We start from the raw sequence: 40,648 nt of genomic DNA, 5'->3' as shown, positions 1-40,648 counted from the left end.
GGGGGGGCGGGGCGGCCGGGTGGGCCGAGGGGGAGTGCGGCGAAGGGACGGCGGCCGCGGGTGCGCCGGAGGCGCGATGGGCGGGGCGGGCGCCGAGGACACACCAGGAGGCGCGGACGATGCCGTGGGGCCGGCGGCAGCCGTCCCCGGCACCGCTGACCCCGACACCGTCGCAGACCCGTCGACGGTCGTGCCCGGTGCAGCCGCCGTCCCCGGTACCGGTACTGGTACCGGGGTCAGGGGTGCCGGCTCCCGTACCGGCGGGCCCGGCATCGGAGCCGTCGCGGTTTTGGTGGTGGGGGTCGGGTGGAAGCCCGAGGCGTGGCGGGGGCGGGGCAGGGTCGCCCGGCGGGCCCGGCCCCAGCGGACCCCCAGCACCACCGCGACGGTGTTCAGGACGGCCAGTCCGCCGACGACGGTCAGCAGCCACACCGGGAACCCGGCCAGCGCGATCAGCCGGTCCTCGTAGATCACCTGCCGGTACGCGGCGTCGGTCGCCGCCCGGCGCAGCTCGTGGTCCCCGGAGATCTCCGAAGGCCGCGGGAACTCCTGGGCGACGGCCGTCAGGAACGGTGTGCCCTTCGCCAGCTCGGCCAGCGGCCCCGTCGCCTTGTCGAGCGGCCCGGCGAACGTCACCCGGGGCCGTTCGCCGCCGATCCGCGAGGCCGGTTCCATGCGGTGCGCGGCGAGGACGTACAGGCCGAGCGACTGCGGGGTGGCCGCCAGCCGGGACAGCCGCATCGGGTAGACGAGGGTGTCGGCGGCGAAGGTGAGGCGCAGCGGCTCGAGCTCGCCGCGCAGCGCGGTCCCGCTGCTCTCGGGGGTCAGCCGGACCGCCACGTACTCCCAGCGCCGGTCGACGTACGGCTTCAGCGCGGTCTCGAGGCGGCCCGGAAGGGTGAAGTCGTTGGCGCGCAGCCAGTCTTCGAGGTCCCCCGGATCGGTGGCGGTCAGCCGGGCCACGTCGAACGGGCCGAGCCGCTCGCGTCCGATCACGCCGACGCCGGGCCCCGCCCCGGGCGGCGGCGGGCCCTTCGTGTCGCCGCCCGTGGTCAGCGGCCAGTCGCCGTCCTGCGGCCAGAAGTGATGGCGGGTCCGGTGCACGGGGGCGGTGGCCGCCGCCAGCTGGTCGAACAGCTCCGGTGCGCCCAGTCCGACCGTCGCCCGGTGCGGCACCGGCATGATCCAGGCGGCTCGCTCGGCGTCCCCGTCGACCGTCAGCCGCATCACGATCTGTTCCTGCGCGCCGTCCCAGCGCACGACGGAGACCTCCCGGCCGACCACGACCTGCCGCTGGTCGCCCGGGAGCAGCGCACCGCAGGCGCAGGCGTAGGCCGGCGCGACCAGCGAACCGAGCTGGATCGCCAGCAGAGCCAGCAGCACGGCCGTGATCCGCTCGCGTAACCGTTTCCGCCACGCCTGCCGTCCCCGCGGGAAACCGCCCATGCCTCGTATCCCCTCCAGCACTCTCCGTACCCGCCAGCGCGCATCGCGGTGGCAACGACGGTACGGCTGAAGCCCCTGTTCCGTTCGCGGCCTCATCCAATTCCCGCCCCCCGAAAGCCCCCTGACGGTCCCGGATCCCGACCCTTGTCCTGACCCGCGTCCCCTGCCGTGTCGCGTCTCGCATCCCGGCCCGTGGAAACGGCGGGGCCCCGGGACCACTATCGTCTTCCGGACAAAAGGAGAGCGGACGTCAGGTGAAGCGGGGATGGCTCGCGTCTCCGTCAGGGGGCGATGCGAGCCTCATAGGGTGCGATAGGAAACTTCGTGCACGGGACGCGTGGGACGGACGGGGCGGGAGGCCGACGAGGCGTGGCGAATGCGGAGCGGAGCGGGCGGCCGGCGGAGGCCTTCGGGCCGACGGCGGCCGACACGGCGAGGGCACGTCTGCGCGCGGCCCGCCTCGGCCTCTGGCTGCTGGCGGCGGTCCTCGCCGTACGCCAGGTGGCCGTCGTCCTGCGCACCCCGCGCGGAGAACGGCTGACTGACCTGGAGACCTGGGTCGGACCCGGCGGCGTGCTGCACGTCAACGGCTCGCTCTACGACTCCACACGCTTCACGGGAACCCCGTTCGGCGGGCTCGTCCTCAAGCCCCTCACCCGGGCGGCCGAACAGGCCCTGGGCTGGGGCTGGACCTTCGGCACCCTGCTGCTGGTCGCCGCCCTCGGCCTGGTCGTGGCCCGTGCGCTGCCCCAGCCGGTCAGCAGACGCACGGCCCTGCTGGCCGCGCCCGTCACGATCAGCCTGCTGATGCTGTCGCTGCCGGTGCGCAACACCCTCTGGCTCGGCCAGACCAGCATCATTCCGGTGCTGCTGGTTCTCCTCGGCTGCTTCGTCGTACGGGACCGGCGGGCGGCCGGCGTCCTGATCGGTCTGGCGGCGGCCCTTCAGCCCACGGTCCTGCTCTTCGCCGCACTGCTGTGGTTCACCGGCCGTCGCCGCGCCGCGGCCGCCGCGGGCGCCTCGTTCGCCGCGGTCACCGCGCTCGCCTGGGCGGCGATGCCGCACGACTCGTACACCTACTGGGTGCACCACATGGCGGGTGTCGGACTCGGCGGCGAGGCGGACGCGCTCGCCAACCAGTCCCTGCACGGCGCCCTGCTCCGACTCGGCCTCTCCGGCCCGCCGGAGATCGGCTTGTTCCTGTCGCTCGGGGCGGCCGTCGCCGCGCTGGGCGTCCGCCGGGCGGTCCGCTACGCCCGTGACGGCCAGCTGCTGCTGGCGGTGGCCCTCACCGGCTGTGCGGCGATCGTCGTCTCGCCCACGACCTGGCAGCACCAGCTGCTGTGGGTGCTGCCGGCGGTGGTCGGCCGGGTCGGCAAGCGCGCCTCCGACCGCTATGTGTGGCCGGTGGCGGTGATCCTGGTGATGACCCTCCCGGCGAAGATGATGCTGCCGAACATGGCGGCCCTGTACCCCCTGCGCGACAACGCGGTGCTGCTGGCGGCCGTCGCGGCGGCCACGGTCCTCCCGTTCCTGCCGCGTACGTCCCCGTACTACCGCGCGCCCGTCCCCACGGAGTACGCGCGGCCGGTCCCCACGCGCTGGAAGCACGTACCGCTGCTGCCCTTCCTGAAGCGGGTCCTGACCCGCCCGAACCTCCTCCTCGAGCTGCTGCTGATCCGCGTGACGTACGCGGCGTACCAGCAGGTCCGGCTGGGCGCGACCGGCGGCACCAACACCGGCGGACGGGCCCGCGCGGAGGCCCACGGCCGCCAGATCCTCGACATCGAGCGCTTCCTGCACATCGACGTCGAGCACTGGGCCAACCACGCGGTGGTGAAGGTCGGATGGCTGCGGGACTTCTTCGACTTCTATTACGAGTCCTTCCACTTCGTGGTGCCCCTGTCCGTCCTCGCGCTCCTGTACTGGCGCCGCCCGGTCGACTACCGCTGGGCCCGCGCCTCCCTGGGCTTCGCGACCCTGCTCGCCCTGGTCGGCTTCTGGCTCTACCCGCTCGCCCCGCCCCGCCTGATGCCGAACCTGGGCGTCATCGACACGGTCCACGGCGTCCAGGACTTCTCCAAGCCGGACTACGGGACGCTGACGGCGTTGACGAACCAGTACGCGGCGATGCCCTCCCTGCACTTCGGCTGGTCCCTGTGGTGCGGGCTGGTCATCGCGATCGTCGCCCCGAAGTGGTGGATGAAGGCGCTGGGCCTGCTGCACCCGTTCTTCACGGTGTCGGCGATCGTGGCGACCGGCAACCACTGGGTGCTGGACGCGGTCGGCGGCGCGCTGGTGGTGGGCGGCGGCTTCGGCCTGTCGTACCTGTTCATGGGGCCGCGGGCGCGGTCCGTCACGGCGACGGCGAGGGCCGTCGAGCCCGCGGTGCCCGAGGTGTCCGAGCGGGACCCGGCATCGAGATGATCCCGCTTCGGGGTCAGGTCCGACCGGAGCAGTGGGACAATCAGCGGGTGGACATGGGGGGATCATGACGGATCGCGACTGGGACGACGACAGCGGTTACCGCGACGCGGTCCAGAAGGCCGAACGCGCGGAACGGGCCGGGTGGACGGCGATCGCCGGCGCGACAGGCGTGATCGGCCTCGTGCTGATCGTCCTGGCCGTCGGCTGCGTGCTCGCGGTCATCGCGGGCCTCTACGTCGTGATGGCCGTCAATCGCTGAATGCCGTTCCCTTTCCCTTTCCCTTTCCTTTTTCTTTCATCCTTCTTTCTTCTCGCGCCCTGCGCGGACATTGATCCGTCGACAGCGCGTTTCCCAAGGCGCAGTTGACCTGCTTTGGTGCGTCAAGTGGTCATTGCGTACAGCGATAGTTCCTTGACCCTGGGTGAGAGAGGGGTTTGAATTCGCTTACTTTTTCGAGAACTTCTGACTCTGGGGGGCGGAGTTCAGTGCTTTCGGCACGGGGCGGTTCAGGCGTGTTCGGACGTCGTAGACACGGCAGACGCAGGGGGACGGGAGCGACGACGGCCGCGTTGGCCGTGTTGCTCGGGATGCTGGCGCTACCCGCGCAGGAGGCTGTGGCGGCTTCACCGGAGGCGGACTCCGCGCCTTCGACCGAGGGCCGGCAGGCGCTGGCCGAGGCGGAGGAGTCCGGTCAGCGGGTGGAGGTGACGGGGGAGCGTACGGACCGGACCACGGTCTACGCCAATCCCGACGGGTTCACCTTCACGCTGGAGCAGTCGGCGGTTCCGATACGCGTGGCCAAGGCGGGCGGTGGCTGGCAGGCACCGGACGCGACGCTGGAAAAACGCTCCGATGGTTCGGTGGGGCCGAAAGCCGCCGCCGTGTCGATCGCGTTCTCGGCGGGGGGTGACAGAGCGCCGCTGGCGCGGATCGAGGACCAGGGCAATTCGCTGGAACTGGAGTGGCCGGGCAAGCTTCCGGCCCCGCGGCTGGACGGCCCGAGCGCCGTATACGCGGAGGTACTGCCGGGTGTCGACCTGCGAGTGACGGCGACGCCGGAGAGTTTCCAGCCGGTGTTCGTGGTGAAGACGCCCGAGGCGGCGGCGAACGAGGAGTTGAAGAAACTCACCTTCGGGCTGAAGGCTCAGGGGCTGGACGTTCGCGAGGGTGCGGCGGGTAATCTCGCGGCCGTCGACGGCAGCGGTCGCACGGTGTTCAAGGCACCGCCGGCGCGGATGTGGGACTCGGCCGGCGAGACCGCCGTGACGCCGCAGACGCCCACAGCTGCCGAGACGCCGAAGGCGCGGGAGACGCCGAAGGCTGACGGGACGCCGGAGACCGCTGTGACGCCGGAGGCCCCGGAGACGCCGGAGACGCCGGAGACGTCAGAGACGCCGGAGACGTCAGAGACCGCCGGGGCTCAGCCCCAGTTGGTGCGGGCGCAGGCGCTCGGCGAGGAGCCGGTGCGGGGCGAGGAGCCGGTGGAGTCGTCCGACCCTGCTGAGGTGGCGCCGTCGGGTTCGGGTCTGGAGCCCGGCCAGGGTGACAAGGTCGCGAGGATGGACGTCGCTGTCACCAAGGACTCGTTGTCGGTCGTGCCGGACGCGGAGATGCTCACCAAGTCCGACGCCTCGGCCTTCCCGCTCTTCATCGACCCGACGGTGACCTGGGGCGAGTCGGAGCGCACTCTGTTGCGCAGTGACGGTTACGAGTCGTACGGCTGGAGCAACGGCGACGACGACCAGGGCAAGGGTGCCGGCAAGTGCGGTACCTGGAACGGGTATTACTGCGGGCCGGGGTATGTGCAGAAGCTGTACTTCGAGTTCTCGCCGGCGAGTCTGAAGGGCAAGAAGGTCCTGGACGCGACGTTCCGGGTGACGGAGCCGTGGGCGTTCCAGTGTGATCCGCGCTGGGTGGACCTGGTCCGTACGAACAACATCTCGTCCGCGACGACGTGGTCCTCGCGGCCGGCGGAGCTGGACCTGATGGTGGACCGGAACGTCTCGGCCGGTCGTGGCTCGTTGTGCGACCCGGACGCGCCGGACGCGCCGATCGAGTTCAACGACAACCCGGACGAGACGAACGAGAACCTCACCTCGACGGTGTCGAACTTCGCGGCGGGCAAGTTCTCCCGGCTGACGCTGGAGATCAAGGCGCACGACGAGTCGGACACCGCCGCGTGGAAGCGGTTCAAGAACGACGCGGTGCTCGCCGTGAACTTCGTCGGCCTGCCCGACAAGCCGAGCGCCGTCGGCATCGTCACCGGCTCCGGCACGGTCTGCGAGACCGCCGAGAACGACCCGGCGGTCGTCTCCGACCCCACCCCGACGCTGGCCGCGACCGCGCAGACCAAGTCCGGCGGTGAGAAGGACGCCCAGCTGCGGATCGCCTACGACCTCGACAGCAAGAGCGGCAGCACCTGGGTGGACACCACGCCGGGCAACGGCGACGCACGTCCCTCGACGGGATACGTCGGTGACAACACCAAGGTGACGCTGACCTGGTCCACCCTCACGGACGGCACGCTCTACCGGTACCGGAGCTGGGTACGGTCGTACTACAACGGCGGCGCCAGCAATCTGCCCGGCCCGTCGAACGCCACCACCACCGGCTGGTGCTACTTCAAGGTGGACTCCAGCGCGCCCAAGGCCCCCGGCATCACCGTCGGCAGCCCCTACACGGCGTGCACGACCAACGACTGCACCGCTCACGGAGGGCCCGCGGTGAAGGGCACGTTCAAGTTCGGGCCCGCCACCGGCGACACCAACGTCGCCTACCAGTACAAGCTCTCCTCGACGGCCGCGTGGTCGCCGGACCAGACCGGAGCTTCGGTGTCGGTCGGCATCACGCCCACGAAGGCCGGCACGTACCGCCTGTACGTGCGGGCCAAGGACAACGTGGCCCGCTACGGTGCGCAGTCCGTGGTCGACTTCGTGGTCGCCGACGGTGAGAAGCCGGTCGGCCAGTGGCAGTTCGGCGAGGCCGACGGAACGGCCGTGGACTCGGCGACGTGGGACGGCGCGGACAACGCGACCCCGAGCGGCGGTGCGGTCCGCGACGACCGCGGTCGTCGCGGTCTGATCACGCGTGACGCAGCCGGTGTTCCGCTGGCCACGCCGGTGACGGACAAGGGGCTGGCCCTCGACGGCAGCACCGGCTACGCGGCCACGGCCGGCACGGTGCTGGACACGGCGGGGTCGTACACGGTCGCCGCCTGGGTACGGGTCGACCCCGCCTCCACGAAGACCGTCACGGTCCTCAGCCAGTCCGCGGCGACGACGAGCCCGTTCACCAAGAAGTACAGCCCGTTCATCATCTCCTACGGCGGCAAGTGGAGCATGCGCGTGCTGGGTACGGACGGCGCCTTCCACGAGGCGGCGGCACCGAACGCGTCACCCAAGGGGGTGTGGACGTATGTGGCCGGTGTTCATGACGCCGTTGCCAAGAAGGTCCACCTCTATGTGAACGGCAGGCTTCAGGCCTCGGTCGACGCGGGGACCGCCTGGCACGCGGACGGCGCGTTCCAGATCGGCCGCCTGCTGTACGCGGACACCTACGTGGACTACTTCAAGGGCAGCGTCGACGAGCCCACGGCGTGGCAGCGGGCCCTGTCCGCGGAGGAGATCGCGGACGACGCGCGGGCGCTGACGTCGCAGGCGTACGCCGGGGTGGAGCTGGTCGCCGACTGGTCCGCCGACCGGGGCGTCGACAGCACCGTCGCCGACACCACCTCGGGCTACGGCCGGTCGCTGACCCTCGGCGGCGGTGCCTCGCTGAACGGCGAGTCGATCGTGCTGGACGGAGTGGACGACGCGGCCACGACGGCGGGTCCGGTGGTGGACGACACGGGGTCGTTCACGGTCACGGCCCTGGCGTCCCTGGATGCCACCGCGCTCGCCGCCAAGAGCGTCGGTTACACCGGCCAGGTGGTGGGACAGCGGACGGCCGACGGTTCGGCCTGGGGCTTCTGGTACGAGCTGACGGACAAGCAGACCGTGCTGGACGAGGAGACCCTGGAGGAGAAGACCGTCCCGGTGGGCTTCTGGCGCTTCGGCCGGCTCAACGCCAACGGCACGTTCAGCGCGGTGGCGTCCGACGAGGCCGCGATGGTGGACGGCACGGTGAGGATGACCGGTGTCTTCAACGCCCAGGACGGCACGATCGGCCTCTACCTGGGAGCCGTCCAGAACGGCGACGACGAGGCGTTCACGGCCAAGATCGGTTCCGGCGACTTCGCGGTCGGCAAGGACTTCGCCGGCAACGCATGGGGGCACTACCTGCCCGGACGCGTCGCGGACGTTCGCCTGTGGGCGGGCGCGATGGCCGGATCCGAGCAGATCGAAGAGACCGTAGGCGACTGACGAGGAGGGGCAGGGGCGGCTCGCTCGGCGGGCTGCCCCTGCCCCGACTTTTCGGTGCCGCTCCGCACCTCTCCGCACCTCTCCGACCTCTCTGACCCCTCTCTGAAACTTCTCTGAACTCTTTCGACAGGACCGGGGGAAAATGACCATGATCTTTGGCAGGGGCACCTCACATTGGCGAGGGGGTGGTGCCGGCCGGCACCGCTTCGGTCGGCTGCTGGTGCAGTCGCTGGCCCTCGCGCTCGTCGCACCTCTGGGCGCGGCGCAGCTGGCCCAGGCCGCGGAGAGCTCCGGCCTGGGGCGGCCCGACGTGCCCAAGTCCCGGGTGAGCAAGGTCGAGACGGTCGACGGCCTCGGCGCGAAGGAAGCCCGGCAACGGGTCACGCGGGACAACAAGGCCAACAAGGCGCAGGCCGATCGGGCCCGTACGGAGCAGAAGGCGGTCTGGCCCGGGGAGGGCGAGGCCAGGCTCGCCCTCGCGGTCGGCAAGGCGGGGAAGGCCGAACCGGCCGGAGTCCCGGTCACGTTGGCGCCGTCGTCCGGGGACAAGTCCGCGGCGGCGGGCACGGCTCGTGTCACCGTGCTGGATCAGAAGGCCGCTCGTGCGGCAGGCGTCACGGGTGTGCTGCTGACCGCCGAGGCGGACACCGCGGGCAAGGCCGAAGTGAGCGTGGACTACAGCGGATTCTCCTCGGCCCTGGGAGGCGGCTGGTCGCAGCGGCTGCGGCTGGTGCAGCTTCCCGCGTGCGCCCTGACGACCCCGGAGAAGAGCGAGTGCCGCGCCCAGCGTCCGCTCGCGTCGGACAACGACACGGCTCACCGGTCGGTTTCGGCGCAGGTGAGCATCGCCGAGTCCACGGACGGTGCGTCGACCCAGCTCATGAAGGCCGCGGGCGGCGCGGCCCCGGCCGCCACGGTGCTGGCCGTCACCGCCACCGCGGCCGGGTCCGGGGAGTCGCCCAAGGGCACCGGAAACTACTCGGCCACCCCGCTGTCGGACTCCTCGTCCTGGGAGTCGGGCGGCAGTTCGGGCGCGTTCACCTGGTCGTACGACTTCACCCTGCCGCCCGCGGCGGCCGGCCCGCTGCCGCCGCTGTCGCTGTCGTACGACTCGGGCAGCGTCGACGGCCGCACGGCCACGTCCAACAACCAGGGCACGTCGGTCGGTGAGGGCTTCTCGCTCACCGAGTCCTACATCGAGCGCACCTACGGCTCGTGCGACGAGGACGGCCACGAGGACATCTCGGACCTCTGCTGGAAGTACGACAACGCGCGGCTGGTGCTGAACGGCAAGTCGACGCGGCTGGTCAAGGACGACGACGACGGTCAGTGGCGGCTCGAGGGCGACGACGCCTCGAAGGTGACCCGGTCCAGCGGCGCGGACAACGGCGACGACAACGGCGAGTACTGGACCGTCGTCACCGGCGACGGCACCAAGTACGTGTTCGGTCAGAACAAGCTGGACGGCGCGGACGCCCAGCGCACCAACTCCACCGCCACCGTGCCGGTGTTCGGCGACGACTCGGGTGAGCCGGGCTACTCCGCGGGCGACGCCTTCGGCGACCGCTCGCTCACGCAGGCCTGGCGGTGGAGTCTCGACTACGTCGAGGACCTGCGGGGCAACGCGGCCACCTACTGGTACACGAAGGAATCGAACTACTACAAGAAGAACAAGGCCGAAACCGCCAACGCCTCCTACGTTCGCGGCGGTTACCTGGACCGGATCGAGTACGGCCTGCGCAAGGGCGCCCTGTTCACCGACAAGGCGGACGCGAAGGTCACCTTCGGCTACGCCGAGCGCTGCACCGCCTCGGACTGCTCCTCCCTGACCAAGGACACCGCCGACAACTGGCCGGACGTGCCGTTCGACGCGATCTGCGCCAAGGACGACGACGAGTGCAAGGCGGTCGGCCCGGCCTTCTTCTCCCGCAAGCGGCTGACCGGGATCGACACCTTCTCCTACAACGCCACCGGTGCCGCGTACGACGCGGTGGACTCCTGGGACCTGGTCGAGCAGTACCTGGACGGCGGGGACATCGGGGACAGCTCCGACCAGGTACTGACCCTGAAGTCGCTCAAGCGGACCGCGAAGGCGGGTGCCACGAGCATCGCGCTGAACCCGGTCTCGTTCACCTACCAGATGCGTCCGAACCGCGTCGACGGCACGGACGACATCCTGCCCCTGACCCGGCCGCGGATCTCCACCGTCGTCTCGGAGACCGGTGCGATCACGACGGTGACGCTGTCCGCGGCGGAGTGCGTGCGCAGCCAGGTGCTGGGCGCGGCCCCGGACACCAACACCCGTTCCTGCTACCCGCAGTTCTGGCACATCAACGGTGGCGAGGACGCCTCGATCGACTGGTTCCAGAAGTACCGGGTGCTGGCCGTCGGCGTCTCCGACCCGACCGGCAACAACGAGGCGGTCGAGCACGCCTACTCCTACAGCGGCGCCGCCTGGCACTACGGCGACGACCCGTTCGCGCCGAAGGCCGAACGGACCTGGTCGGAGTGGCGCGGCTACGCCCAGGTGACCGCGTGGACCGGCGCGGCGGGCGTGACCCGCTCCCGCACCGTCTCCCTCTACCTCCAGGGCATGGACGGTGACGAGAAGAGCGACGGCACCGCCAAGTCCGTCTCCGTCGCCCCCTTGTCGACGCCCGCTCTCGGGGCCGCATCCATCACCGACAGCGAGCCGTACTCGGGGCAGTTGCGCGAGCAGGTCACGTACGACGGCTCCACCGCGATCTCGGCGACCGTGAACGACCCCTGGTCGCAGGAGACCGCCCGCCAGAGCGTGTCCGGCGCCGGCGACCACGTCGCCCGCTTCGTCCGCCCGCAGAAGGTGCACAGCTACACCTACCTGACGGCCTCGCAGACATGGCGCGAGCGCCTGACGAACACGACCTACGACGGCTACGGCATGCCCGTCACGGTCGACGACTCCGGGCAGGTCGGCAAGGCCTCGGACGAGACCTGCACCCGCACCTGGTACGCCCGCAACGCCGACGTCGGTCTCACCGGCCTGACCGCCCGCACCCGCACGGTCGCCCGCAGCTGCGCGACCGCGGACGCCTCGCTCGCCCTGCCCGCGACGATGAACCCGGCCGCCCCCGAGCGGGGCAGTGTGCTCTCCGACGTCGGCACCGTCTACGACACCGCGAACGCCACCACCTGGTCGGCGGCCCAGAAGCCCACCAAGGGCCTGGCGACCTGGACGGGCCGTCCCACCGGCTACACCGCGACCGCCGACACGGCCGGCGACCGGCTCCCGTCCGGCTGGCAGACGGCCACCACCACCACGTACGACACCCTGGGCCGCACCCTCAAGGTCACCGACGCGGTGGGGAACCCCACCAGCACCGCCTACACGCCCGTCGACGCGGGTCCGCTGACCAAGACCGTCACCACGGACGCCAAGACGTACAACACGGTCACCTTCCTCGACCCGCGTCGCGCGGTGCCGCTGCGCACCTACGACGTCGGTCTCAAGAAGACCGAGATGGCCTACGACGCCCTCGGCCGGCTCACCGACGTGTGGCTGCCGAACCGGACGAGCGGCAGCCAGACCCCCAACCAGAAGTACGCGTACCACACGGACAGCGCCAAGCCGTCCTGGGTGTCCACCTCGACGCTGAAGCAGGACGGCGACACCTACAAGACCACCTACACGATCTACGACGCGCTCCTGCGCCCCCTGCAGACCCAGTCGCCCACCCCTGAGGGCGGCCGGCTGCTGACGGACACGCGCTACGACACGCGGGGTCTGGCCTACGAGACGTACGCCGACATCTTCGACAACACCAGCACGCCCAACGGCACCTACACGCGGGCCGAGTACGGCGAGGCGCCCCAGCAGACGGGGACGGTGTTCGACGGGGCCGGCCGCGCGACGACCAGCACCCTGTACACCTACGGCATCGAGAAGTGGGCCACCAGCACCAGTTACACGGGCGACTCGGTCGCGACCACGGCCCTGGAGGGCGGCTCGGCACAGCGCACGATCACCGACGTCCGCGGCCAGGTGACGGAGACCCGCGAGTACGCGAGCACGAGCCCGGCCGACGCCGCCTACGGCGGCAGCGCCGGCGCCTCGTACACGTCCATGAAGACGGACTTCGCCCTCGACGGCAGGAAGATGACGCTCACCGGCCCCGACGGCGCCAAGTGGATGTACGTCTACGACCTGTTCGGCCGTGAGGGCATCAGTACCGACCCGGACAAGGGCGTGACGCTCACCGAGTTCGACGCCCTCGACCGTCCGGTCAGGACGACGGACGCGCGCGGCACGGCCGTCGTGACCGACTACGACGTGCTGGGCCGGACCACCGGCACCTGGAAGAACTCCAGGACGGACGCCAACCAGCTCACCGGTTTCGTCTACGACACCCTCGTCAAGGGGCAGCTCACCTCTTCCACCCGCTACGTGAACGGCAAGGCGGGCGCGGCCTACACACAGGCCGTCACCGCCTACGACAGCCTGAACCGTCCCACGGGTACCGAGCTGCAACTGCCCGACAGCGACCCGTTCGTGAAGGCGGGCGCATCCGCCACGCTGGCGTACGAGACGGGGTACAACGTCGACGGCAGCAAGAAGTTCAGCCGTGAGCCGGCCGTGGGCGGCCTGTCGTCCGAGATCGTCGAATACGGATACGACGACGTGGGCGACGTGACCTCGGTCGGCGGCGCGACCGGATACCTGCTGGACGTGGACTACTCGGCGCTGGCACAACCGCAGCAGTTGACCCTGGGCACCGGCGGCACCGGCAACAAGAGCGTCTACGTGGCGAACACCTATGAGGAGGGCACCGGCCGCCTGACCAACAGCCATGTCACCGACCAGACCCACGGCTACATGCTCCAGGACCTCACCTACACCTACGACCAGACCGGCAACGTCACCGCGATCAGCGACCCGACCCTCCTGGGCGGCTCCGGCTCCGCGGACACCCAGTGCTTCACCTACGACGGTCACCAGCGCCTGACCGAGGCCTGGACGCCCGCCTCGCAGAAGTGCAGCGACACCAAGAGCGCGTCGAGCCTGTCGGGCCCGGCCCCGTACTGGTCCACCTACTCCTACAACGCCGCGGGCCAGCGGACCGCTGAGACGGTCCACAAGAGCACCGGCGACACCAGGACGACGTACTGCTACCCCACGACCCTCACCGCCCAGCCGCACACCCTGACCGGCACCACGACCAAGACCGACTGCGCCGCCCCGGAGCGTTCCTACGACTACGACAAGTCCGGCAACACCTGGCACCGCCCCGGCGCGAGCGGAACCCAGACCCTGGAGTGGTCGCCCGACGGCAAGTTGAGCAAGCTCACCGAGGGTGGCGTGGCGACCGACTACCTCTACACCACGGACGGCACCCTGCTGATCCGCGGCACGCAGAACGGCGAGCGCGTCCTGTACACCGGCGCCACCGAACTCCACCTCCGCGCCAACGGCACCACCTGGTCGCAGCGTTACTACGGTGCCGAGGAACTGACGGTCGCCGTCCGCTCCAACCAGTCGGGCACCAACAAGCTCACCTACCTCACGGGTGACCAGCACCAGACCTCGACACTGGCGCTCAACCCGGACACCGGCCAGACCTTCACCAAGCGCTACACCACCCCCTTCGGCGCCGATCGCGGCACGACGCTGAACGGGCCCTGGCCGGACGACAAGGGCTTCCTCGGCAAGACCCGGGACACGACATCGGGCCTGACCCACATAGGCGCCCGTGAATACGACGCGTCCATCGGCCAGTTCATCAGCGTCGACCCGCTCCTGGAATCCGGCGAACTCCAGAGCCTCAACGGCTACACGTACGCGGTGCAGAACCCGCTGACCCACAGCGACCCCACCGGCCTGGGCCTCGCCTGCGGCGGCAACGGCGACGACACGCCCTGCCCGACCCGCCCGGACGGTACCCCCGGCAACGGCCGCCCCAACGAGGCCGTCGACTACTCCAAGCCGCAGACGCCCCACCCGTGCAACAGCAACTGCGGCACGGCGAGCGGCGACACGTGGACGCGACAGGACGAGTTGGGCCGTCGGGCCGCGGCCGCCTACCGGGAGCAGCTGGTGCTCAACCCGGAGGTCATCCTCAACCCGAACGCCACCCAGCTCACGGCCATGTGGTTCATGGGTGTCACACCGTCCGCCTACTACTTCGACAAGAACGACAAGATGACCCAGGCCGTCCAGGACCACATCTGGATGCAGGTCGTGCGCACGTTCCTCTCGCACCGCAAGAACACGAAGATAGGGCAGACCATCAAGGGGCTCGACTACAAGACCAAGTACGGCGCTGCCATGAACGATCTTCCCCTCAAGGGAATGATGGTGGGCGAGGTGTCCGACGCCCTCATGCAGCTCGCCGGTGACAACGACCCGGACACGGCGGCGGGCGCCACCCGCGCCGTGCTCGGCTCCTTCAACATGAAGGCGACCGTGACCGGATACAACAAGCTGAACCGGCGGGGGACGGTGCAGTTCGAGATCACACAGAAGATGACCGTCGAGTCACTGACCCGCGGGGTGTCGAAGGAAGGGTACGAGAGCGGAGCGAAGGACCCGATGGCGTCGGGCATCTCCAACACCGCCCGCGCGGTCTTCCCCGGCGGCCAGAAACCGTTGTCGATGACGTTCCGATGGACCGAGACCGTGCCGATGCCGGCGCCCGGCCGGTGAGCTGATCACTCCGGCGCGCTTCTCGCGGCCAGCCGCTCCTGGAGCCGCGCGTGCCGGAACTGGTAGACGGGGCCCGTCGCCCGCAGCAGATTGCGGCGACGGGCGTCCTCCAGGAAGTGCATCAACCGTACGGGGGTGCCCTCCTCGTGGTGGAGCTGTACGGCGGTGAGGGCGGTGGCGACGGCGAGGTTGCCGGCGAGGACCGAGGTGGCGCCGGTCCACAGCAAGGCGGTGAGGGCGAACATCACGCCCATCAGCGGGAATTGCGCCCAGCCGATCATGGGTCCGATGTACAGCCCGAGGGCCAAGCCGGTCACCAGCCCCAGGAAGAGGCGCAGCCCCATGTGGTGCCGCCACACGTCCCGCGGTCCCACCGACCGGGTGTCCACCACCGGGGGCCGCGCATAGCTCTCGCGCACCTTGTCGTAGCGCCCCGCGCCCACCGAGAGGAAGGGGGCGCGGGAGACGATCTCGTAGCCCCGGCCCGTGACCATCACCTCGCTGAAACCGAGCGGCAGAGTGACCAGGTACCAGAGCCAGAACGGCGGGGCGTGGTCCATCAGCAGGGGTACCAGCAGGCAGAGCATGGTGCCCACGAACATCCACTGCCACAAGCCCGCCCGAACCGTCTCCCGGGTGAAGATGTCGCGCCAGCCGGCGCTCGACAGCGGTTGCGGGACACTGAGTTCCGCGACCCGGCGGGCGATCCCGTAGCCGCCCGCGATCGCCGAGAGGACACCGGTCACGACGATCAGCGGCGTCGGCGTCAGGCTCCAGGCCAGGACCGCGCCGGGCGGCCCGCACACCACCGCGGAGACGATCCACACGGCGATCATGCGGGGCCGGTGGCCCGTCCAGCCCGGTATGTGCCACCACCGCAGGTCACGGGAGTTCTCCTGGCTGAGGTGCCCGGCGATGTAGCGCAGGGTCCGTTCGGCGGCCTCGGGGGAGTAGCGGGGACGGGGGTGTCCCGGGCGTCGGGTGTAGGCGGCGACGACCGCGTGATCGAGGAGGTGGTTCTCGATGGCCGCCGGCGTGGGGAAGCGGTTGGTGTCGAGCAGTTCGTCGACGGGATCGTCGTCGCCGTAGACGTCGCGGAGCAGGGCGATGGCCAAGGGCCCGGTGAGGGCGGCGGCCAGCGGCCCGGCGGCGGGTGAACCGGTCTCCGTGAGGAGCCGCCCGGTGAGCTCCCGCCAGGCGGGGGACGGAGTGGAGGGCAGCCGGTTCAGCAGATACCCGGCGGCGTCGGCGGGCCGGACCGGCTGGATCTCCACCGCGAGAGCACCGCCCAGCCGCGCCTTCTTCGCGGTGAGCACGGCCTCCTTGGCCCGCGAGACGAGCACGAGCCGGAACGGCGCCGTCTCCAGTGCGCTGACCATGGCCCCGCGCAGCTTGCCGGTGACCTCGTCGAGGCCGTCGAGGAAGAGGGAGATGCGTCCCTGTCCGAGCAGCTGCCGGGCGCGGGCCCGCCCGCCCCTCCCGTGGAAGAGCGTGTACTCGCGGGTGAGCCGGTCGGCGGCCCAGTCGACGGCGGTGTCCTCGCCGGGGTCCCACCCGTCGAGGGAGAGCAGCACGGGCACGGGCACGCGAGCCCGGTCGGCGGGTACGCGCTGCGCGGCCCGATGGGAGAGCGCGTCGAGGAGCAGCAGCACGGCGGCGGCGGTCTTGCCGGCGGCCGGAGCCCCGACGAGCAGCAGCCGCCCGGAGGCCAACCCGCCGTAGACGGCGTGGAGTTCGGACAGTCCGCCGCCCTCACGGAGCCGGCCCCGGGTGACCGGTCCGAGCCCCGGCAACGGCCCGAACCGCGCCCGACCCGCTCCCTCCCCCGTGGCCCCGACGACCCGACCCGCCACCTTGCGCTCACTCACCCGCCACCGCACGGGCAGCGGCGCGGGCTCGAGCAGCCGCCGCATCCCGGCCTCCTCCTGCCACTGCGCGCCGACGACACGGGCGAGCTCGTCGGCGGTGGTGTCGAGGGGGTCCACGGCGGTGGGGCCGGTGTGGGTGATGTGGTGATGGATGTTCTGGGTGTTGTGGTCACCGACCTGAAAGGCGGTGGGCCCGTGGAAGGCGTTGCCCGTGACGGAGTCTCCGTCACGGGGACCCTTGTAGCTGGAGTCTCTGTCACCGGAGTCTCTGTCACCGGAGTCTCCGCGACGGGAGTCTCTGCCACCGGAGTCTCCGCGACGGGAGTCTCTGCCACCGGAGTCTCCGCGACCGGACTCTGCGTCGTCGGGGGCCGACTCGACGCTGCCGGTGTCGGGATCGGTCATCTGCCGGACCCGAAGTGGTTCTCCTGCCGGTTGTGATCGCCGGTCTGGACGGCGGTGGGCCCGTGGAAGGTGTTGCCGCTGACAGCGCCGCCCTGTGGCCCGTCATCTGCGCCGAACTCCTTTGTCAGCTGGACGAGTTGCTCGACGAGACGATCCCGCTCCTCCTGCGCGAGGGCCTCCAGCAGCGAGGCGAACTCCCCTTGCCACAACACCGCGTGCACGGCGCGTACCCGTTCCCGGTCGCCCTCGTCGGCGGCGCCGAGCACGGCCGCGGTCCGATCGAGCCGGTCCAGCGCCTCACGCTCGGCGTCGGCGTCCCCCCGTCCGACGAGCCGGGCGCACCGTACCCGGAACCAGGCCCAGCCGTCCGCCCCGGCCGACTGCACGACGGCCATCCCCCCGCCGGCCGCAGCCGCGGTCAACGCCTCGCTCAGCATGTTCCGTCCCCTCCCCGTGGGCGCCCCGGCCCGCTGAGTGCGCGCACGGGACAAAACGCATGGTACAGAGGGCAGTTGGGGGTGACGGAGCGTTCTGATCACGGGGACGGGAGAATCACGGGATGGTCGGGAAGAAGGTGTTCGGGAAGAAGGTTTTCGGCAAGGCGGCGGTCGAGAACACGAGGGCGTGGCTCATGGGGCGAACGCCGGTCTACTGGCTGACGCTCTCGGCGCTGTCGTGCGTGGGGCTGTTCCTCACGTGGTTCTGGGGAGCGTGGTCCGGCGGCCTGGACGTGGCGGAGACCTGCGCGCTCCTGAAGGGCCAGAAGTACGACGACGCCTACCGCGCGGAGCACTGGCGCGAGCCGTCGCAGTTCTTCCCGCTGCACAACAAGTGCAACGCCTCGTACGACCTCGTGCCGGTCTGGGTCAACCCGATGCTGGTCCTGCTGGCGCTCGTGGCCGCAGGCAGCCTGATCGCGGCGGTCTGGGCGACGGCCGTCCGGCTGCGGCGGCTCTGGCAGCGGTGGCGGCCGACCTCGACGCTCTGAGCCGACGGCGGCCGTAACCGCGCCGGCTCACCCTCACCTGGCGGTCACGTCGGCGGACGGGCGTGCGGGTGCGGAGGGCCGCCGGTGTCCCACGAGGCTGCGCAGCCGGCGTTCGGCGGGGCGTTCGACGCAGGTGTAGGCCAGTGCCGCGAGGGCGAGGCTGACGACCAGAACCCCCGCCCAGAACGCGACCGTCTCGCCGCCGGGCGCGGGCTTGCCGCACTCGAAGACGGCCACCCGGATCACGATCTCGTGCAGGAGATACCAGGCGAACGACCAGTGGCCCAGCCGGATCATCCAGACCCCGCCCAGCCCGGTCCGCCGCCCGTCGAGGTCGGCACGGGCGGCGGACCAGATCAGAGCCGCGAAGAGGGGCGCGGAAAGCAACTGGGAGGCGGAGTAGGGGCTGTACCAGACGGCGTCCGGCACCGCGTTCGACCACGGAATCAGCACCAGATGCCAGACGACGACAAGCCCGACGGCCACCGGCAGCGACACGGGCGACCGCCGGCCGCGCTTGAGCGCGAGCCCGGTCGCCACGCCGAGCACGAACTGCAGGGAGCGGGTCAGCGGCAGATAGTCGAGCGCCCAGGTGCGGGTGGTGGCCGACGCCCCGGACAGCGCGGGCCACAACAGCAGCGCGCCGAGGCTGACCGCGACGGCGGTCCACCCCCACACCCTGGCTCGTCGCTTGGCAAGCAAGGCCAGCAACACAGGAAAGGTCAGATAGAACCAGGCCTCGTCACTCAGCGACCAGGCGGCGGGATTCCCCCCGGTGAAGATGACGGGCTGCGGGAACCACGCGTGCACGAGCAACAAGGTCGCGCCCACCGCCTTGACCGACACGGCCCGGTCCATGACCGCCCACCACACCCCGACGGACGCCGCGACACTGACGGCGAGCAAGGGCCAGATCCGCGCGAACCGCCGCCACAGGAACACCCGCGCGGACACCCCGGCGCCGTCGTAGGTCCAGGCGAGCACGACCCCCGACAACACGAAGAAGAACGTGACCCCGCTACGCCCGTACCAGACGACGTCACTGACCCCCGGCACGATCCCGACCTGCCGCGACAGGTGATACAGCACGACAAGCGACGCGGCCCAGAACCGCAGCCCGGTGAGGGAGGGCAGGCGGTCGCGGGCGGGGGCCGGGGTGGGGGGCAAGGCAGATCCTTCATGGTCAGGGAAATCCCGGGACAGCGTACGGGGCACGCGGTGGTACCGCATGCCCCGTTCAGGCAAGCGCCAGGATCAGTTGTAGGGGATGACGAGTTTCATGGGCTCGTAGGGATAAGTGCTGGTGGGAGCGGTCCAGCCGGCGAGGCCGCCCTTGAAGGTGGAGTCTGCGGCAGACCAGTTCCAGGTCCAGGTCTGGATGCTGGTGTCCTGCTTCCGAAGGGCCGCCAGGTCGTCGTATCCATCACCGTTGAAGTCGCCTGTGGCGAGCTGGGTGGCCTTGATGTCCCAGCTCTTCTTGCCGTCGAGGGTCACCTTGGCGGAGCCGAACTGGTCCTTTTCCGAAACGGCGAGCATGGTGGAGACCCTGTCGCTTCCGTCGTCGTAGTCGTACCAGATCATGATGTCGTCGCGCCCGTCGCCACTGAAGTCACCGGCATGCGGGGTGGCCTGGTCCCAGTCGAGGGAGCCGGTGTACCACCAGGACGTCGGAGTGGCGAAGCCGCCCGTGACATCGGCGAGGAACGTGTGGGTGCGGATGGTGTCGTCGTCCTCGCCGTAGAAGACAGCGATGTCGTCGCGGCCGTCACCATTGAAGTCACCGGTGGTGAACTTGCAACGGCTGCGCAGCCAGGTGCCCGAGGGAGCCGAGAATGACTCGAAGGGGGTGTTGAAGCCACCCCGGACGTTGGCGGTGAGGGTGAACAGCTTGGTGGTGCCGTCGGGGTAGGCGTACCAGATGGCTACGTCGTCACGCCCGTCACCGTTGAAGTCGCCGGCCTCCGGGGTCATGTAGGTGGCGTGGATGACGTTCTTCGCGACGGTCCAGGAGGTGAGCGGCGCGGCGAAGCCTCCGTTGCTCTGTCCCAGGAAGGTCAGCATTTCCAGGCTGGTGTCCGGCTTGGGGTGGAGCGCCGCGATGTCACCGCGACCGTCGCCGTTGAAGTCGCCGGTCACGAACTTCATGTACTTCGCCTCGTACACGCCGATCGCGGCAGCGTACGACTTCAGCGGCTCCTTGAAGGTGCCGTCGGAGTTGGTCAGGAGGCTGTAGGTGGCGTCCGTTCCGGCATCGAAATCGTTCCACCAGGCCAGGTCGCTGCGCCCGTCGCTGTCGTAGTCGTGCCGAATGCCGGAGCCGTTGGACCACAGAGCCTGGCTCTTGGCGTTGTAGACGACCAGGTTGCCCTTGTCCTGGAGGAGCACGTAGCCCTCGACGGTCAGATTGGGGGTAGTTTTATTGATCAATCCGGTGGTCCACAGCTTGGACTGACCGTCGGCGCTGTAGACGGTGAGGTTGCCGTCGGCCTCCACACGGGCGGTTGCGTCCGGATTGCCAGAGGTCTTGGAGTGCCAGACGACGACGCCGGCCTTGGAGGTAACCGTGAGGTTGCCGTCGCCCTTCATGGTCAGCGTGGCGGAGTTGGACGTGATGGACTGACCGGAAGTGAGCTGGGTGCCGGGCGCGATGCGGATGCCGCCGGTGATGCCGTCGATGGTGAAGGCGGTTCCGAAACCCGTGAGTTGACCGCTGGTGGCTTTGCCGGGCCAACCGGTCATCGTGTTGTCGGCCTTGCGGGTCCAGAGGTCGAGGACGCCGTCTCCGGTGAGGTCGCCAGATGTTCCGAGGGCGGGATAGTCGGCCTTTTTGAAGCCTGTAGCAATTTGGGTGAGGGCGGCTCCCCAAGTGGCGAGGTTTAGCTTGCCGGTGTTCGCGTCCTTCGTGCCGTAGGAGCGGTAGACGACGCCCGTGGCGTCGTTGCGAAGGATCAGGTCGGGGATGGCGTCGCCGTTGAGGTCGCCGGGGCTGACCACGGTGAACTTGGTCCAGTCGGTGCCGCCGGCCAGAGGAGGGTGGAGTTCTACCCGGTCGAGACGTGCCGTGCGGTTGCCGTAGTACACCCAGAGGTTCGCGCCCTGCCTGACCAGGATGTCGGGGAAGTCGTCACCATTGACATCGCCGCCTGCGATGACCTGCTCGGCGTTGTACCAGTGGTCGTCGCTGCTCGAACTCACTCGCAGGGTCTGAGGCCGGTCCCGGTCGATGGTTCCTTGGCCGTTGTTGGAGTAGATGTGCAGACTGTTCCGCTGGTCGTTTTCCTCATACTCGAGGGAAATGAGGTCGTTGTAGCCTTCCCGACCCCAGTCGCCGGAGAGGCCGGTCTGCCGGCCGGGGAAGGTGCCGCCCGCGTTGGTGGCGGCCGAGAAATTGGTGCCGCGGCGGGCTGCGGGGCATTGGCCGGGGCTGCAAGTTCAGCCGTGGGGAATGCGATGTCGGACGATGCCGATCACGGCATTGCAGGCCAGCTGGGAGATATGGCTGAGGGTGCCATATGGGGTTCTGCGTACGGCGTTAGCGGATACGGCGTTGGGAAAGTCGCGTCAAAGGTTCTAGGTAAATGTCACAGCTTCCTGCCGGGAACCGGTGTTCTCCTTGGGGATGGCACGAAGAAGGCCATCGAAGACGTCGTAGTCGGTGACGTCGTCGTCACGACGAACCCCGAGACAGGCGAAACCGTTGAGAAGCGGGTCGTCGAGACAATCACAACGGAAGACGACAAGGACTTCACCGAGGTCTCTATATCCGTGGACGGTGAGTACTCCAGCATCGTGGCCACGGACACTCACCCGTTCTGGGTCCCCGACCTCAAGAAGTGGGTCAAGGCCGGTGATCTCCGAGTAGGCCAGACACTCCGCACGAGTGCCGGCACCCACGTCCAGATCACCGCAGTCAGTCACTACACCAAGCACCAGCGCACCCATGACCTCACAATTGAGGATATCCATGCGTACTATGTACTCGCGGGGGCCACGCCAGTATTGAAGCACCTCAAGCCTCATCGGCAGATTCTGATCCGGTGGATACCGAATGATTTTGTGTGGCTGGGAACTTCCGAGGAAATCCTTTGGAAATAGCGCAGAGGCCCCACCGGAATGACGTTCCGGTGGGGCTCCTGAGGTGCCTGACGGCAGTAGTTGACGGCAACGTCAGCGGACGGCGGCTCCGCCAGGAAGACTGCGCCGCACGCCGCGCAGCGCCATGTCGGGCCACCGCAGCCGGAAGCCGCGATCGTCTCTGCCAGGCGGGTCGTGCGCGAGGGCACGGCTGAGAAGCCCAGGCCACTGCCACCGGTCAGGTGGAAGCCGGGCGGATGCCGTGACGGATCGAAATGGCGTGGCTGAGGCCGGCGCGGGTTGCTGGAGACACACGTGGCGGGAGATCTCTCGGCGCACCCGCCGTCGTGGCTGACTTTCTGTGGCTGAGCTTGAAACGGGGCGAAGATCAGGCGACCAGCGACGGTGGTGCGATTGTCCGTGCTCGCTCATACAGGTCGCGGGCCGCCGCGTTCTTCAGGTGAGGGCGCAAGAGGCCGAACATCGACTTCACGCGGTCGTCGGCGCGGCCGGACTGCACCTTGGGGTAGTCGTCGAGAGCCTGGTGCCAGGTGGTGCAGGCTGCTTCCAGGTGGCCGAGTTCCAACTGCCGCTCAGCCAACAGACCACGACGGTGTACTCGCGTGCGTTGATAAACGCTGGGGCGGAGCCGGTCGGCTTGTTGCATGGCTTCGACGGCTCCGGACCTGTCGCCGAGTTCGTAACGTACCTGGCTGACGTGATAGTTGAGCGAAGAGGGGTCGTACGAGCCGAACGCCTTGCCGCGCGACTCAGCACGGTCCATGGCCGCCTCGGCCTCCCGGATGTAGCGCAGCGCGCCAGTACGGTCGCCGGTCTGCGCGGCGGCATGAGCCTGCTGACCGGAGAGGAAGGCCAGCATGCGGGGGCCGGCCTTCGGGGAGGCGGCGGCAGCGGCATCGGCCAACTCCATGGCCTTCGCCCCGTGGCGGAGGTCGACCGCCTGGACGCTCATCCCCCGCAGGGTGGTGCAGTACGTCAGGTGATCCTCAGCCGCGCCCGCCAGTTCCAAAGCCTTGACGTAGTAGCGCTGCGCGAGACCGTGCAGCCCTTCGTCCACGGCCATGTAGCCGGTCAGGTAGAGCAGATCCGAGGCGGCGGACAGCATCGCCTTGCGCACGTCCTCGGGCGCGTCGGCACGCAGGTAGGAGGCCACGGTGTTGACCATGAACGAGGCAGCCATGGGGCGTGCGTGACGGCCGCCGAACTCGTCGTCCAGTTCTGAGACACGCTCGGTCATGGCGATGACCATGTTCACTTCGTTCATACCGATGCGTGTGGCGCGGCCGGACTGGACGGCATCGGCACGCCCGACCACATCAGGCCAGCCGGGAACGGTGACGGCCACGGAGAACAGGCCGACCCCCAGGACACTGCGGCGGGACGGGTCCATATCCAGCCTCCCCAGATCGATCACCCCTTCCACGGTATCCGCAGCCGCGGAGGAGCGATCGCGGGGAACGGGCAGTCCGGCTTCGCCATGGGTGACCGGTCGACTGAGGCGGCGGGCGAGGGCTTCGAGGATGCATGCACGCACCGCACCACGGGGGACCGTGCCGCTCAGCCAGTGGCTCACCGCCGACTCGTCGTAGCGCAGGGGAGTGCCGGTCTCGGTGCCGACGCGGTTCACCGCCCGCGCGAACTGGCGGTGGGTCCAGCGGCTTTCGGCGAGTAGACGCCCGAGCGCCACGTTCGGTTCACGCTTGGCCATGCCCTCAACTCCCCGCGCCTTTGCCAACTTTCAAGGCTTTCAAGTCCTGCTGCTGCGCAAACGGTACCGCTGTGCGTGGTCACACGGTTGCGTAGAGACAGCAGGGAAACGGCGAGACCACGCCGCAGCCGTCGTCTGAGGGACTGATGGATGAGAAGCGAAGCACGGGCCCGCCTGGCCCGAATGACCGAGGAGCTGGGCAAGGACGGGGTGTTGAGGATCGACACCTACGAGGGCGTGGATCTGCCGCCAGGTTCGACTCGGTTCCCGCCATGCCGCTGCCCGCAGCACCGCCGCACCACGCCTGAGGATGGGGAGAAGTTGAGCGCCGCAGTACGCGAGGTCAACGAGCGCAGCCGTGGAGAGCGACTGTGAAGGGGCTGGCCGCAGTCGTCGGCCGCTACGCCGGACCGCTCCTGATCCTCACCATCTCGGGATCGGTCGGCTTCGTCCCGGGCATGGCCGCCGCATCCACACCCACCTGACTCCTCCCCGTCACGCGTCCCAGGCTCCCCGCCTGTGACGAGGGAGGGCCCACCGCTCGAAGCGGCGGGCACCCCGTCCGGCTGTCTTCTTCGCAAGGGTCCGGCAGCCGGACGGGTCCAACTCCGCAGCATCAGCCGCGGAGTCCACTGAAAACCGTAAGGGAGAAAGCGATGAACGTGGACGAACTGTTCACCGGCGACCTGATCACTGGCGTCCCGACCGTCGAGGCCGTGCTGTTCGACAAGATGCCGGGCGGCGGCGACAACAACGGCGACCACTGCAGCAAGTGATCCAGGGCTGACACCAGGCGGGGCGGGGCCGTGCGCGGCCCCGCCCCGCCGCACGACATCGGAAAGTGACGACATGCTGTCGATGCGTTTGCGCCTGACTGATCTCCAGGATCCCAAATGGAGGTTGCAGGGTGGCCGTTGGATCAACGGCGAGAGTCGGATCGAACCCGCGAACGTGTCCACGCTGGTCATGGAGGTCAACGACGACCAGGCGCCGCGCGTACGGGTCCGCGTGAAGGAGTGCAAGCGGGACGAGGCCGACTTCGTCGAACTCACTATGGAGCCCGGACAAGCCCGCCTGGCGGCAGGCGTCTTCGGCACAGCTCCGCTCTATCTGACAGAGAAGGCCGGCGAGCTGCACGCGTCATGGGACCTTACGATGCTGCGACTGCATCTACGGGCTGACCGCCTGGTGTCGCGCGTCGTCGCCCGAACGCTGACGAGGCAGCACCGCTACACGTCCGAGACGCTGTTCGAAGGCGTCTACCGCCTCACCGAGCGTGCATCGGCCACGTTCACCACCTCGGGACTCAGCATCCACTATCCGAAGCCTGCCGAACACGTCCTTGAGCCGCGTACGCTGCGGCCCGGTATTGATCCACTCGCGGCTCTGGACGAGTTGCTGACCGACGTGATCCGCCAGGCGCCGACAGCAACTGGATGCGTGGGCATCGAGCTGTCCGGCGGCGCGGACTCCGGGAATGTCGCCCTGGCCGTGAAGGCCGCTCGCTTCCCTGAGGTGCACAGCTTCGGCCTGCTGGTGGGAGGAGGCACCGGCAGGCAACAGAGCGAGCGACGTCGGGCCTTTGCGGAGCACTGCGACTTCCGGGACACAGCCACCTCCGCCATGCAGCACCCGCCCTTCTGCCCCGGAGGCGTACGAGCCCTGCACAAGCCGCACGATCCGGCGGGAGCCTTCTACCAGGAGGCGTTCGACGTCGTACGCGAGCAGGCAGCCGCCCGGCGGTGCGCGGTCATGTTCACGGGCAGCGGTGGGGACGAGATCAACGCCCACCACTCCAGGATGCAAGCCGAACTGCCGACGCCGGAACCCGTGCCGTGGCTCGGCAGCAAGGCTGTCCGAGCGCTCGCCGAGGTGAACGAGCACCTGGCCCCTATTCCGGTGCTGCCCGTGCCGACGCTGATGGCGTTCGGGATGCACAACCCCGGATTCCTCCGGGCGGGAGTCTGGCCGGTGAGCCCGCTCGTGCACCCGCGGATCGTGCGGTTCATGGAGCAGCTACCGCACGAGCACAAGCGCGGCAAGGCGCTGTTCCGCGAGCGGATCCGCCGGGCCGGGCTGCCCGAGTGGGTGGCCGCGCCGGCCGAACCGGAAAACTTCCTGGCCGTCCTGGAGAAGGGGCTGCGGTCCTACGGTTTGCCCGTACTGGACGACATGCTGAAGGAGTCCATCCTGGTGGACCTCGGCTACGTTGACGGCAAGGCTCTCGCCAAGGCGGGGAGGAACGCCGACTCCGCGCCGGTCGTGCCCGATCTGCTGTGCGATGTGCTCGCCCTGGAGGTCGGACTGCGAAGCCTCATGTGACCAGCCCCAACACGGAAGCCGAGCACGTGGAAGCCACCAACCTCCTGTACCGCGATCCGGCACTCTACGACGTGGTCCAGTCCGACAGCACGAGCGCCGAGATGTGCCAGACCCTGATCGAGTCGCACAGGCCGGACGCCCGGACCCTGGTCGACTTCGGATGCGGTACTGGGCGGGACCTGGAGATCCTGGCCAAGCGCTTCGAGTGCATCGGCGTGGACCTCCAGCCGGGCATGGTCGACTACGCCCATCAGACCCGGCCGGAGCTGGACATCCGCACCGGCGACATGCGCACCGTGCGACTCGGCCAGCGCGTGGACGTGGTGACCTGCATGGGCAACAGCCTCGCCTACGTTCACGACAACGAGGCGATCAGCCAGGTCTTCGCCACCTTCGCGGCACATGCCCAGCCAGGAGCGCTGCTCGTGCTGTGTTCCCCCGTCGCCCCGATCACCCCGACCGAGCCGACCACTGCCACGGTGGACACCCCGAGAGGCCCCGCCACCGTCACCATCCGCCACTCGTGGGACCTGCGGACCCAGATCAACACCATGCATCGGCACTGGGTGCTCCCCTCGGGCGACGAGGCGCGAGACGAGATCCGCAGACGCGTCCTGTTCCCCCGCGAACTGGAACGCTACGCGGAGGGTGCCGGCTTCGATGTCCTGGACATGAGGGACGGCGCAGATGGAGGGCTCACCGGCCCAACCGCGTACACGGTGGCCCGACAAACTCCGCGGTGACCGGCGAGGCGAGAAATGGCACCAGTGCCAGCCGCCCGACTCCTGACGGCAGTAGCGACGGCAACACCCACGGATTCCCCCGCATGACCACGGACACCAGCGGAACGCAAATCACGCGCTGACCTGCGAAGAAGCAGGTAGAAAGGGGTCGCATAGCACACGTACTATGTGCTGGCCGGCGAGACGTCCGTCCTCGTGCACAACAACGACCCATGCAAGTTGGTTTCCAGGGTCAATGCGCTGGCGCGGGCTACCGGATACTCCGTCAAGCAGATTAAGGACGCAATTCATGGAGTAAAGGGGCAGGGTGGCTGGCGCGGGATCGGTGGTAATAGAAATCCAGACATGCTCATTGACCCCCAAACCGGCGAAGTGTACCCGGAGATGCTTGACGGAACCCCTGGAGACAGTATCGGTAATATCTTCGACTACCTTCCGGAGGAGCCGTGATCTCGGAGTTGGAAGACCGTTGGATCCTAGGGATCCGGGGTGCTGTAGTTGTGGCCGTCCTCCGAGGGTCAGCTCCTACAGGCTGGGTGCTGACCCTTTCTGATGGTGCAGAGTTGATCCTCGATGGGCCATTGCATATCACCGAAGGGCCGGCTGCTGTGGCGAGCGAGGAGCTCCCCGTGCTGCAATTGGGCGAGTTGACGGGGGCTACCGTGGTCTCCGCGGTCGCCTTCAAGTCGGGGCTGGTGCGAGTTGTTTTCAACACTGGACATCACCTCATTATCCGGGGAGGTGACCCAGGGGTAAAAATCGAAATTCGCAAGCCGAATGACTTCTACTACTCATGCCTGGCAGGTGTCGGCGAAATGAGTGTTATCGACTAGCCCCGATTCTTCGCGAAGGGTTGTGGGGCTCTGGGGAAGGCCGCTCTCTCCTGGAGATCGGCTTTCTGGAAACAAAATTCACTTACTGATCATGGAATACTCTCTAAGTGCTGTCAGATGCTGGCCGACAAGTCGAGTACGAACGAGCAAAGGGTTAGCGAGACCGGCCGGTGGCGACAACGGCTGCGGCGAACGATCACGGATCTTAAGAGCAAGAAGAGATAAATCCCGAGTTCGTGAGGAGGGCTATCGTGCGGGCCTGGGTAAAGGCATTGCTGGCGGTTGATCGTCGCTTGGGGACGGGGGAACCCCCTACTCGGGTGGAGGTGGCGGTGGCGCGTCATTCCGTGCGTTCAGGTGTGGTCTTCGGGAGTGTGCTGGGGCTGGGGTTCGTTTGGGCCTTGTCCGGTTTCGGTGATCCCGGCGTTTGGGTCCAGGCGGTCCTGCTCGGTGCGGTGATGGGGTTTTTTGTCTGGGGTGCCTGTCGGCTTGCGCGCTGGCAGCACGAATATGACGCGAGAACGGGGAGGCTCGAGGAAGCTCGGCAGGCGGCCGTGCGGGGCTCGGCGGAACCCATCTCGCCGACGAGAGCGGTTCTGCTGTCACTCGGAGTCTGGGTTATCTCGTCCGGGGTGTACTGGGTGATCGGACCCCTGATAAACATTCCCCGGAGCCTGCCGTGGTGTGCGTCCCTTGGGGCCGTGCTCACGACGAGCGTCATCATCAGCGCGTGGCTCAAGCGGAGACGTTTTCGTTGACTCGAAACGCATCGTCGAGGTGTCGCGGCGTATCGGGGAAGAGCGGCTTGAGGTTGGTCGGCTTGTTGGTCTTTGCGGCATTTCTGGCGTCCGGCTGTTACGCCGATACCGGCTACGACGTGTATCCGCAAGGGAAATTGGTTCAGAGCGCTTCCCTGGTGCGTGAATGGGCGGGTGGCGAAGCCAAGCTGAATCTCGGCGCCGATGAGGCCTTCTCGGCTGATCAACTGACCTTGGAGTACTTCGAGTGTTCCTCGGACGGTGTTCGGGCGCTGCTCACCTGTTGACCTTCGAGGACGACCCTCGTGTCAACATCCAGATCCTGCCGTTCACGGCCGGAGTGCACGTGGGGCTTCAAGGCTCGTTCGACGTCTACCGCTTCGTCGCTGACCCGACCATTGTCTACACCGAGGGGTACGGCAGCGGGCATCCCACCGCCAACCCGGACACGGTCAAGGACTGCTCGCTCCGTTACGATCATCTTCGGGCCGCTGCCCTCTCCCTCAGGGACTCGGCGGAGCTGATCCGGCGCCTGATGGAGGAACGCTATGGAGACCAACTGGCGTAAGTCCAGCTACAGCAGCGACCAAGGCGGCAACTGCGTCGAGTGTGCGCCGATAGGAGCCCTGGCCTGGCGTAAGTCCGGTTACAGCGGTGACCAGGGTGGCGAGTGCGTCGAGATCGCCCCGACCCCCGCCATCATCGCCATCCGCGACTCCAAGACCCCGGCGGGCCCGATCCTCACGATCGAGCCCGCCGCGTTCTCGACGTTCCTCGCCTGGACCGGCGGTGGCGCTACAGGCGCTGAATGATCGTGCCGGTCGCCAGTGCGCCGCCCGCGCACATGGTGATCAGGGCGAACTCCTTGTCCGTGCGCTCCAGTTCGTGCAGGGCCGTCGTGATGAGGCGGGCGCCCGTCGCGCCGACGGGATGGCCGATGGCTATCGCGCCGCCGTTGACGTTGACCTTGGTCAGGTCCTGGTCGAAGACCTTCGCCCAGCTCAACACCACGGACGCGAAGGCCTCGTTGATCTCGACGAGGTCGATGTCCTTGAGGGTCATGCCCGCCTTGCCGAGGACGGCGCGGGTCGCGTCGATCGGGCCGTCCAGGTGGAAGTGCGGGTTCGCGCCGACCAGGGCCTGGGCGACGATCCTCGCCCTCGGCTTCAGCTTCAGGGCGCGGGCCATCCGCTTCGACGCCCACATGATAGCCGCCGCGCCATCGCTGATCTGCGAGGAGTTGCCGGCCGTGTGGATCGCCGTCGGCATGACCGGCTTCAGGCGGGACAGCGCGTCGAGGGAGGTGTCCCGCAGGCCCTCGTCGCGGTCGACCAGGCGCCACATGCCCTGGCCGGCCGCCTGTTCCTCCTCTGTCGTCGGGACCTGGACCGCGAACGTCTCGCGTTTGAAGCGTTCCTCGGACCAGGCCGTCGCCGCCCGAGACTGTGACAGCACGCCCAGGGCGTCAACGTCCGCCCGGCTCAACCCCCGGTTGCGCGCGATGCGTTCCGCCGCCTCGAACTGGTTGGGGAGGTCCACGTTCCACTCGTCCGGGAACGGTTTGCCGGGGCCGTGCTTCGAGCCCGAGCCGAGGGGGACCCTCGACATCGCTTCGACTCCGCAGCTGATGCCTACGTCGATGACGCCCGCCGCGATCATGTTCGCGGCCATGTGGCTCGCCTGCTGCGAGGAGCCGCACTGGCAGTCGACCGTCGTCGCGGCAGTCTCGTACGGGAGGCCCACGGTCAGCCAGGCGGTGCGGGCGGGGTTCATGGACTGTTCGCCGGCGTGGGTCACCGTGCCGCCGACGATTTGCTCGACCGCGTCGGCGGGGATGCCGGTGCGGCCGAGGAGTTCGCGGTAGGTCTCGCCCAGGAGGTAGGCGGGGTGCAGGTTGGCGAGCGCGCCGCCGCGCTTGCCGATGGGGGTGCGGACTGCTTCCACGATCACGGGTTCGGCGGCCATGGGTGCGGATCCCTTCGGAACTAGTACGTGTTCTAGTTCTCTGCTCTGTGCAGTCTGCTTACGTGATGTGCGTCACCGCAAGGGTCTTGCAGCCTCGAGGGTCCTGAACTACCTTCACGGCAATCTGTTTCTGATGAACCGTCAGATCGCGTCGTCAGATGGCTGGAGCCGCCGATGCCCTGTCCAGCGCTTCCCGACGGGTTCGACTTCACCGATCCCGACCTGCTGCAACACCAAGTTCCGCTACCGGAGTTCGCCGAGCTGCGCGTTGCCGAACCGGTCCGCTGGATCCCTCAGACGGGCAATGTCGCCGGCTTCCAGGACGACGGGTACTGGGCCGTGACCCGCCACGCGGATGTGAAGTACGTTTCCACCCACCCCGAGATCTTCTCCTCCTACCTCAACACCGCGATCATCCGGTTCAACGAACACATCGAACGGGATTCGATCGACGCTCAGCGGTTCATCCTGCTGAACATGGATCCGCCCGAGCACACGCGGGTGCGGCAGATCGTGCAGCGCGGGTTCACGCCCCGGGCCATCCGGGCGCTGGAGGAGCGGCTGCGGAACCGGGCCACGGTGATCGTCGAGAGCGCCCGTGCGCGGGACGGTTCCTTCGACTTCGTCACGTCCGTCGCCTCGGAGCTGCCCCTACAGGCCATCGCCGAGCTGATCGGCGTGCCCCAGGGCGACCGCTCCAAGATCTTCGACTGGTCCAACAAGATGATCGGGTACGACGATCCGGAGTTCGCCATCACGGCGGAGGTCGGGCAGCGGTCCGCCGCCGAGATCCTCGCGTACGCCATGAACATGGCCGCCGAACGGAAGCAGTGCCCCGCTCACGACATCGTCTCGACGCTCGTGGCCGCCGAGAACGAGGGCAATCTCAACTCCGACGAGTTCGGGTTCTTCGTGCTGATGCTGGCCGTGGCCGGGAACGAGACGACCCGGAACGCCACGACCCACGGGATGCACGCCTTCCTCACCCATCCCGAGCAGTGGGAGCTGTACAAGCGGGAGCGGCCCGGCACCGCCGCCGAGGAGATCGTGCGGTGGGCCACGCCCGTCATCGCCTTCCAGCGGACCGCCACCCAGGACACCGAGCTGGGCGGGAAGCTGATCAGGAAGGGGGACCGGGTCGGGCTCTTCTACTCCTCCGCCAACCGTGACCCCGAGGTGTTCGAGCGGCCCGACGAGTTCGACGTCACCCGGGATCCGAATCCGCACCTCGGCTTCGGCGGCGGCGGGCCCCACTTCTGCCTCGGCAAGTCACTCGCCGTGCTCGAGATCAACCTCATCTTCAACGCCATCGCCGATGCCCTGCCCGACCTGAGGCTCGTGGGAGACCCGCGTCGGCTGCGGTCCGCCTGGATCAACGGGGTGAAGGAGTTGAGAGTCAGCGCGGAGTGAGTATACGTCGACGTATACTCCGGGTATGGCTGACGCAATGATTCGGGTGCCCGCCGAGGTGCGGGACCGCTTGGCGGTGATCGCGGAGTCCCGGGGAACATCTATTCGGACCCTGGTGCAGGATTTCGCGGAGTCGACGCTGACGGAGGAAGAGCGCCGGGAACGGGCGGATCGGACCCGTGCCTATCTGGCGGAGCACTTCGGAGTCGAGGTGGAGGACGAGGAGAGCGCGGCGATGGGGCGCAGGCTCAGGGAGGCGTTCGCCCGGCAGCAGGGTGAGGCGGCGTGATCCTGCACCACCTGATCCTGGACGCACCGACTCTGGTGGCGTTGTCGGGCAACCGGCAGGTGTCGGCGCTCGTCCATCGGGCCCACTTCGAGACGGAGACCCGTCTGTGGGTCCCGACGCTCTCGGTTCTGGAGGCAGACCGGGAGCATCTCGGGATCGCCGAACACGTCGGGCAGTTGGAGGTGCTGCACACCGTCGATCTGGACTGCTCTGCGGCGCTCGCGGTGGCCCAACTGCATCGCGACGGCGTGTCGCCGGGGATCGGTGCGGCGATCCACGCTGCCCGTCATCTGCCCGAGTGGGGTGCGGACGCGCTCGTTGCCACCGTGCATCCGAAAGCGTACGAAGGGCGCGGTGTGCCCGTGCTCGACCTGAATCGCTGAAGCGGGTCGGTGTGAAAGGGGTGGCGGCCCCGGAGGATGTGGGCCGCCACCCTCTTCGCGCGTTCCCTCACTCCCGGCCGGACGCCGTCAGTGCCAGCACTGCCACGACCACCGCCCCGACCAGCAGCGGGACGGCGATGCCGTAGCGGAGTACCAGCCATGCGCCGAGCGTCGCGCCGACGACCATGGCGATCACCGACGCCGTACGCCGGGGGGACCGGGTGCCCGCGCCGCCGCCCGCCCGGGAGTCCGAGGCCAGGCCGGTGAGGGTCATCGTCAGGACCGTGGTCGTGAGGTCGGCCACGCCGAGTTTGCGTACGGTCGCGTTGCGCAGGCCCATCGCGAAGGCGGTCAGGGCGATGACCGAGTAGACGGTGACGGGGGCGTGGTCCGGAGCGGCGAAGGCCACCACGGCCGAGACGCCCACCAGTCCCGCCTCCGCCGCCAGCGTCCCCCTCGTCCATCTGCGGCGCGAGCCGGTTCCGAGGCGTCGGGCGACCCGTCCGCCCACCGCCGCGCCCACCAGGAAGCACCCCAGTGAGGTCGCCGTGTGCGGGACCGAGAAGCCCGGGGCGCCGGCCGCCGCGAAGCCCAGCACGACGACGTTGCCGGTCATGTTGGCGGTGAAGACGTGACCGAGTCCCAGGTAGCTGACCGCGTCGATCAGGCCGCTGACCACCGTGAGTACGAGCAGGACGGGGACCAGGGGGACGCCCCGCGTTTCGGCGTCCTGCGTCGGCTCGGTCGTCATCGGGCCAGTGGATCACGCGAAGGTGAGAAATTCCCAAGGCGAGGAAACGCCGAAGGCGGCGGCCCCGGGGATCGGGGGCCGCCGCCTTCGACGGTACGGGGGCGCTTGTCCAGCGCGGTGGCGTGGCTCAGTACCAGCCGTTGGCCTGCCAGAAGTTCCAGGCGGCGACCGGGCTGCCGTAGCGGGAGTTCATGTAGTCGAGACCCCACTTGATCTGGGTCTTGGCGTTGCTCTTCCAGTCGGAGCCGGCCGAGGCCATCTTGGAGCCCGGCAGGGCCTGGACGAGGCCGTAGGCGCCGGAGGAGGCGTTGGTGGCGGTGACGTTCCAGCCGCTCTCGTGCTTCACGATGTTGGAGAAGGCCTTGTACTGCGCCGCGTTCGGGATCATCTTGTGCGCGATCGCCTGGGCCTGGGAGGCGGAGGACGTCGTCGCGGCGTGGGCGGGGGCGGCGGACAGCGCCATCCCCGCGGTGGCGGCGGCCACGGCGATGCCGGTGAGGGCCTTCTTCGGGGAAGCGATGCGACGGATGACGGAGACGGACACGGAGAACCTTTTCCTTCGGGGACGTTTGCGGTCGCCTGCATGCCGGAGTCACGCGGTGCGTGGCCGCACCGTGTGGTTGCGGTGGGTGGCTGCATGCCGTGGTGCCGAGGCCCTTGGGCTCGTCGGCACCCTGCGACGTCATCCAGAGAAACAGGATCGAGCGCCGTCCGCAAAGACCCCTTTTGCTAGTTGTGGTCGTATTCGGGGGGTCGGCGCTCCGTGTGAGCTGGCTCTCAATGCGCAGGTCAGAGGCTGTTATGGCATGGACATGGCGTCCGGTTTGTCCGACTAGGTCAGGTAGTAGGTGATGTGAGTCATGTGGGGTGGTTCACCGGTCGATCGCCTTCTGGGCCCTTCCGCGGGGCCTCGAATGTGACCGCGGTCTCGAAGGCCGCGCGCCGGGTGGCTCTGCGTAGCGCCCTGAGTACCGCCGGGCCGAGGGTGAGGGTCAGCAGGACCGTGACCACCGCCCTGCCCAGGTCCCAGCCCAGCGAGGTCGCCACGCAGTACGCGGCGAAGCGGGCCAGGTTCGCGGGCACCGTCCCGTCCGGGTCGAAGGCGACCCCCGAGGCCAGCGCGCCCATGAAGGGCCACCCGGCCATGTTCATCGCCGTGCCGTAGGCGAAGGCGGCCAGGAAGCCGTAGGCCGCGAGCAGGGCCAGTTCGGTACGGCCACGGAGCCGGTCGCCGCCCGGCAGCAGGCCCGCGCCCATCGTGAACCAGCCCATCGCCAGCATCTGGAACGGCATCCAGGGGCCCACCCCGCCCGTCAGCAGCGCGGACGCGAACATCGTGACCGAGCCGAGGACGAAGCCGAACCCCGGCCCGAGGACCCGGCCGCTCAGCACCATCAGGAAGAACATCGGCTCGATGCCCGCCGTCCCCGCGCCGATCGGACGCAGGGCCGCGCCCGTCGCCGCCAGCACCCCCAGCATCGCCACCGCCTTCGCGCCGAGCCCCGACTCCGAGATCGTCGCCGCCACGACCGCGACCAGCAGCACCAGCAGGCCCGCGAACAGCCAGGGGGCGTCCTGGGCGTGCGCGTTCAGCGCGGAGGTGGGCGGGGCGAGGAAAGGCCAGCCGAACGCGATCACGCCCACCGCGCTGACCAGCGCCAACGCCGCGAGCGACCGGGGTCCGAGGTGGACCGGACGCCGGCTGGGCATCGTCATCGCCGCTCCTCCCGCAGTGCCTCCGGCCGTTCCTCCCGTAGTGCCTGGCGCACCTGCGTGACCGTGAGCCACTCCTGCGGGGCCAGGATCTTCGTCACCTGTGGGGCGAAGGAGGGGGAGGAGACCACCACCTCCGCCGTCGGGCCGTCGGCGATCACCTCGCCCTCCGCGAGCAGCACCACCCGGTGGGCCAGTTCCGCGGCCAGCTCCACATCGTGGGTGGCCAGGACGATCGCGTGGCCGGCCGCGGCGAGTCCGCGCAGGACGGCGACCAGGCGCGCCTTCGCCGCGTAGTCCAGGCCCCTGGTCGGTTCGTCCAGGAGGAGAAGCGGCGGGCGCGAGGTGAGGACGACCGCCAGCGCGAGGGTGAGGCGCTGGCCCTCGGAGAGGTCGCGGGGGTGGGTGTCGTCCGTGATGCCGGGGAGGAGGTCCGAGACCAGGGCCCGGCAGGTGCCGGGGGCGGCCCCCGCGTCCCGGTCGGCGGCCACGCACTCGGCGGCGACCGTGTCGGCGTACAGCAGGTCGCGAGGCTCCTGCGGGACCAGACCGGCGCGGCGGACCAGATCCCGGGGCGGAGTGCGGTGCGGCACGAGACCGCCCACCTGCACCGTTCCCGCCGACGGTTCGACGAGGCCTACGAAGGTGTTGAGCAGCGTCGACTTCCCGGCGCCGTTGCGGCCCATGAGGGCGACGGTCTCGCCGGGCAGGACGGTGAGGTCCACCTCGCGCAGCGCCTGGACCCGGGCCCGGCGCACGGAGAGGGAACGGGCCTCGGCGGGGGCCGCGGAGGCGGACGGCACGGGGGGAGGACGGCGGAAGCGACGGCGGGCGGGAGGATCGGCCAAGGGCTCGGCGGGGAGCCCGGCGGGGGGTGCCGGGGGTGTGTCCCCCCTCCGGGGGCTTTCTCGCCCTTCCAGGCGTTTCCGCAGGTCACCGGCGCTTCGGCGGGCGTCCCGCACGGTCAGTGGCAGCGGGGACCAGCCCGCCAGCCGGCCCAGGCTCACCACCGGCGGGAAGACCGGGGACACGGCCATCATGTCCGCCGGGGTGCCGAGCAGCGGGGCCGCGCCCGGGGAGGGCAGCAGGGCGACCTGGTCGGCGTACTGGAGGACACGTTCCAGGCGGTGCTCCGCCAGCAGCACCGTCGTACCGAGGTCGTGGACCAGGCGGAGGAGGACGGCGAGGACCTCCTCGGCGGCCGCCGGGTCGAGCGCGGAGGTCGGCTCGTCCAGGACCAGGACGCGCGGGTGCGGGGTGAGGACCGAGCCGATCGCGACCCGCTGCTGCTGGCCGCCGGACAGGGTGGCGATGGGGCGGTCGCGGAGGGCGGCCAGACCGAGCAGGTCGAGGGTCTCCTCGACGCGGCGGCGCATCACCTCCGGCGGCAGGCCCAACGACTCCATGCCGTAGGCGAGTTCCTCCTCGACCGTGTCCGTCACGAAGTGCGAGAGGGGGTCCTGCCCCACCGTGCCCACGACGTCGGCGAGTTCGCGCGGCTTGTGGGTGCGGGTGTCGCGGCCCGCGACCGTGACGCGGCCGCGCAGGGTGCCGCCGGTGAAGTGCGGGACCAGGCCGGACACCGTGCCGAGGAGCGTCGACTTGCCCACGCCCGACGGGCCCGCCAGGAGCACGAGTTCACCCTCGGGCACGGTGAAGTCGACGTCCTGGACAGTGGGTTCGGTGGCGCCGTCGTACGTCACGGAGACGTTCTCGAAGCGGATCACGACGGCTCCTTGGAGAGGAACGCGGGCAGCAGGCCGAGGAGTACGGCCGCCGCCGGCCAGAGCGGAAGGGCGGGGGCGGTCAGCGGGACGACACCGGGGTGCAGGGCGGCCGGGTCGGCGGACGCGGCCACGGTGAGGAGCGCCGCGACCGCGACACCGGAGGCGGCGGTGAGACACGCCCGCGGGGTCCAGCGGTCCGGGCGGTAGCGGGTGCGCGGGGAGCGGCGGCCGCCCAGCCGCAGCCCGGCGAGGGCCGCGACGACTCCGGCGAACAGGACCGGGAGGCCGTAGCCGCCGCCCGCCGCGGTGAGCAGACCGTACGTTCCCGCGCAGACCCCGAGCAGACCGCCGAGCGTGAGGACGGCGGTCGTCCGGCGGACGGGGGCGGGGACGTCGGCGGTACGGCCGTAGCCGCGGGCGTCCATCGCGGCGGCGAGGGCGACGGAGCGTTCCAGGGCGCCCTCCAGGACCGGCAGGCCCACCTGGAGCAGACCGCGCACACCCGTGTCCGGGCGGCCCCGCAGGCGCCGGGCGGCGCGCAGGCGGTGGACGTCCGCGATGAGGTTCGGGGCGAAAGTGAGGGCCACGACCACCGCCACCCCCGTCTCGTACAGGGCGCCGGGGAGCGTCTTGAGGAGGCGGGAGGGGCTGGCCAGGGCGTTCGCGGCGCCCACGCAGACGAGAAGGGTCGCCAGTTTCAGGCCGTCGTAGAACGCGAAGAGCAGACCCTCGGCCGTGACCGCGCCGCCGAGCCGGATGCCCTGCGCCCAGTGGGGGAGCGGGACTTCGGGAAGCGTGACGAGCACCTGCGTGCCCGGGATCGGCGAGCCCAACGCGACGACGAACACCAGACGGATGACCAGGACCGCGAGCGCGAGCTTGAGGAACGCGGAGTAGGAGCGGGACCAGGGGGTGTCGGGGCGGCACGTCGTGACGACGTAGGCGGAGACGGTGAGGAGGAGACCGAGGAGGAGCGGGTTGGTGGTGCGGGTGGCCGCGGTGCCGAGACCGAGGGCCCACAGCCACCAGGCGGCCGGGTGGAGCGGGGTGCGTGGTGTGCGTGGTGTGCGGGGGCGGCCGTCGGCCATCCGGCCATCAGCGATCCGGCCGTCAGCGATCCGGCCGTCAGTGGTCCGGCCGTCAGTGGTCCGGCCATCAGCCGTCCGGCCATCAGCCGTCCGGCCGTCAGCCATCCCCGCGGGATCCTCGCCGCCGGGCCTGCCAGACCGCCGCCGCGCCCAGTATCGCCACCGCCGCCGCGCCCGCGAACAGGCCCACGGACGGCCCGCCGTCCTTCTCCGCCTTCCCGGCGGAGGCCGGCTTCTCAGTGCCCGACGCCTGCTCGGACGCCTGGTCCGACGCCTGTCCTGACACCTGCTCGCCGCAGCCCGTCTCCGGATACCCCGCGATCGCGCACAGCAGGGCGTTCGTGTCGTAGCGCAGGGGTCTGGCGACCGAGGCGAGCGCCTCGGCCGTCGTCGCGTCGGGCGAGACCCTGGCGCAGGCCGTGCGCGGCGCCGGCGGGGTCTCGCCGCTCGGCGCGTCGGCCGCCGTACCGGAGTCGATGACCAGGGCCACCCGCTTCGTGCCGTCCCGCGCGGGCGTCTTCGCGCAGATCGTCGCGAAGGAGGCCGCGCCGCGCGGCTGCGACGCGTCCTGGGAGTCCGCGCTCACCGCGAACCGGAAGCCCTGGACGTCGCCGTCGGCGGGGCGGGCGGTGGACGGGCCCTGGGTGGCGTACGTCCAGCTGTCGCCGGAGCGGTCCCAGAAGGACCAGTAGCGGTAGCCGGCGGCCTGGGCCGACTGAACCGCGCCGGTCAGCGACAGCAGCAGCGCGGCGAGGACGAGGGCGGCGCAGCGGCGCGTCACGGCTGCCGCTTCCCGCCACGGACGCTGATCAGGAAGCCGATGCCGATACCGGCGACGAGGAAGACACCGACGATCCACCAGACGCCGTAACCGGAATCCGAGTCGTCCTTCTTGTCGGCGTCGGCGTCGGCGTCGGCGGCCTGACCGGTGGCCTTCGCCGTGGCCTGCGGGGCCGGACCCGTCGCGTCGAGCTGCGCGACGAGGTCGGCGCCGCCGAAGTGGCGGGGGTCGGCGCCCATGGCGTGGGCCGCGAAGACCAGCTGGGCGTAGGCGGCGGGGCCGCTCTGCTTCGCCCAGGCCGCGGAGTTCTGCTCGAGCCAGGCGAGCGGCTTCTTCGCCTGCTCGGTCGCACCCTGCGCGGCGAGGGCGACGACGGCGTCGGCGGTGTTGCCGTAGTCCGGCTGGTCCTCGGCACCGGGGAGGGCGGAGTCCAGGTGGCCGTCCTCGCCGATCGCGTCGGCGAGGTAGACCGAGCCGTTGCGGGCGAGTTCGTCCGGGGTGAGCGGGGAGGCGGAGCCGGCGCAGGTGAAGACTTCCTCCCGCACCTTGCCCGCCGTCGTCACGAACCCCTTGCCGAGGACGCCGAGCACGCCCGCCGCCGTCGCGTCCGCGTTGGCCGCGAGGCCGCCCTTCTTGTCCGGCTGGTACGCGAACGCGCCGTCGCCCGCCTGGTCGCAGGGGATGGAGAGCTTCAACAGTGCGTCGTACGCCGACTTGCCGGCCTTCTTCACCTCCGAAGGCTGCTGCCCGGCCGCCGCCATCGCGCCCGCCACGACGGAGGTCGAGTTCGCGTCGCTCGCGCCGCCGGGGGTGTAGCCCCAGCCGCCGTCGGCGTTCTGGACCGACTTCAGCCAGCTGACCGCCTTCTCGGTCGCGGCCTGGTGGCCACCCAGCGCGGCCAGCGCCTGGACGGCCGCCGCCGTGCTGTTGGTGTCCACCATCAGCTTGGCGTCGCACGCCTTGGCGGTGTCCGCGCGGAACGCGGCGAACGCGCCGGTCGCGCACTGCTGCCCGGTGAGCCAGGCCACGGCCCGGTCGGCGGGGGTGACGCCCGTGGTCCGCTGCGCGAGCAGGGCCAGCGACTGGCGCCAGACGCCGTCGTACGTCGGGTCGGCGGTGCCGTACAGACCGTCGGGTATCGCCACCGACGGGGTGGGGGAGGGGGTGGCGGCGACGGCGGGGACGGCGGCACCCAGCACGACGGTGGCGGCGGCCAGAGCGGCGGTGCTGCGGCGGATGTTCATGATCGGCGGGTGCCTCTCCCGGTCGGTGAGGTCACGCAGCCGGGCAGCACGGGACATCCCGGCGGCTCGGCTCCGTATACCTCGACGGTGCCGTGCGACGGCGGGCCTGCCGACGCACGTGAGCCGGTCACGGTCCCGTACCGGGCGATCCGGCTTGCCGCCGCGCCGACTTGGACGGCTCGGACGGCTCACGGTTGCGGGTCAGCGCCGGAATTGCACCGGCTTCCCCCTGTACGGGCGTGATGACGACGCGGCCACTCTACCGGCAGGTAGCCGGGCGCCTGAGGGGCGGCTGTGAAAGCGCCCCGGACGGGGCGGAAGCCGCCGATATGTGGCCGGGGGTGTGGAGCAGAGCCGGCCGTCCGCGCGCGAGCGGGCCGTCAGCGGCCCGATCGGCGTCCGGACGGCGGGTCCTGCGGGTCCTGCGGGTCCACGCTGTTGTGACCATGACGCATATGGGGAGGGCGCCGGGCGGGGTGTCGAGTGGGCCGCCCGCCCCTCGTGCCGGCCGCCGAGTTGCTCAGGTCGACGGCGGGCCGCGGCCTAGGTGTATTGACCCGTGAGGTTGGGGACGCGGCTGGCGGGTGGTTGGCCTTTCAGCGCGGTGTGTCCGCGGTGGTGATTGTAGGTGTGCAGCCAGTCGGGGAAGGCGTCGCGTCGTTC

The 40,648-nt window shown here is 69.7% G+C and carries 30 protein-coding genes, 2 pseudogenes and 1 riboswitch; of the genes and pseudogenes, 17 read left to right on the top strand and 15 right to left on the bottom strand.

Features of this window, described 5'->3' with window-relative positions; genetic code table 11:
* Positions 1-1,446: DUF2330 domain-containing protein (locus QQM72_RS39005; RefSeq protein ID WP_314225558.1), on the bottom strand; the 1,446-nt coding region annotated here is incomplete at its 3' end.
* Positions 1,447-1,815: 369 nt separating this feature from the next.
* Between QQM72_RS39005 and QQM72_RS39000 the strand changes: the two genes are divergently transcribed.
* The 4 genes from QQM72_RS39000 (at position 1,816) to QQM72_RS38985 (ending at position 14,914) form a co-directional block, all read left to right on the top strand.
* On the top strand, positions 1,816-3,873 hold the full coding sequence (locus QQM72_RS39000) for a bifunctional glycosyltransferase 87/phosphatase PAP2 family protein (RefSeq protein ID WP_314225557.1): 2,058 nt from the start codon (positions 1,816-1,818) through the stop codon (positions 3,871-3,873).
* A 64-nt stretch (positions 3,874-3,937) separates the two neighbouring features.
* Positions 3,938-4,132, top strand: a complete 195-nt coding sequence (locus QQM72_RS38995; RefSeq protein WP_020126872.1) for a hypothetical protein — start codon at positions 3,938-3,940, stop codon at positions 4,130-4,132.
* A gap of 329 nt (positions 4,133-4,461) precedes the next feature.
* On the top strand, positions 4,462-8,235 hold the full coding sequence (locus QQM72_RS38990; protein ID WP_314225561.1) for a LamG domain-containing protein: 3,774 nt from the start codon (positions 4,462-4,464) through the stop codon (positions 8,233-8,235).
* 148 nt (positions 8,236-8,383) lie between these two features.
* A complete protein-coding gene (locus tag QQM72_RS38985; protein ID WP_314225560.1) occupies positions 8,384-14,914 on the top strand; it encodes an RHS repeat domain-containing protein in 6,531 nt (2,176 codons plus the stop codon).
* Positions 14,915-14,919: 5 nt separating this feature from the next.
* Here QQM72_RS38985 and QQM72_RS38980 read toward each other — a convergent pair whose 3' ends face one another.
* A complete protein-coding gene (locus QQM72_RS38980) occupies positions 14,920-17,187 on the bottom strand; it encodes a hypothetical protein (protein ID WP_314225556.1) in 2,268 nt (755 codons plus the stop codon).
* Positions 17,184-17,624: a hypothetical protein gene (locus tag QQM72_RS38975; protein WP_314225555.1), complete on the bottom strand. Its 441-nt coding sequence runs from the start codon at positions 17,622-17,624 to the stop codon at positions 17,184-17,186. Before QQM72_RS38975 ends, QQM72_RS38980 begins: the two co-directional genes overlap by 4 nt.
* A 122-nt stretch (positions 17,625-17,746) precedes the next feature.
* Between QQM72_RS38975 and QQM72_RS38970 the strand changes: the two genes are divergently transcribed.
* Positions 17,747-18,175 (top strand): hypothetical protein, encoded by a 429-nt coding sequence (locus QQM72_RS38970; RefSeq protein ID WP_314225554.1) that lies wholly within the window; start codon positions 17,747-17,749, stop codon positions 18,173-18,175.
* Between the two features lie 33 nt (positions 18,176-18,208).
* Here QQM72_RS38970 and QQM72_RS38965 read toward each other — a convergent pair whose 3' ends face one another.
* Both QQM72_RS38965 and QQM72_RS38960 read right to left on the bottom strand, forming a co-directional pair.
* Positions 18,209-19,342, bottom strand: coding sequence for an acyltransferase family protein (locus tag QQM72_RS38965; RefSeq protein WP_314225553.1), 1,134 nt, complete (start codon positions 19,340-19,342; stop codon positions 18,209-18,211).
* A gap of 87 nt (positions 19,343-19,429) precedes the next feature.
* The gene (locus tag QQM72_RS38960) at positions 19,430-21,370 is read right to left on the bottom strand and encodes an FG-GAP-like repeat-containing protein (RefSeq protein WP_314225552.1); all 1,941 of its coding nucleotides are present in this window, start codon (positions 21,368-21,370) and stop codon (positions 19,430-19,432) included.
* A 57-nt stretch (positions 21,371-21,427) separates the two neighbouring features.
* Between QQM72_RS38960 and QQM72_RS38955 the strand changes: the two genes are divergently transcribed.
* On the top strand, positions 21,428-22,270 hold the full coding sequence (locus QQM72_RS38955; protein ID WP_314225551.1) for a polymorphic toxin-type HINT domain-containing protein: 843 nt from the start codon (positions 21,428-21,430) through the stop codon (positions 22,268-22,270).
* A gap of 367 nt (positions 22,271-22,637) precedes the next feature.
* On the opposite strand, the gene QQM72_RS38950 is transcribed toward QQM72_RS38955, so the two are convergent.
* Positions 22,638-23,978: a tetratricopeptide repeat protein gene (locus QQM72_RS38950; protein ID WP_314225550.1), complete on the bottom strand. Its 1,341-nt coding sequence runs from the start codon at positions 23,976-23,978 to the stop codon at positions 22,638-22,640.
* Between the two features lie 150 nt (positions 23,979-24,128).
* Here QQM72_RS38950 and QQM72_RS38945 point away from each other — a divergent pair, with 150 nt between their 5' ends.
* The 8 genes and pseudogenes from QQM72_RS38945 (at position 24,129) to QQM72_RS38910 (ending at position 29,446) form a co-directional block, all read left to right on the top strand.
* Positions 24,129-24,353, top strand: a complete 225-nt coding sequence (locus QQM72_RS38945) for a hypothetical protein (protein ID WP_314225549.1) — start codon at positions 24,129-24,131, stop codon at positions 24,351-24,353.
* 576 nt (positions 24,354-24,929) lie between these two features.
* Entirely contained in the window at positions 24,930-26,300 is a 1,371-nt protein-coding gene (locus QQM72_RS38940) for an asparagine synthase-related protein (RefSeq protein WP_314225548.1), read from the top strand.
* The gene (locus tag QQM72_RS38935; protein ID WP_314225547.1) at positions 26,297-27,043 is read left to right on the top strand and encodes a class I SAM-dependent methyltransferase; all 747 of its coding nucleotides are present in this window, start codon (positions 26,297-26,299) and stop codon (positions 27,041-27,043) included. Before QQM72_RS38940 ends, QQM72_RS38935 begins: the two co-directional genes overlap by 4 nt.
* 195 nt (positions 27,044-27,238) lie before the next feature.
* On the top strand, positions 27,239-27,493 hold the full coding sequence (locus tag QQM72_RS38930) for a hypothetical protein (protein ID WP_314225546.1): 255 nt from the start codon (positions 27,239-27,241) through the stop codon (positions 27,491-27,493).
* A complete protein-coding gene (locus QQM72_RS38925; protein WP_399080254.1) occupies positions 27,490-27,876 on the top strand; it encodes a DUF6188 family protein in 387 nt (128 codons plus the stop codon). Before QQM72_RS38930 ends, QQM72_RS38925 begins: the two co-directional genes overlap by 4 nt.
* Before the next feature lie 730 nt (positions 27,877-28,606).
* Complete coding sequence (locus QQM72_RS38920; RefSeq protein ID WP_314225544.1) at positions 28,607-28,921, top strand: hypothetical protein; 315 nt, start codon at positions 28,607-28,609, stop codon at positions 28,919-28,921.
* Positions 28,909-29,202: pseudogene (locus QQM72_RS38915) on the top strand (Scr1 family TA system antitoxin-like transcriptional regulator); the annotation flags it as partial. The gene QQM72_RS38920 and the pseudogene QQM72_RS38915, both read left to right, overlap by 13 nt.
* Positions 29,183-29,446, top strand: coding sequence for a DUF397 domain-containing protein (locus QQM72_RS38910; RefSeq protein ID WP_314225543.1), 264 nt, complete (start codon positions 29,183-29,185; stop codon positions 29,444-29,446). The pseudogene QQM72_RS38915 and the gene QQM72_RS38910, both read left to right, overlap by 20 nt.
* Here the strand turns inward: QQM72_RS38910 and QQM72_RS38905 are convergent.
* Positions 29,430-30,599 carry a steroid 3-ketoacyl-CoA thiolase gene (locus tag QQM72_RS38905; RefSeq protein WP_314225542.1) on the bottom strand — a complete coding sequence of 390 codons (1,170 nt, stop codon included), beginning with the start codon at positions 30,597-30,599 and terminating at the stop codon, positions 29,430-29,432. The two genes, QQM72_RS38910 and QQM72_RS38905, sit on opposite strands and share 17 nt — an antisense overlap.
* A gap of 174 nt (positions 30,600-30,773) precedes the next feature.
* On the opposite strand from QQM72_RS38905, the gene QQM72_RS38900 reads away from it, so the two are divergent.
* The 3 genes from QQM72_RS38900 to QQM72_RS38890 are packed head-to-tail and all read left to right on the top strand — an operon-like array spanning position 30,774 to position 32,681.
* Entirely contained in the window at positions 30,774-32,009 is a 1,236-nt protein-coding gene (locus tag QQM72_RS38900; protein WP_314225541.1) for a cytochrome P450, read from the top strand.
* Between the two features lie 25 nt (positions 32,010-32,034).
* Positions 32,035-32,298: a hypothetical protein gene (locus QQM72_RS38895; protein WP_314225540.1), complete on the top strand. Its 264-nt coding sequence runs from the start codon at positions 32,035-32,037 to the stop codon at positions 32,296-32,298.
* On the top strand, positions 32,295-32,681 hold the full coding sequence (locus QQM72_RS38890) for a PIN domain-containing protein (RefSeq protein WP_314225539.1): 387 nt from the start codon (positions 32,295-32,297) through the stop codon (positions 32,679-32,681). Before QQM72_RS38895 ends, QQM72_RS38890 begins: the two co-directional genes overlap by 4 nt.
* Before the next feature lie 67 nt (positions 32,682-32,748).
* Here the strand turns inward: QQM72_RS38890 and QQM72_RS38885 are convergent, their stop codons facing one another.
* From QQM72_RS38885 to QQM72_RS38850, 8 genes and pseudogenes are all read right to left on the bottom strand, one after another.
* Positions 32,749-33,432, bottom strand: coding sequence for a YoaK family protein (locus QQM72_RS38885; RefSeq protein ID WP_314225538.1), 684 nt, complete (start codon positions 33,430-33,432; stop codon positions 32,749-32,751).
* Positions 33,433-33,559: 127 nt separating this feature from the next.
* Positions 33,560-33,976: an aggregation-promoting factor C-terminal-like domain-containing protein gene (locus tag QQM72_RS38880; protein ID WP_314225537.1), complete on the bottom strand. Its 417-nt coding sequence runs from the start codon at positions 33,974-33,976 to the stop codon at positions 33,560-33,562.
* 314 nt (positions 33,977-34,290) lie between these two features.
* Positions 34,291-35,148 (bottom strand): ECF transporter S component, encoded by an 858-nt coding sequence (locus QQM72_RS38875; protein WP_314225536.1) that lies wholly within the window; start codon positions 35,146-35,148, stop codon positions 34,291-34,293.
* Positions 35,145-36,872 carry an ABC transporter ATP-binding protein gene (locus tag QQM72_RS38870; protein WP_314225535.1) on the bottom strand — a complete coding sequence of 576 codons (1,728 nt, stop codon included), beginning with the start codon at positions 36,870-36,872 and terminating at the stop codon, positions 35,145-35,147. The genes QQM72_RS38875 and QQM72_RS38870 overlap by 4 nt, the downstream gene beginning before the upstream one ends.
* Positions 36,869-37,960 carry an energy-coupling factor transporter transmembrane component T gene (locus tag QQM72_RS38865; protein ID WP_314225534.1) on the bottom strand — a complete coding sequence of 364 codons (1,092 nt, stop codon included), beginning with the start codon at positions 37,958-37,960 and terminating at the stop codon, positions 36,869-36,871. Before QQM72_RS38865 ends, QQM72_RS38870 begins: the two co-directional genes overlap by 4 nt.
* 97 nt (positions 37,961-38,057) lie before the next feature.
* Complete coding sequence (locus QQM72_RS38860; protein WP_314225533.1) at positions 38,058-38,741, bottom strand: SCO2322 family protein; 684 nt, start codon at positions 38,739-38,741, stop codon at positions 38,058-38,060.
* A complete protein-coding gene (locus QQM72_RS38855) occupies positions 38,738-39,985 on the bottom strand; it encodes a prenyltransferase/squalene oxidase repeat-containing protein (RefSeq protein ID WP_314225559.1) in 1,248 nt (415 codons plus the stop codon). Before QQM72_RS38855 ends, QQM72_RS38860 begins: the two co-directional genes overlap by 4 nt.
* 131 nt (positions 39,986-40,116) lie before the next feature.
* Positions 40,117-40,213: riboswitch (cobalamin riboswitch) on the bottom strand.
* A 315-nt stretch (positions 40,214-40,528) separates the two neighbouring features.
* Positions 40,529-40,648, bottom strand: a pseudogene (locus tag QQM72_RS38850) (IS481 family transposase); the annotation flags it as partial.

The sequence above is a fragment of the Streptomyces zaehneri genome (assembly GCF_032248645.1).
GTDB classification, from domain to species: domain Bacteria; phylum Actinomycetota; class Actinomycetes; order Streptomycetales; family Streptomycetaceae; genus Streptomyces; species Streptomyces coriariae.
Note: the sequence above shows the minus strand (reverse complement) of the source record. Positions and strands in the feature narration are given on the sequence as shown.

Coding starts and splice junctions, on each gene's coding strand:
- QQM72_RS38905 (WP_314225542.1), bottom strand. CDS start 30,599: ATGGCCGCCGAACCCGTGATCGTGGAAGCAGTCCGCACCCCCATCGGC.
- QQM72_RS38970 (WP_314225554.1), top strand. CDS start 17,747: ATGGTCGGGAAGAAGGTGTTCGGGAAGAAGGTTTTCGGCAAGGCGGCG.
- QQM72_RS38985 (WP_314225560.1), top strand. CDS start 8,384: ATGATCTTTGGCAGGGGCACCTCACATTGGCGAGGGGGTGGTGCCGGC.
- QQM72_RS38950 (WP_314225550.1), bottom strand. CDS start 23,978: ATGGCCAAGCGTGAACCGAACGTGGCGCTCGGGCGTCTACTCGCCGAA.
- QQM72_RS38995 (WP_020126872.1), top strand. CDS start 3,938: ATGACGGATCGCGACTGGGACGACGACAGCGGTTACCGCGACGCGGTC.
- QQM72_RS38990 (WP_314225561.1), top strand. CDS start 4,462: ATGCTGGCGCTACCCGCGCAGGAGGCTGTGGCGGCTTCACCGGAGGCG.
- QQM72_RS38945 (WP_314225549.1), top strand. CDS start 24,129: ATGAGAAGCGAAGCACGGGCCCGCCTGGCCCGAATGACCGAGGAGCTG.
- QQM72_RS38885 (WP_314225538.1), bottom strand. CDS start 33,432: ATGACGACCGAGCCGACGCAGGACGCCGAAACGCGGGGCGTCCCCCTG.
- QQM72_RS38900 (WP_314225541.1), top strand. CDS start 30,774: ATGCCCTGTCCAGCGCTTCCCGACGGGTTCGACTTCACCGATCCCGAC.
- QQM72_RS38855 (WP_314225559.1), bottom strand. CDS start 39,985: ATGAACATCCGCCGCAGCACCGCCGCTCTGGCCGCCGCCACCGTCGTG.
- QQM72_RS38895 (WP_314225540.1), top strand. CDS start 32,035: ATGGCTGACGCAATGATTCGGGTGCCCGCCGAGGTGCGGGACCGCTTG.
- QQM72_RS38910 (WP_314225543.1), top strand. CDS start 29,183: ATGGAGACCAACTGGCGTAAGTCCAGCTACAGCAGCGACCAAGGCGGC.
- QQM72_RS38975 (WP_314225555.1), bottom strand. CDS start 17,624: ATGCTGAGCGAGGCGTTGACCGCGGCTGCGGCCGGCGGGGGGATGGCC.
- QQM72_RS38980 (WP_314225556.1), bottom strand. CDS start 17,187: ATGACCGATCCCGACACCGGCAGCGTCGAGTCGGCCCCCGACGACGCA.
- QQM72_RS38865 (WP_314225534.1), bottom strand. CDS start 37,960: ATGGCCGACGGCCGCCCCCGCACACCACGCACACCACGCACCCCGCTC.
- QQM72_RS38875 (WP_314225536.1), bottom strand. CDS start 35,148: ATGACGATGCCCAGCCGGCGTCCGGTCCACCTCGGACCCCGGTCGCTC.